This window comes from Flaviflexus sp., assembly GCF_052087705.1.
Classification (GTDB): domain Bacteria; phylum Actinomycetota; class Actinomycetes; order Actinomycetales; family Actinomycetaceae; genus Flaviflexus; species Flaviflexus ciconiae.
The window spans coordinates 179,868-234,935 of record NZ_JBQCYC010000002.1 but is presented as its reverse complement, the minus strand read 5'-3'; the positions used below and the strand labels follow the sequence as shown (position 1 = coordinate 234,935).

The window sequence follows — 55,068 nt, the reverse complement described above, 5'->3', positions numbered from 1 at the left end:
GCGCCCGTAGTCCTTACGGCGTAGCACGATAAGACGGGACAGGATCGTCGCGGTAATAAGGACTGTCACGGCCAAAACAATGAGAATCATCGGGCGACGGTACTCTCCAAATGTTCCTTCGAGGATCAACCTGAGTTGGGCGAGAGACTCGCTCGTGCTGACCGTGATCTCCGAAGTGTCATCAGCATCGCGGACCGAGAGAGCATTTTCCGACACTTGATTTACCATGTTCCGCTGGTCAGCAGCGATAACGATTGAGGTAACGAGTTCATCGGACTGCGCTGGGGCGGCAACGATCAGGGCTCGTAGGAGCTGACTGCCGCCGGCACTGCGAGGGTGCCAATAATGGCGCAGTCAGCAACTCCTCCTGCTGTTAGCCCACCGGCCGGCCCATCCAATCGCAGGGCCTCTATGGCTCTGGCAGATATCCATGTCGACGTGGCGTTGGAAGCGAAGTCTGGTTCGTTGAAACCCGTCATGATGTCACCCCAGGCGGGCCGCAACCCATACGGTGGTCCACCGTCAAACGGCTGAACATCAACGACCGGTCCAAAGGCGGCTGCCCATTCGATACCCGTCAACTGATCAATGCGGTCAATAACGTCGGGATGGACATTGGCGCTTGCCGGGGTTGTGATCATGAACGTCCGGGTCTGATCCTTATCGATTGTCGACAGCACGTCGCTTTCGGCTCCGGCCGTTCGCCCGGTCGTGAGCGTGACCGTGATGATCATGATCGCGGTGATGATCATGACGACAAGGCTGACGGTGCGCTGGGTCAGCGCCATCGTTGTCGATTCTTTAACGAGGTCCCAGATTCTCGGCCCCTTCATTGTCATATCCGGACCCTCTCGTCGCATGCTTCAGCCAGGTGAAGCGAGTGGGTGACGATAATGACCGTGGCACTGTTCGCCGCGTGGTTCTTCAACGCATCGAACGCCACCTGTTCTGACTCGAGTCCAGGTTGCCGGTTGGTTCATCGGCGAGCAGGAATCGCGGGTTCCCCAAGAGTGCACGGCATAGGGCAATGCGCTGTGCCTGTCCGCCGGAGATCTCCCCCGGCTTGTGGCCGCCTCGGTTCTCGACCCCAAATTCGACAAGCATCTCTTCAGCCCGTTGGCGCGCCCCGCCATGTCCCCACCGCGGTAGAGACCTGTTTCAACAACGTTGTCGATCACCGTGCGCGTCGGATCAAGGGCAGCATCTTGGAAAACGAACCCAAATTCGTGTGCCCTTCGCAGGAACCTGTTCCTATCAGAGAGCTTGTCGACCCACTCCCCATCTATAAGGATGTGTCCGCTCCTGGGGCGAACCATGAGACCTAGCAGGTAGAGGAGCGTTGACTTACCGCTACCCGACTTTCCGGTGATAGCGGTGGTGACACCAGCCTGGAATTCCGCAGAGAAATCATCCAAAACGGTCTGCTTCGGCTTGTAACCAAAGGAGAAATGAGGGGCAGTAAGTGACATTACTGGCCTACAGGGCTGACAACTTCGGTTCCGACATCAACACCGTCAACGATCACCATCCCCCGGCTTGCCGTCACAATGTCAATATCGACTCGGGAATCATCGGAGGTCAGCACATAGTTCTGACCGTTTTCGTCGGTTCCAATTGCAGACACGGGAATACGTGACCCAATAGCGGGTTCTACGATAATGACCTCAGCCTCGATCAGAGTACGGCTCGACACCGGGAGTTCGTGGCACCAGTCCGCGCACACCAGAGCGTCTCCCCTCACCAGCGAGGGAGATCGTCGCCAAATCACCTGTCTCGTTAAAGTGTTGCTCACCTAAATATGCTGTCCGGTCAGCACCGTTCCAAGTCATCTCAACACGAGACCCGGTCGGCAGGTCAACGGAGTGGTTTGGGGAGAGCTGCATAATGAACTCCGGGGCATCAGACAGCAGGTAAAGTAACTGCTCTCCACCTTGGAGACGGTCGCCCACTCTGACTTCACTCGTGAACTCTAGGCTCAGCGGGGCGTGGGGAACGAACACGATGTCACCGGGCCCCACAGCACCTGACTGCGGCACACCAAGTTCCTTCTGCCATGCTTTAACTGTCGATACGGTTTGCCGCCCCATTTTCCCGTCAACAGCCCCCACATAATGCCATTCACCAGTCAAGAACTCCTGGAGCTGGCGAACGTCATCGCCTTCAGCGTTCATTTCCATTGTTTGATAGGCAGGGACCGCTCCCTGCGCGAGAACAACGGGGAGTTCGTCAACGCGATACACAACGTCACCGACGTGTCGTGGCTCTGCCGAGTCAATAAGAATTTCCGTAATCGTTCCCTGCGCGGGGCTCGGAGTCAGAGCTTCCCGTTCACATTCCGCTCCGACGTTATAGCGGAGGACGAAACCAACATCGTCCTCCTGGACAGTTGCGAAGGTTTCCTCTTCAACGTCAATCTCTGGCGTAGGTGGCACCAGTAGGGTATGTAACGCCTACCCGGCAACACCACACCAAAGAGTGCCACAACGACGAAGAGTGCGATACGTCCTGCCGCACGGCCCCGCTTTTTACCATAGAACTTCACCTAGTTACTTTCCGAAAAGTTAGAAAACACCTCCCACTACGGAACTGGCGGGCACTCAACAAGTAGTTCTTCGTAATTCGCCCTACTGTCATCAAGTTCCGCACACGGCTCCCACGTAGGAATCTGGGCACGCCAATCCTCCAAGTACTTCTGAAAACTAGTCGGCTCAGCAGGAGACTCCCCCGCCTCAACCAAACAGTGATAGGTCTCCACATGAAAGTCATACTCCACCTGAATATCCTCATCAGTCATTTCTGACAGCACTTCAGGAGCTGAACCGAACTCCGCCTCACACGCCGCTTCGCCTTCTCAATACGGTTGCTGCTGATCAAATGATGAAAGCCTAATTCCATATGAGTCGTCGTAGTAACTGACCGATACTTACCATCCCCGATCATGCAAGCAAGTCACAATATCGAACAGTTCATCAGCCGCATCATTACCTTGCTCCGGGGGCTCCGGCACGGAGGTTGCGGGCTCCCACTCGTCCTGGTCCGAGGACTCAGCGTCACTCGCCTCAGGTGCCTCATGAACAGCGACATCGTCCGCGTCTGAAGAGCAACTTGCGAGGAAAAGCCCCGCAGTGAGGCATATTGCTAGAAAAAAATCGTCCTGACGCAGCAACCAGTCAACCATTCATCCCTCAAAGGGGAGTCGGACAGCGGGCACGGCAATAATTCTCTACCCACGCCCGCTGTCCATACTGTTAGTAGTCGCAGAAGATTCTTGCGCTCGAAATCATGTCACCGTTCGACACTGACGCCGTATCGATGATCGGAGCACCCGTGTACATGGTGGTCCACCGCATCGCAGAGCTACCCGACGGGAAGTGCTGTTCATAGGAATGCCCACCAGCAAATGCGCTGTGTAGCACGTTATAGTTTGCCCGCGCTTCGGTCGCCACACCACCCGTAGTACAACGTTTATATCGAAGGTTGACGCTAGCGGGTGAAGCAGGTGCAACAGCGCCAAACGTGAGGCCGATGGCCATCAAATCAGCTACCACTGCACTTGGAACTATTGACTGGGATTCCATGACTGATACTTCTAGATGTCTCTGGCTCATCGCCATTGACGGCGCCATCACTATCAGGTTAAGGCTCACCAGAGAATTCTCTACAGAGTTAACCAAAAGTTAAACAATTCTTATCCATTAGACGTTCAACACTCTATCTATATCCACAAATATAGAAGCGACTATAATCTAATAAATCTGTTGTTCAATTTACGTCTATCGCTTACTTTAAAGCCCGAACTCAACTAAATCTCAAAGCATCCAATACTACCATTTACCGCATCTTTGCTTGTCAAATGCAATAGGCGGGATTCACAACTCTAATTCTCACACCACCGCAAGTCTTGTCGCTGCCGGCCCGGAATCGGGCAACAGCGTAGGTGTCAGGGCGTCCGTCGCAAGCACGGAACTCATAGCGCCGACCCGAATGCTGTTATAGATAGGCTCACTCCGACAAGCACCTAATTTCGACGCTTAACCCACATACGCCCATGCCGTGCGCACACGCAAAGGGGGCGGTCCGAAGACCGCCCCCTTTGACTGTTTGGTGCTACTTCTCGACGACTGCGAGAACGTCGCGTGCGGAGAGGATGAGGTACTCATCGCCGCCGTACTTAACCTCGGTGCCGCCGTACTTCGAGTAGATGACGGTGTCGCCAACTACAACGTCGACGGGGATACGGGTTCCCTTGTCGTCAACGCGGCCAGGTCCAACAGCTACGACCTTGCCTTCCTGCGGCTTTTCCGTGGCTGTATCAGGGATAACGAGACCCGAGGCAGTCGTCGTCTCAGCTTCGAGCTGGGTGATGACGATGCGATCCTCGAGAGGCTTAATGGAGACCGACACGCGGACCCCTCCTTTTCGTAAAATCGGAAGATGATGACGCCTCGTCCGCCGTCGCGGGGGTCGGACTAAACGCCTGCGTGGCGAACCACGTCTGGTATTTAGATTAAAGAGAAATTGGCACTCGGTCAACTCGAGTGCTAACTGTTCGCGATAAGCGAGACAACCTGCACCAACTCACCGGAATCACCGATTCTGTCCAGCCAAATTTAGTTCCTCCGACACTTGCCGTTTAGAGGGTTCGGGCAACACCCTTTTTCTTCACGCCCGGCCTTACCTATTCGCTATGACGTTCCCGAATACCCTCACGTTTCGAGCATCAGCTAAACGAAACCCGTACTGCCTTTTTTAATCTCCGGTTTGACCGTCGATGGATTCCCGGATCAGATCCGCATGTCCGCAATGCCTCGCGTATTCCTCGATCATGTGCACCATGATCCATCGGAGCCTCAACACCTCGCCCTCCATGGGCTGCTTGGTAGCTTCACCGTCAAGCCCGCCGTTCTCGTAGGCTGCGAGCGCAAGCCTCTGAGATTGAACGACAGACTCTTTCCACAAACGTCGCAGGTCGCCTCCAGAGTCTTGGGTAGCGCTGTTCCAGTCCCAGTCGGGGTCAGCACCCCAGTCAGCGCTCTCCCACGGCTCACCGTAGGGTTCACCGGAGAGGAACTGTCCGAACCATTCTTTCTCCACGAGCGCCATGTGTTTGAGCATTCCGCCGAGCGTCATGCTACTTGGCTCGAGGTTCTGCCGCAGCTGATCATCTGTCAGCCCATCGGTTTTCCATTCGAGAGTGTCTCGAAAATAGTCAAGGAAGCTCGACAGCGTTTCCCACTCCCCTGCTCCCACGGGCGGTTCGATACGGCCCTGGTCGTCAACTCGCTTTACCATGGTCGACACAATACGCAGGTGGTACTGCCCGTGACCAGACTTAATCACGGTCAATCTTGATCGCGTCGTTCTGGCAGGATGGTGCCGTGCCCTCCCCAACAGATCGTCGCGTCCTGTCTCTCCTGGAATCCCATCCGCAGTACCGGGAGGATGATGTTTTTGCACTCAGCACGAAGCTCCGAGGCGATGGCTTTGAACCAGACGTAGTCTCTGAAGCTTTAACACAGGCGAGACTGCGTCAGAAGGCCGAATCAAAGTTCGGCGAACGCGCTCACACGATGCTGTTCACCTCCGACGGCTTGGAGCAGGCCAGCAGGCCGGATGCTGCCAAGTATCATGCAGAACAATTCCTTAGTGCGGGCGTGCAATCGATCCGCGAAGTCGGATGTGGGATTGGGGCAGACACCCTCGCTTTCGCGCAGGCGGGACTCACCGTTAATGCTCGCGAACTCGAGGAAGACCGAGCCCAAATTGCACGATATAACCTTGTAGCTTTCCCAACCGCTTCAGTGGAGCTAGCCGATGGTCTTCTCGATGTTACGGAGGATGCTCTCTGGGCGGATCCGGCACGGCGGGGCCCTAAGGGTCGTATCAACAATCCGGAGGAATGGGGGCCGCCACTATCGAGAGTTCTTGAGGCTGCACGCCGCACCCGTATCGCCGGCATCAAAGTAGCCCCGGGGATTGACTACGGTCAGTTACCGAATGACGCGACGGTCGAATGGCTGTCATCGGGCGGAGACCTAATCGAGGCCATCATCTGGCTCGGACTTGGTCAGCCCAGCCGGCGTGCCGTGCTCCTCGGGGAAGCCGAGCTAATAATCGAAGGCGATCCAACTACCCCAGCTGAAATGGTGGAACCGCAGGAGCTCGGCACGTACATTTACGAGCCCGACCCCGCCGTTATCAGGGCCGGTGGTATCGCTCAGTTCTGCACAGAATTCAACCTTGCTCCCGTTGCCCCGGGTATCGCCTATCTAACCGGGAATTCTCGGATCGATTCCCCGTTCCTCACCGCATTCGAGGTCATCGACGTCCTTCCCCTTCAGGAGAAGAAGCTGGCACGGGAGCTCTCCAACCGACATATCGGCACGGTTGAGATCAAAAAGCGGGGTCTCGAGATCTCTCCAGAGACACTGCGGAAGCGGTTGAAACTCAAGGGCACAGAGTCGGCAACGCTGATACTGACACCGCTCCTTCGTTCAAGAAATGCCCTACTGGTCAGCAGAATCCAACCCTAGGCAAAGATCTCTAAAGGCATCCGCAATGAACAGATGGCTCAAGCAAGGAGCACCAGCAGTACCATCAACACCTAGTCATTTTCCCATCGCCTTGGGCCCATTCAGCTCGCGTTGGGCCCGTTCAGCAAATCACCATAGGCCGCTTAATCAAATCCCCTGAGGTGGGTGCACCGAGATTCTCTCTGATTTGCGGTCAAGCCGAATAACGCTCAGTGCGGCGCTGACAGTTTCAGGCCCTAATGACGTCCATGGGCATCCCCGTATCCACCGTGATGCCGAGTCCCGAGGGTGAGACACCGGCACGGACGAGGGCGGATCCGAGAGCTGCGATCATGGCACCGTTGTCAGTGCAGTAGCGGATCGGGGGGATCCTCACCGTTACTCCCGCTTTCTGTGCGCGCTCGGTGATGAGCTCACGCAAGCGGGAATTAGCTGAGAAGCCGCCGCCGATAATGAGGGTGTCAGTTCCCTGGGTCTCGCAGGCAGCAATTGCCTTTGAGGAAAGAACGTCAGCTACGGATTCGGAGAAGCCTGCCGCAATATCGGTGACAGGCAGTTCCGTACCGGCTTCTTCGAGACCTTCGATGTAGCGGGCCACTGCGGTTTTGAGTCCGGAGAAAGAGAAGTCGTACTGGTGCTTTTCCTTGTGGCGGCCGCCAACAAGGCCACGCGGGAAGCGGATCGCGGTCCGATCACCCTCTTTGGAGAGACGGTCGATGTGGGGGCCACCCGGGTAGGGCAGGCCGAGGAGGCGGCCAACCTTGTCGAAGGCCTCCCCCGCGGCATCATCAAGCGTGGCACCAAGCTCTTCAACTTCGGTTGCGATGTTCCCGATCTTGAGGAGTGAGGAGTGTCCACCGGAGACGACGAGGCCAACGGAGTTCTCGGGGATCGGGCCGTTCACGAGCTCATCGACAGCAATGTGGCCGATGATGTGGTTGACGCCGTACAGCGGCTTATTTAACGCCAAGGCGAGTGCCTTGGCGGCAGACACACCGACGGTGAGTGAGCCAACGAGGCCCGGACCTGCGGTCACCGCGATGGCATCAACCTCGGACAGGTCCACATCGGCCTTCTCAAGGGTTGCGTCGAGGGTAGGCACGAAGGACTCAAGGTGTGCGCGGGAAGCAATCTCGGGGATGATGCCACCGTAGCGAGCATGCTCGTCCATCGACGACGCCGTCACGTCAGCAAGCAGGTCGTACCCTCTCACGAGGGCGATGCCGGTTTCGTCGCAGGAGGTCTCAATACCAAGAATCAGGGGTTCAGCCACGATGAATCATTCTAGTGCAAAGGAAAGCGGCGACCTAGGGGGCCGCCGCTTTCCTTGGCTGATCTAACAGTCCGGTCCGTCACTGTCCGTGAGGGAGTTAATTGTCGATGAGGTTACTTGGAGGCTCCGAGACGGAGGTCCTTGTTGAGCATCGAAATGAACTCGATCGGGATGTCCTTCGGGCAGGCCGACTGGCATTCACCAATGTTCGTGCATCCGCCGAAGCCCTCATCGTCATGCTGACGAACCATGTTGAGTGCGCGGGTGGCGCGCTCGGGCTGGCCCTGCGGGAGGAGTCCAAGGTGAACAACCTTCGCGGATGTGAAGAGCATGCCGGAGCCGTTCGGGCAGGCCGCTACGCAGGCGCCACAGCCGATGCAGGCGGCGGCCTCGAATGCGAGGTCGGCATCGACCTTCGGGACGGGCTGTGCGTGAGCATCCGGGGCGGCACCCGTGTTGACGGAAATGTATCCGCCAGCCTGGATGATGCGGTCGAAGGCCGACCGGTCGACGACAAGGTCCTTGAGGACTGGGAATCCGGTCGAACGCCAGGGTTCGATCGTGATCGTGTCGCCGTCCTTGAAGCTACGCATGTGCAGCTGGCAGGTCGTGGTCTTCTCGGGGCCGTGCGGGTCGCCGTTGATGACGAGGCCACATTGGCCGCAGATGCCTTCGCGACAGTCGGAGTCGAACGCAACGGGTTCCTTGCCCTCTGCGAACAGGTCCTCGTTGAGGACGTCCAGCATCTCCAAGAATGAGGAATGCTCGTCGGTCTCAACCTGACGGGATTCAAAATGGCCAGGATCGGTGGGGCCGTTCTGGCGCCAGTATTCGACTGTAATTCTCACTTGTAGCTCCGCTGCTTCATCTCGACGAATTCGTATACGAGGTCTTCCTTGTGGAGGATCGGCGCCTGGTTGTCGCCGCCCCATTCCCACGCTCCAACATAGGCGAACTCGTCGTCGTGACGAAGAGCTTCGCCTTCCTCGGTGCGCGATTCCGCACGGAAGTGTCCACCACAGGATTCCCTACGGTGGAGGGCATCGATGCACATGAGCTCACCCAGCTCGAGGAAGTCGGCAACGCGGCCGGCCTTCTCGAGTGACTGGTTGAGGTCTGCTGCACTGCCGGGGACGTTCACGTTCTTCCAGAATTCCTCACGGAGCGCACGGATCTCACCGATCGCTTCCTTCAGGCCTTCCTCGGTCCTTTCCATGCCGCACTTCTCCCACATGATGTTGCCAAGTTCCTTGTGGAAGGAGTCGACGGACCGCTCACCGTTGATGCTCATGAGCGTGTCGGTACGGCTCTTCACGTCGGTCAGGGTCTCGGTCACCTCGGGGGCGCCGGACACATCTTCGAAGGGACCGTCGGCAAGGTAGTCGTTGATCGTGTTCGGTAGGACGAAGTAGCCGTCGGCCAGGCCCTGCATGAGAGCCGAAGCACCAAGACGGTTCGCGCCGTGATCGGAGAAGTTAGCTTCACCGGTGACGAACAGACCGGGAATCGTGGAATGGAGGTCGTAGTCAACCCAGAGGCCACCCATCGTGTAGTGAACGGCCGGGTAGATGCGCATCGGCACATCGTACGGGTTTTCACCGGTGATCTGCTTGTACATGTCGAAGAGGTTGCCGTACTTCTCGGATACACCATCCTTACCGAGACGTTCCATGGCATCGCTGAAGTCAAGGTAGACGCCGCGGCGTTCACCATCAACCTTCGGGCCCACGCCCCGTCCTTCATCGCACATATTCTTCGCCTGGCGGGAAGCAATGTCGCGGGGAACGAGGTTACCGAACGCCGGGTAGATGCGTTCCAGGTAGTAGTCGCGATCCTCTTCGGGGATCTGACGGGGATCCTTGTCGCAGTCTTCTGCCTTCTTCGGAACCCAAATACGTCCGTCGTTACGTAGCGACTCGGACATGAGAGTCAGCTTCGACTGGTGGGCACCGGCCTGCGGGATACAGGTGGGATGAATCTGCGTGTAGCAGGGGTTCGCAAAGTATGCGCCCTTGCGGTGTGCACGCCAGATTGCCGTGCCGTTACATCCCATGGCGTTGGTCGACAGGAAGAACACGTTGCCGTAGCCACCCGTGCCGAGAACAACGGCGTCAGCGAGGTGGGTCTGGAGTTCACCGGTCACCATGTCGCGAGCAACGATGCCGCGAGCCTTGCCGTCAACGACGATGAGCTCCACCATTTCGTGGCGAGCATAGTTCGTGACCGTGCCTGCCGCTACCTGGCGTTCGAGAGCCTGGTAGGCGCCAATGAGGAGCTGCTGGCCGGTCTGGCCACGTGCGTAGAACGTACGGGACACCTGGACGCCACCGAATGAACGGTTGTCGAGCAGGCCACCATATTCGCGAGCAAAGGGAACACCCTGGGCCACGCACTGGTCGATGATGGCTTCGGAGACTTCTGCGAGACGGTACACGTTCGATTCGCGTGCACGGTAGTCGCCGCCCTTGACCGTGTCGTAGAACAGGCGGAAGCTCGAGTCGTTGTCGTTGCGGTAGTTCTTCGCAGCGTTGATGCCGCCCTGGGCAGCAATGGAGTGTGCACGACGTGCCGAGTCCTGATAGAAGAAGGCGCTGACCTTGTAGCCCATCTCGCCAAGAGAGGCTGCGGCGGAGGCTCCGGCAAGGCCGGTGCCCACCATGATCACGTGCATCTTGCGGCGGTTCGTCGGGTTGACGAGCTTCGCATCAAACTTGCGCTTCTCCCACTTTTCTTCGAGCGGGCCAGCAGGCGCCTTGGTGTCCGCGATCGGTTCGCCCTCGCGGTAGAGGCCGTCAATAAGTTCCGTCATGTCACTGTTTCCAATCACGAGATAAGGCCGAACAGAATGGCCGTCGGAGGTGCCATGAAGCCAATGAAGATCACGGCTGCAATAAGGATCGCGATGCCGTTTAATACCGGCTCGCGGTACCGGTTGGACCAGCCGAGCGTCTGAAGGGCAGACCATGCGCCGTGGCGGATATGCATAGCCAGGGCGGCAATGGCAACGAGGTAGATTGCGTAGCCCCACCACACGTCGGGCTGGAATCCCGCGATCATACGATCGTATGGCGTCATTGCCGAGTAGTCGTCAGCACCGACGGAGATCGACAGGGTGGTGAACTGGAGGATGTGCCACACGATGAAGAGCAGAAGGATGATTCCGCCCCAACGCATCGTCCTCGATGAGTAGGTTTGGACGGTCTTCTTACCGCGCTTCACCTTGTATGCGTTCGGTCCTCGGGCAATCTTGCCACGCCTCCACAGCACAATCGCCGCGTGCGCGTGAAGAATCACCGAGACGAGGAGGAGAACGCGCAGGATCCACAGCACGCCCTCGTGAGGAACAATCGGATATCCAACGTCGCGCAGGAACTGCGCATATCCGTTGTACGCTTCCGGCCCATTGAACATTTTCAAGTTGCCGTACATGTGGAAAAGAACAAATATCACAAAGAAGAGGCCAGTGACCGCCATCTGGATCTTGAGACCCACAGACGTCGACAGCTTTCCTATCTTCTTTGGCACTGTCTGAGTTGAGGTTGCCATACATCACATCGTAGCCCCGGTCACCCGCGAAGATCGCGACATTAGGCCCATTTCGACATAAGGCGAGACAGGCAAGCACTCCGACCTAACACTCCAAGAGCGCCAAATCGCGACAAGCGTAACCAAAATGGAACTTTTGTGACATGTTTAAGTCAGACTTAGGTTTCCCTAACGTGACCAAGCTTTTACGAGATGTCGGGCTTGCCAAAATCCTTTCGCATAACGACCGCGTCCTCGTCCCGGTAGTATCCGCGCCTGCGCCCAACCTCGTAGAAGCCCAGCCCGTTGTACAGTGACCGTGCACCATTGTCCGATGCTCGCACCTCCAGGAAGCAGGCCTCCGCCCCATCGGCAAGCCGGAGGAGCTCGGTAATGATCTGTGACGCCAGGCCTTTCCGGCGGTGTTCGGGCCGCACAGAGATCGTCAGCAGCTCAGCCTCGATCCCGAGTCCGAGCATGCCGGCAGCGGCCAACCGGCCCCTGCCCGGGGGCGTGTCTCCAGCCCTGCCGGTTCCTTGACCATTTCGGGACGCGCCCCGATCAGCATTATCCATGCGGTCTAGCTTGCCGTGCCTACCATCGACCTGATTTTCGTGACGACCAACCTGGTCGTCACCACCATCAACCTGGTCGCGCCTGCGGTCATGATGGCCGTGCCTGCCGTCATCCACTGTCTGCCGGCCGTCCTGTTGGACGTGACTGTCGAGCAGGTCGCGCTCGTCAATTCCAACCGCAACGATCCGGTCGTAGACGAGTTGCTCCTCGATGATTCCCGGCGGCCATGCCTCAACACCAAAAATGTCGGCATCGAGTGCCGCGAAAGCCGCGGCATCCGCGCGGCCGAGAATCCTCATGCGCCGTGAATATCGGGACGGCGAAGGTACTTGGGTTCTGTTCCGAGGTCCAGTTCCTCGCCAGCATCCACTCGAGCTAGGCGGGCCTTCGCGAGCCTCTCCATGACGACGGGTTCAATAACCTGGTCGAGACCTCCGGGAAGTATGTCGGAGTACAGCTCGGCACCCGGTCCAACGAAGCGGGCACCGGGGTACTTGTCCGCGAGCGCCTGCGGGGAGAGAACCTCCGGCCCCCATGTCACAGTCACGTCGTCATTTCCCATCGGAGCGATCTCTGCCGCGTACACTTCCTTGCGCCGCGCGTCCCCCACCGCAATCACGGGGGCAGGATCGTGTAGAGCATCGGTTGCGTTGTCAGTCTGTGGCGTATCAGCATCACCGTGCACGTCTCTGCCAACGCCCGGGGCGTGATCGAGGGCGGCGCGGCCAATGATCTCGAGGGAACCAATGCCGACGATCGGGATGTTCCAGGAGCGCGCGAGAACGCGGGCCGTTACCAGGCCTGCTCGTAGGCCGGTGAAGGCGGCGGGGCCGGTTCCGGCCACGATAAGGTCGGGGGTTTCCCCTGCTTCGGTGACGATCTCATCGACGAGCGGGGCGAGGGTTTCGGCGTGGTGGCGGCTGTCCGGGCTCCTCCTGACGATTGTTTTCTCGCCCACGAGGGCAATGACGGACACGGTGGACGTATCAATCGTCAGCGTTGACACGGTTACCTCCTGGGCGGTAGATGCGGATGGGTCGCTTGTGGCTGGCTAGCTTCTCGAGCGGCTCGGGGGCGTTCGGGGACCTGCGGAGCCAGGTGATGGTAAGTGTGCTCGCGAGGAACACGGCAAGAATGATCCCGGCAATAATTGCTGGGCGGTTGTTTGTTGAGACGGCTTCATCCCGACCGTTCGCATCGTCCGTCATGAGCGACTTGCGTAGCTCGAGGAACGATTCAACGCTGGTGGAACCCGCGAGATGGTCGAGGGCTTCGGCACTGACCGGAATGATCGTGTCGCCACGGATCATGAAGTATGTACTGAACTGGGGTTCGACGATGAGGAGGTCGGCGCGTTCGCGAGTAAGTAGACGGGTGGCGAAGTAGGCGTCTGCGTGGACGGCTCCTTCTCCACCATCCTCTGTTATGTCGTAAAGGACAACGCCGACCGGGAGGGCTTCCGAGGTGACCGGTGCGGCAAAGTGCGTGGGTTCGGCCTGACTTCCCCGAGGATCGCTCGAGTCTTCTGAAATTTCTACCGCGGGAACGGGCTCTTCGATAACGAGTTCTTCCAGTTCCTCCTGTGTAAGGTCCGGGAATACGGTCCCGGCATAGGATCTGAGGGTTTCGGTCGCCTCGTTCTCGAACCACTCCTCTGCGGACTCCTCTGGAGACCGTTCTTCCGTGGCGGCACGTGCCACTCCCGGTAGGAGAACCAGTCCCAGGAGAACAAGCAGGGCGAGGACGGAACGCACTATTGCTCCAATGCCTCGAGAATAGCTTGCGAATGCTCTCCTGTTGCCGAGAGGACAAGGGTACGGGGAGAGTCAACGAAAAGATCCTCGGGGTCTTCATCCGCTGCCGCGCCGGTTTCCCGGTGAATCTCAATCTCAAGCCGGTCCTCGGACAGGCCGTCGGTTTTGCCCCGTCCCCATTCCACAACAGTCACGGACTCTTCGAGGGACGTGTCGAGGTCAAGGGCATCAACGTCGTCAAGGGATTCGAGCCGGTAGGCATCGACGTGAACCAAGTCTGGTTCGCCGCGGTGGACGTGGGAGATGACAAAGGTGGGTGAGGTGACGCGGCCGCGGACACCGAGGCCCTCGGCGAGTCCCTGCACGAAGGTGGTTTTGCCTGCACCGAGGGGGCCGGACAGCATGATGAGGTCCCCCGCCCCGACATGGGTGGCGATTTTTGCGCCAATGGCCCTCATGTCATCTGCGCTACGCGCGATCAGCTCCATGGTTCCCTCCTGCCGGTGTCCTGTGTCAGTGCCCTACTTTACCCCGATATGTGCGGGGAACATGACGGCCAAGTCTTGTCGTAATCTCGTATCCGATCGTGCCAGCCGCGCTAGCCCATTCGTCGGCAGTTGGACCGCCATGACCGTAGAACACGACCTCCGCCCCGGCCTCAACACCTTCTGGCAGGGCGATGACCACCTGATCCATGCAAACCCTGCCAACAACGCGAGTGCGTATGCCTCCGACTCGCACGGGACCGCGGCCCGATGCGGAGCGGGGAATCCCATCGGCGTAGCCGAGGGGAACAGTGCCGAGCCTCATAGCTTCCTCGGTCACTTCCGTGTGCCCGTAGGACACCCCGGTGTCCGCCGGAACCTCACGGACGGCATTCACCTTGGAGGTGAGTGTCATGACGGGAAGCAGGCCAAGTTCCTCTGCCGTGGCAACGGCAGGATCGGGGCTCAGCCCGTACAGGCCAATACCGGGGCGCACCATATCCAAGTGAGTATCCGGGTGCCAGAGGGTCCCCGCCGTATTGGCAAGGTGACGAAGAACAGGCTTCACCCCGACATTCTCAAGCAGACTGGATGCCTCGTTGAAGCGGTTGAGCTGACGGGAGGTCTCCGAGGAATCTGGTTCATCGGCTCGCGCCAGGTGCGACCAGAGCCCGATGATCTCCACTAGGCCCGCGGCCTCCGCACGGAGAATGTCCTCGGCCGTTTGCTCGAGGTCAGCCTTGCTGAAACCACCCCGGGACATCCCGGTATCTATTTCGATGTGGAAGCGTGCGGGAACGCCGGTGGCCTTTGCTGCCTCGACTGCTTCCTCCAATGCCCACCGGGCGCCGATGGAGATATCGAGGTTCGAAAGAATCGCGGCCGCCAGGCTTGCACCTGTGCCGTAGATCCAGGTGAGGATCGGAGTATCCGGAACTGTTCTTCTCAGCTCGAGGGCTTCGGATAATTGGGCCACACCCAGGTAGTCCACCCCCTCATCCGCGAGCGCAGCACCGACCTCGTGGAGGCCGTGTCCGTAGCCGTTGGCTTTGACGATCGCGGCAATCTTCGCGTCTGTTTTGTTTCGCAGGAGCCGATAGTTGGCACGCAGGGCACCGAGGTCAACGTCGGCCCTGCCAATGAAGTCAGTCATGGAGGGCGGCGGCAATAGCTGCGGGGATACCGTCGACAATATCCATGGCACGGATCGGTCCATCAGAATGAGCCGCTTCGGCGTGGATCCAAGAGGCCGCCGCAGCAATCAGTGCGGGCTTGCCGTAGCCGCGCCCGCTCCGGGCAAGGTCCTCGCCTGCGGAAGCGAGGAGGGCACCCAGCAGACCCGCGTACACGTCACCTGCTCCGGCAACTGCTCGCCAGTGGGAACGTGCCGGCTGGCTATAGACGGGGCCGTCAGGGCCAGCAATGACGTCGGAAGCTCCCTTCAGAACGATTGTTGCGCCTGTGATGGTGGCAGCCAGGCGCACCGCCCTGATGGGTGCCGCTTCGACATCCTGGCGGGTGATGCCCTCACCGCGGGCCGAGAGTAGCTCGGCAAGCTCACCGGCGTGCGGGGTGAGGACAACGGTGGAGGGCAGATCCGTGTATTCCGTCTTCACGAGCTCGAGTGCCCCAGCGTCAAGAACAACGGGATATTTTTCTTCGAGTGCCCGGTCGAGCGGTGCCTGGAGGCGTTCCGTTTCCGTGGCGGGGACCCCGGAGCCGAGGACAACGGCCTGGGCTCGACCAAGGCCGGTCACGACCTCCGGGTACCTGCGGAGCACAAGCCCGGCCACTTCCGGGGAGTCGAGGCGGACCATGCCGGGGCCGGCACCGAGCGCTCCCCCAACGGTCAGCACGGCGGCACCCGGGAAGGAGTCCGATCCGGTTCCGAGCAGGACGACACCGCGGGTGTACTTGTGGTCGGTTGGTCCCGGCACACGAAGAAGATCTGCCACATCGGATCCCGAGAGCGTCGCGACAGCGGGCTCCCCGGTGAACCAGAGCCCAATATCGGCAACCTCAACGCGTCCGCACACCCGGGAGGCCGGGGGTGCAATCAGCCCTGGCTTTGGGGCTCCCATGGTGACCGTGACGGTTGCGGTCAGCACCGGGCCGACAAGCGCACCATCGTCAACACCAATACCGGTGGGGCAGTCGACGGCAATCACGATTGGTTCATCGGGTGCCGCGATGCGTTCCTCTTCGAGCAGTGTGACGAGCGATGAGAGGGGTTCGGTGAGCGGCGGGCGTACTCCGATGCCTGCGAGCCCATCGATCCAGAGGCCGGCACGGCGGGCTGCCTTAAGGATTCCGTCCTTGCCGCTGTCCACTAGTGCGCAGCCGCTTTCCTTGGCGGTTGCCAAGGCTTCGGCGTGAACGGAGTCGGAGGCACGGACAATCTCAACGGAGGCACCCCGTGCCGCAAGGTACGCACCGGCGTACAGCGCATCTGCTCCGTTGTTGCCTCCTCCGGCGAGGACAAGGACCTGGGATCCCGTGACGAGATGGCCGCGGGAGCGGAGCTCCCGCACGGCCGCCGTTGCCACGGCGAACGAGGCCCGCTCCATGAGGGGCACTCCCTGTTCAAGGAGGGGCTTCTCCGCCTCGCGGACTTCCGATGATCGATAGGCTCTCAGCATTTACTTACTCCACGGTAACTGACTTGGCGAGGTTCCTTGGCTTGTCCACGTCCAGTCCCTTCTCCCCCGCGAGCGCACACGCGAAGATCTGAAGGGGAACGACGGACACAAGGGGGTGAAGAAGAGTGGGGGTCTCGGGGATGCGCAGGACGTGATCAGCGAACTCCGCAACGGCATCATCGCCCTCTTCTGCGATGCAGAGGACGCGGGCACCGCGTGCCTTCACTTCCTGGACATTCGAGAGGACTTTGGCGTGCAGGAGGGGCCTGCGCGGGGTTGGGACGATGAAGAAGACCGGCTGTCCCTCTTCGACAAGGGCGATCGGGCCGTGCTTCAGCTCGCCGGCCGCGAAGCCTTCGGCATGAATGTAGGCGAGCTCCTTAAGCTTGAGAGCGCCTTCCAGTGCGACGGGATATCCGACGTGCCTACCAAGGAACAGGACGGACGTCACGTCCTTCATGCTGCGAGCCAGTTCCTTCACTTCGTCCTCGCGCGCGATCACATCGGCGATCTTGTCGGGCATGGCCATGAGCTCCTCGAGGTAGGTGAGGACCTCGTCGGAGTACTTGTTGCCGCGTAGCTGTGCGAGGTAGAGGCCGAGCAGGTAGGTTGCGGTGATCTGCGCGACGAATGCCTTCGTCGAAGCCACGGCAACTTCCGGACCAGCATGCGTGTAGAGAACAGCATCCGATTCACGGGCAATGGTCGAGCCGTGCGCGTTGACGATCGCAAGAACCTTGGCACCCTGGTCGCGGGCGTGTCGCACCGCCATGAGCGTATCCATCGTTTCACCCGACTGGGTGATGGCAACGACAAGGGTCTTCTCAGAAACAACGGGGTCGCGGTAACGGAACTCGTGGGCAAGTTCGACCTCGACAGGGATCCGGCACCAGTGCTCGATCGCGTACTTGGCCACGTGCCCGGCATAGGCAGCCGTGCCGCAGGCAACGACAATGATCTTGTCGATCCGCTTGAGGATCGATTCTTCGATACGAAGCTCATCGAGCATGAGGGAACCGGTTTCGCTCATGCGGCCAAGCAAAGTGTCCCGAACGGCGGTGGGCTGATCATGGATTTCTTTCTCCATGAATGTGTCAAAGCCACCCTTAACCGCAGCGTCGGCGTTCCAGTCAACCGTGAACTCTTCTCGTTCAACCGTCTCAGCCTCGAAGGTCTGGATCTCGACGGTAGTGGCCGTAATCGTGACGATCTCGTCCTGGCCCATTTCAATCGCACGTTTCGTTTGACCAACGAACGCGGCGACGTCGGAGCCGACGAAGTTCTCCCCATCACCGAGGCCGACAACAAGCGGGGAGTTGCGGCGCGCCGCGACAACGCGGTCCGGTTCGCTTCCCGCGAGCGCAACGATCGTAAATGAGCCTTCCAGCTCGCCCACGGTTTCGCGGAGCGCTTCGGTGAGGTCCCCGGTTTCTTTGAGGCGGAGCGCCAAGTGGTGGGCAACAACCTCGGTATCGGTCTGCGTCACCCGGGTAATTCCTTGTTCTTCGAGCTGTCGAGCAAGGTCAAAGAAGTTCTCGATGATGCCGTTGTGGACGACGGTGACAGCGCCGTCGAAGGACAGGTGGGGGTGGGCATTCTCGTCGGTTGGGCCACCGTGGGTTGCCCACCGGGTGTGTCCGATTGAGTTGCGGGACGCTGGGAGGGGATTTGCCTCCAGGTCATCCAGGAGGTTCTGGAGCTTTCCAGCTTTCTTTGCTTGGGTGATCATTCCGGGCCCCACGGCGACTCCGGCCGAGTCGTACCCGCGATATTCGAGCCTTGACAGCCCTTCAAGGACAACATCGACGGCCCTGGTAGAGGTTTCACCGCCTACGTATCCGACAATTCCACACATTTTCGAGCTCCTCGCTGATGATTATCGTTCGGGATGACAAACTATAGGTCATGACCTCAACCACGGCCGCCAACTCGCTGGATCCTTTCCTTCATCTTACTCGTGAACATTGGGAATCCTTGGCGACAAGCACACCACTTCCGCTATCTCCCGAGGAAGTGTCAAGTTTGTCATCCCTCGGTGACCCGATCGACCTTGCAGAAGTGGATGCCGTTTATCGGCCGCTTTCCGCCCTTATCCAGCTTCATGTGGCCTCGGCCTTGCGCCGGCACATTCGCACCACCGAGTTCCTCAAAATCTCCGAAACCCACACGCCATTCGTCATCGCAATAGCCGGTTCCGTGGCGGTCGGTAAGTCTTCCGTTGCCAGGCTCCTCCAGCGGCTCCTGCAACGCTGGTCATCGACACCCCGGGTCGAACTTGTCACAACTGACGGTTTCCTTTTCCCAAACGAGGTTTTGGAAGAGGAAGGCATCATGCACCGAAAGGGCTTCCCAGAGTCGTACGACCGCCGTTCCTTCATGGGCTTTATGAGAGCCGTTAAGGCCGGTCACCTACCGATTGACGTCCCGAACTATGATCACGTCACCTACGACATCGTGCCTGGCCACACGCAACGCGTCGAAGACTGCGACATCCTTATCGTCGAGGGCCTCAACGTGCTCCAGCCACCGAAGCTTGGCTCCTCCGGCCAGCTCACAGCAGTATCGGACTATTTCGATCTGTCGATCTACGTCGATGCGGACGTGAAAGCTATCGAAGACTGGTATATCAAGCGGTTCATCAAGCTCCAGCAGACCGCCTTCGCGAACCCGAAGTCATACTTCACGCGCTACGCAGACCTGTCGGAAGATCAGGCCCGCGGGATCGCGGGCGGCATTTGGAGAAGCGTGAACGCGCCGAACCTCATCGACAACATCGAGCCCACAAAGTCACGCGCCACCGTGATCCTCCGCAAGGGCGCCGACCACCGGATGGAATCCGTCTACCTCCGTAAGAGCTAGCGGGGCCGGCCCCAAGCCTCAGCCAGGCCAACCCACACGACATCTTCATACCGGCCGGGATCTTTCTTACCGGACATCTTCACACCGCCCAGGCTCTTCACGCCCATGTGTATCCCACAGCATCGCATTGCCCACCGCCACGGTCTAGCGTTGGCCAACCCAATCTGACCTTGGGTACCCGGAAATAGACTCTGGACTTGTACACGCCCGACGGCGTTGCCCAGGATCGTTACAGGCACAGGGTTTACGATCTAGGTAGGAAGGAGAAGGTGTGAGTAGTTCGTTTCGGCCCGACCGGTGGATCCTCGCATGGGTCCTTCAAACAAGAAGCAGGATGACAGGTGCTTCATCATTTCCGTTACCCTCGCGTCCCGTCGAGGAACGCCAGGTAACGATCCCCACCCGCTACGGCGAGATGAGCGGCCTCATCTATCGTTCGCCCGACGCGATCGCGGCACTACACTCCCGCTCGACCCCGCCCCTTCATATTCAGCTACACGGCGGCGGCCTCATTGGCAGAGCCATCCGGGAAGACGAACACGTCAGCCGCTTCCTGGCTTCAGAAACCGGAGCCATTATCCTCGCCCCGCACTTTCATGCGGCCCCTCAAGTTTCCTTCCCAGTGGCCGAGCACCAGTGTTTCGATGCCCTGAAGTGGGCGCTTTCGGCAGGCAGCATGGGGTGGAACCCGGACCGCATAACCGTCGGCGGTGGTGGCACCGGAGCAAAACTTGCTATCAACACCGCTCAGCTGGCTTCCGAAGGGAGAATTCGCCTGTCCGGGCTGATCGCCACCACACCTGTCACCGACGTTTCACTACCCACCCCCGGCGCGGGCGCTGGCTCGGTTCCACCGATGTCCCGCGGCAAGAACGCTGGTCAGCCAGACTCATCCACCGGGAGCTCACCATCCGCCGCAGGGTCCACAGCATCCGCCCAATCCACCGAAGCCCCACCATCCGCTCAAATGTCCGGCTTTGAGCCAGCGGCCGAAGACGGAGTCAAGGGGAAAATGCTGGAATGGCGGGAAAAGAAAGACGACCTCTTCGAGAGGCTGTTCGACTTCGCCGCGGAAAGCTACGTCCCCGACGAAGATCGGATGGATCCGCTAGCCAGCCCCGCCTTCGACCTGTCTCTCGTCACGAAGCTTCCCCGCACTCTTATTCAAGTTGGCGCGGAGGATCCCATTGCCGACCAGGGGAGGGCCCTTGCCAGCCGCCTCGCCAAGGCCCGCAAACCCCACACTCTCACCGAGTATCCTGCCGGGCATGTCTTCACCGTCCACGGCAAAGAGAACATCATGGAAGCGGCAATCGTCGAGCAGGTCCGGTTCATTCAGTCGCTCTGAAGCTCAAGCTCCAGCACTGCCCGTTACCCTGTTGACAGGTCCTGCCCTCTTACGGGCCCGGCCTGCCCAGTACCGGGCCCGTCCCCTCCTGTCAGGCATCCAGCCAATTCTCGAGGCTGTCAATCAGGGTGTGGCAGGTAGCAGGAGCCTCATTGGGGCCTGCTTCTAGAAAGGACTCGAGCTCAGTGCGAGCATGATCTGGCAGGCTTTCAAGATCGGTCATGCGGTCAAGTAAGCGCTTCTCCCCCGGGTGTGTTTGCGGGTTGACGGCAAACACAATGTCGAACCACGAGGCAACGATCGCAGCCGTTCGATGATTGATCGAAACGGTATCGTTCCGATTGCTTGCGAGGACCAGCTGTTCTTCAAGGCTGAACATGGTGCCACGCAGAAGCACCCGGTTGCGATTGACGATCGCGTCGGCAAGCTCACCGGGATAGGGCATGGCAGCGAGGCGCGCCAGCTCATCAACCAGCCCCGAATGATCGTCCTTCCGCCCCACTTCGTGCCATGTTCTTATCGTGTGCCAAAAAGCCGTCGTGTAACCGTTCGCGGCTTGATGATCGACAACAACACGGCGCAAGTTGTTGAGCGTATCGTTCAGGTTCCAGAACATGACGTCATAGGTTCCGGTCGAGTCCGCCCAAGCATCGCCATCACCAAAGTGCCCGGGAGCAATGCTGGCCCTGGAGGGGTTCCGACGGGCAACGAAGTCGTTACGCCACTCGAGTTCAACCGGCCCGGTGGTGAGGACATAGATGTCGGTGTCGGAATTCTTGTCGCTTCGTCCCTCGGCAGCCGAGCCACCGAGATAGATCGCGGCAACACTTGGGTGCTCCAGGTAATCTTCCATGGGCCCAGGGTACTTCCATGACACCCTGGCTATGCCCTAATTCCTTACCTGTCGCAGCCGAAGAACGAGGCAGATGTGTTGAGGGTGAGGAGCAACGGTTTGAAAGTTCGTTGAATCAAACGAGCATCGCCCAAGCATCCGAGGAGTACCGAAGGCACATGGGAGCGCACAGTTAGGACAGTGCATTGTGCGCCCCACATAGTTTTACGAGTCCGACATAGCTTTGCGAACTGGACAGAACTTCGGGGCAGAAGGAGATTCCTTCTGCCCCGGGAAAGTTAGGGGGTGGTCTACCTTGACCGCGTGTTCAAGGTGAACGACCAAGTGTTGCGAAGCGGCAATAGGGCAACGGTGGTAATGCACCGGATGGTCGATACTAGGCTGCTGCGCTCCAGGCAATGGCGATGGCGATCACGGTGATCACCGAAGCGAGGAGAACCACGACCGGCATGGGAATTGAGGTTCTCAGCTGCGGGCGGTCGAGGTGGTTGGCGTAGGCCGCCTGAAGCGGGGTCACCCTGTTCGGCACGAAGGCCTGACGCTGCGGCTGTGCCTGCGGACGGTTCTGGACTTGGGGGCGGTGCTGAACGGGTGCACCATATCCGACCGGCTGGTTCCTACGACCGACGGGTGCGTACCTGTTCGGTGCCTGGAAGCGGGCTGCCGGGGCGTAGTTCGGGGTGGTGAAGTGGGCGGGGCGGTTCTGGATTGCGGTCATGATGTTTACCTCCTGAGACGAAGATAGAACATCTGAAAACCGCAGGAAACCGCCGTTACAGGTGACTGGTCCCCGGGGAGTCCGCCCCACCTTCAATGTGGTCATGTGCCCACTCCTGTGCGGCCCTTTCAGCCTCGACATATCGGGCCGGGAAGAACTTCTTCTGCAAGACCGTAATGAGGTGCGAAATGAGGTATCCGAGGATCACTCCACTGACGATCCCCAGGGCCATGGACAGTAGTGGGTGACCCTCCAGAACGTGAGCCGCCCCAACGCCTACCGCCACCGAGTAAGCGGCCCAGAGCATTGCCGAAATCGAGTCCACGATAGAGAACGTGGAGCGCCGGTAGCCGGTTGCCCCGGCCCCCATGTTGACCGCGATTCGCCCGATCGGAACGAACCGCGCCGCCATAATAAACACCGGCCCGTGAGTGAGGAGAAAGCTCCCGGCCTTGGCGTAAGCGCGGGCACCTGTCCCCCGGTTGAGGAACGGAATTTTTTTGACAGGTATCCTCGCCCCGATCGAATACGCCACCTGGTCACCGAGGAACGCACCGATCGACGCGACCGCCCACAGGAGCACGACATTCGGTCCGTCGGACGTGACCGTGAGTGCCGCGAGTGCGATAACGATCGACTCGGATGGGAGGGGCGGGAAGAACCCGTCAAGGATGCAGAGAACGAGTACAGCTACGAGAGCCCAGGGGGATCCGCCGGCTGCGATCACCCAGTCCTGGATCGCGTAGAAATAGTCCACGTGCGGTTAGAGAGCGAGGCGCTCGGCGACAACTCCGGCAAGGTCCTGCGCGATGCGGTCGGCTTCTTCCTGCGTTGCAGCTTCCACCATGACGCGTACCAGCGGCTCTGTGCCCGAGGGGCGCAGGAGCACCCGGCCGGTCCGGCCCAGGCCCTCTTCCGCCTTCGCGACGGCTGCGAGGAGCACCTCGTCGCTGTTCGTCCGGGTCTTGTCGACACCGGGGACGTTCACGAGGGCCTGGGGAAGGCGGTGAATGAAGGAGGCAAGGTCGCGGAGAGTCTTGCCGTTCTTCGCGACCTGTTCGGCAAGCAGAAGTGCCGTCAGGACACCGTCACCGGTCGTTGCATACTCGGCTGCGATAACGTGGCCGGACTGTTCACCGCCCAGGGCGTAGCCGGATTCCTTCATTGCTTCGAGAACGTAGCGGTCGCCAACCTTCGTGGAGACGGTCTTGATACCCCGCTCCTCCATGGCAAGTAGCAGGCCAAGGTTCGACATAACGGTAATGACGAGGGTGTCGTCAACGAGCTTGCCGTCGTCTTTCATGCCGGTGGCAAGAACGCCGAGGATCTGATCCCCATCGACCATTTCGCCCGTGTGGTCCACGGCGAGGCACCTGTCAGCATCACCATCAAATGCCACACCGAAGTCTGCCTCGGAGGCGACAACGAGGGCCTGGAGCTGTTCCGGGTGGGTGGACCCGCAGGCGTCGTTGATGTTCTTACCGTCGGGAGAGGCGTTGATAACGACAACGTCGGCTCCGGCCCTGCGGAGAGCCTCCGGGCCGAGTTCGCTGGCCGCACCGTTAGCGCAGTCAACCGCGATCCGGAGCCCGGACAGGTCCGCGGTGATCGCGGTCGACAGGTGATCGAGGTATTCGCGGGTAGCGACTTCGTAGTCACCACTGATCCTGCCGACGCCTTCGCCGACGGGACGCTCCCATTCCTCATCGAGCATCGATTCGATGAGTTCCTCGGTGGCATCCGCGAGCTTGTACCCGCTGTGGGCAAAGAACTTAATTCCGTTGTCCGGCATCGCGTTATGCGAAGCGGAAATCATGACCCCGAGATCGTAGTCGAGGTTCGCTGTCAGATAGGCGATTGCCGGGGTGGAAACGACGTCGACATGCGTGACATCTACACCGGCCGAGGCGAGCCCCGCAGCAACGGCCTGGGCGAGCATGGCGCCCGACTGGCGGGTGTCGCGCCCAATGATCGCGGTCGGCCGAGCGTCCGAGTCCCGTTCCTTCACGAGGACCCTTGCTGCTGTTTCACCGAGCTTGAGAGCAAGATCCGCGGTAACAAACCTGTTCGCAAGTCCGCGTACGCCGTCTGTCCCAAATAGTCGACCCACGATATTCCCTTCGAGCGGTAATGTGACTGTCCCTAATGTACCGTACCGATCCGGCTTAGCCCGTGACTGTTTCAGATCATTTGCTACAAGTGCGCGCTGTTGCATCCTTTGATCGGCTAGTTCGCCACCACCGATCACACCGCACGCGAGGTACGAGACCGCTGAGGCGCGAGAGGATCGGCCTCCCCAAGGTCGTAAGCGCTTGGGCAAATCCATCAACAATACTGTCTCAAGCAAACCGAATAGCAATTCTTCCTTCAGTAAACCGGCCAAGGATCGTCAGCCATTCATTCGTGAATGCGTGCTTCGATCGGGCCCGCGGTCCAACTGGGCTTTGCGCCGAGGGAACGATTTCGCAAATAAACAACTCACCCCCGCAATTGCGGGGGTGAGTAACAGTTCGTGAGGCTTAACGCTTCGAGAACTGCGAAGCCTTACGTGCCTTCTTGAGGCCTGCCTTCTTACGCTCGACCGCGCGAGCATCGCGGGTGAGGAAGCCAGCCTTCTTGAGGGCGGGGCGGTTGTGGTCGCGGTCAATGTTGTTGAGCGCGCGGGCGATGCCGTGACGCATTGCGCCGGCCTGGCCCGAGGAGCCGCCACCGTCGATGCGGGCGATCACGTCGAAGCGGCCCTCGATGTCGAGGAGCGCGAACGGCGAGCTAACCAGCTGCTGGTGAAGCTTGTTCGGGAAGTAATCCTCAAGGGTGCGACCGTTGATCTTCCACTCGCCCGTTCCCGGGACGAGACGGACGCGTGCAACGGCCTCCTTGCGGCGGCCAAGTGCCTGGCCGGGGGCGGTCAGGGACTGTCCCTGGCCGGTCTCGGGAGCATCGCTGCTCACTGTGTACGAGCTCGGGGCGTCCTCGAGCTCAACGTCTGCTGCGGTGTTTTCTGCCACAGTTCTCCTTTAAAAGTTCCTGGTCCGTACCGGGCTCTACTGAGCCACCTGGGTGAGCTCAAAAACCTCGGGGTTCTGGGCCTGGTGCGGGTGCTCTGCACCTGCGTAGACCTTGAGCTTCTTGATCTGCTGGGCTGCGAGACGGTTGTGCGGGAGCATTCCCTTGACAGCCTTCTCAACTGCACGCTCGGGGAACTTCGTGAGAAGCTCCTCGTAAGACATGGCGCGCAGGCCACCCGGGTAACCCGAGTGATGGTAAGCGAACTTCTGCTGAAGCTTGTTGCCGGTCAGGCGGACCTTCTCGGCGTTAATAATGATGACGTGGTCACCAAGATCAGCATTGGGAGCAAAGTTCGGCTTGTGCTTCCCACGGAGCAGGGTGGCAACCTGAGCTGCCAGACGGCCGAGCACAACGTCGGTGGCGTCAATGACATACCACTTGGATTCAACGTCGCCGGGCTTAGGTGTGTACGTACGCACGGGCTATGCCTTCGTTTCTATACGGCGAAGAGGTAGATCGCATGGCTAATCGATCGGACTTCACCTGGGTCAATGAATAAATCTCGTTGTTGTTTTCAACATCCGGCGAGTGGGAACGCGCAGATGGATAACACAACTTTCATAACTGTAATCGCCCTAGACAACAGGGTCAATTGCTTGGGCAGTCGATGTGAGTGGGTTCTCACGCACTCTTCTCGCCTTATTTGCCTGCTCAGCAAGCATATCATCGGCCGGATAATCCACTCGTTCCAACATGAGCCCGCGGGCGGGCGCAATGATGACGCCGCGATCGCGGGATTGCTCGGCTAGCCGCTCCGCCGGCCACGTGGATTCCTTCTTTCCTCGGCCCACTTCGATCAGGGCGCCGACGATGGAACGCACCATGGAGTGACAGAACGCGTCCGCTTCCAGGTCCACAACTAACAGCCCAGCATCCGGGCCAATAGCGGGCCGATGCACCTCGATCTTTCTCAGCGTCCGAATCGTGGTTGCGCCCTCCCGCGGCTTGCAGAACGACAGAAAGTCGTGTTCGCCAAGAAGCCGCAGTGCTGCCTCCGCCATCACCCCATCATCGAGCTGGGCGGTCCGGGTCGCGATGTGTGATGTGAAAACCCCGGGAACAACCCGATCATCAATCCGATAGCGGTAGGCGCGGCCGACGGCGGAGAACCTCGCATCAAAGTCAGTACTCACCTCGGCCGCTCCGGCAATAACAATGTCGCCGATGGCTCCGGAGCCGTTGATGGACTTAGCGCCGCTCTCCCGGGCGAGCACTCCCCCAAGCCTTGTCAGCAACGCCTGGGACGGGTGCCGGTCGGATCTTCCCGGCAGGGCATTCCACGCAGCTTCGTCGACATCGAAGTGGGCCGTTTGCCGGGCGGCGTGCACACCGGCGTCGGTCCGTCCCGCGACGGTGAGCTTCACGTCGTGACGGAGAACGGTCTTCAGCGCCGCTGCGAGAACCCCTTCGACGGTTCGCAACCCGGGCTGAAGGGCCCACCCGTGGAATCGTGTCCCGTCGTATGAAAGGTCGAGTCGGATGCGCATCATAGCTCCAGTTTCGCACACGACGGGCTGAACGATGTGACGGGGTGCTAGCGTCATATCCATGGAAAGCAATTCTCACGAGGGCCCGCTCACGCTCGGAGTGGACTGCGGCGGAGGCGGCATCAAAGCCACCGTTCTCGACGCCGGTTCCTTTCAGATCGCTCCCGCACTCCGGGAGCCCGTTCCCTATCCCCTGCCTCCCAAGAAACTGATCTCCCTGGTCGAGGGCATGGCGAAGAAGCTTCCTCAGGCTGACCGGATCACGATGGGTATGCCCGGCATGATCCGGCACGGCGTCGTCATCCACACCCCGCACTACATTTGCCGGTCCGGCCCCCGCACGAAGACCGTTCCCGAACTGATCGACATGTGGAAAGAGTTCGACATGCAGGGGGCACTGACAGAGAAGTTCGGCATCCCCTCCCTTGTCCTCAACGATGCGGAGGTCGCAGCCTCCGGCATTGTTACAGGACAGGGGCTGGAGTTCTTCATGACCCTCGGCACGGGCCTGGGAACCGCCCTGGTTGATAACGGGATCCTTGCCCCGCACCTCGAGATGTCTCACGCCCCGATGCGCTGGGGCCTCACCTTCGATGATGTGCTGGGCGAACACGAGCGCCGCAGGCTGGGCGATTCCGCCTGGTCGCGTCGCGTCCTGCGCGCCGTCGAGCTTCTGTTCCCCGTGTTCCGCTGGGACACCCTCTACATTGGCGGCGGTAACTCCTCCCGCATCGTCCCCACGGTCCGCGCGAAACTCCCGGAAGCCAACTTCGTCTCCAACGCGGCAGGCATGTCCTCCGGTGTTCGGGCATGGAGCCTGTCGGGGCGCTGACAAGGCCCGTGCCGAAGGCTCCCTTAACCGAGCCTTCGGCACCATCCGAGCATTCGGCTCTGTCCGAAGGTTGCTGAGAACTTGGGAAACCGTCGGTTACGATCCTGCTGTTCCGTCCTGACGATAGGAGTTCCCTCGATAGGCTGGGCTTATGCGAAGAACACTGGGAGCTCTGACTATTGCACTTCTCCTCGTGAGTGCCTCTGCATGCTCGAAAGACGGCGATTCACCCGACTCAGACACGACGATCACGGACGAGTCGCGCGATCCTGCGATCGTGGCGGCTGAGTCACTCGAGCGACAGGGTTGGAAGCTTCCGCAATACGGTTCCACCGGTGCGCTTAACACCACGGTAGAAATGGAGAAGCGAGACGGCGAGGGAGCTGGCGGACGCTCTATCGTTCAAACCCGAGAAACCATGCGCGAGCCCGAGGAGAACTCAGCGCGGAACATCTCGTCTTTCGAGGTAGATCCCACGGTCTCCAGGGTGACCGATGTAGGCACCCGCGAGTTCGGTGCAAAGACCGGTTACGGAGTGCAGTACCGCAACGAGACAACCCTGCGGATGACCCAGAGATGGCACGTCCACGATGGGGAAAACCTGCTCACCATCACGGTCGACTACCAGGCAGAGGAGATCCCCGACGAGGCACTCGCAGCCCTCGACGAAGTCGCGTTCTAAATCGTCAGAACCGCTGCGGGTTGAAATTCCCAAACTCATCCCCGTTCACAACGTCCCAAAGAAGTACACCTAGTCCAGTCGGTTCAGTCCCGGCGTGTCGATGCCGTCACCGTTCCAGTCACCAACAAAGACCCTGTCGGACGCTAGTCCGAACGAAACGGACCTGGAGGTCACCGCGTCCGAACGGGAGTTGTTGAGAAGGATGCTGGTGCCGCGGCGGAGCGAGACGGTGTCGTAGCCATCGCCGTCCCAGTCGCCAACGAGTGCTTCGTCGGAGGCGTAGCCGTAGTCAAAGAACCTGTTGGCATTGCCGCCGATGAGGACATCGTTGATGAAATAGGTTGCATCCCGACGGACGCTGATCGTATCTTCGCCGTTGCCGTTCCAGTCACCGATGAGGACCTCATCTGCTTGACGGCCGTACATGAACTCGTGGTCAGCATTGCCACCGCGAAGCGAATCGTTGAGGAAGAACGTCTTACCACGGCGCACACCGAGAGTGTCACGACCATCGCCATCCCAGTCGCCGACGAGCACCTCGTCGCCTTCGCGGCCGTACATGAACTCGTGGTCGGCAATGCCACCACGAAGCGAATCGTTGAGGAAGAACGTCTTACCACGGCGCACACCGAGAGTGTCACGACCATCGCCATTCCAGTCACCGACGTAAACCTCGTCGCCAGCGCGTCCGTAAACGAACGAATTGTTGATTGCCAGGCTGGACCAGCTGTCGGTCAGGTAGAAGGAGTTCTTCTTGGCAGGCTCCTGGACCAGATTGCCAGTCACCGTGACCCGCGCGGTGTAGTCCTGCCCCGTCGCGGTCGTCGCCGTGACGGTCGCGCTGCCGTTACCAACGGCCGTGTAGGAGCCATCATCGTTGATCTTCAGGACATTCGAGTTCGACGACGAGTAGTCGGCTTCAACCTCGACGGGAATCGCGGGAAGCCAGTACATCGAACGAGCTGTTCCCGTCACCTCGGCGGTTCCGGTTTCGCCGGCGGTCAGCGAGGAGTCAACGTCAAGGTCACCATCCACGTTCGACATGTTGGAGGAGCTCACGGCCGTTTCAAACGTGTAGTTACCGTCAAGCTGGGTTCCCCTCGTATCGGATGACCGCGAGGTGGACATCCAGCCCACCGTCACGTTGCCTACGCGAGCGAAACCGAATGACTTATATGACGGGTTGATGAGGTTGTAGAGGTGGCCAGTGGCGTTGTTGAACGCACCGTTGTACCTAATGAGGTCGTCCCTCTCCCCCGTGTGTTTCGTCAAGTTGATGTGTGCCGAAAGAGCGCTAAGAAGTAGGCCACTTCAGCTGTGTTCTAGGCCGTTTGAGCGCCGCGTCTTTCTTGTTATTTCATGAGCGCATTTTTCACTCGGTAGGACTCTCCTCGGAATTGGAGGAGGCGGCCGTGATGGACGAGGCGATCAATGACCGCGGCAGCCATATTGTCATCCCCGAAAACGGTGCCCCACCTGGAGAACTCCAGGTTGGTGGTGATGACCAGGCTACGTCTCTCATACCCATCGGTGATGACCTGGAACAACAGCCGGGCCCCTTCAGTGTCGATGGGGAGGTAGCCGAGCTCGTCAATGACGATCAACTCGTTCTTCGCGATCGAGGCGAGTTCCTTATCAAGCCGGTCCTCTTCTTTAGCTCGCCGTAGAGCCATGACCAGGGCTGAGGTGGTGAAGAACCGGGCAGGGATACCGCGGTTACAGGCAGCGGCGACAAGAGCGCTTGCCATATGTGTTTTCCCTGTCCCAACATCTCCGTACAGGACCAGGTCCTGAGCGTGAGTGATGAACTCAAGCGACTCCAGAGGTTCTCTGCCGTAGTCAGTGGGAAACCGGACCGCGTTGTAATCAAACCCCGACAAAGATTTCAAGGCCGGTAGGCGTGCGGCTTTCAAGAGTCGCCGGCGCCGAGACTCCAGCCGTGATTCATGTTCAGCAACCAGGATCTCATGCAGATACTCACGCTGCTTGGGTGTGCCTTTGACAGCCCACTCCTCAAGGACACTCCCCGTGAGGGAGGTGCGCCTGCCGGCGTCTATGACGTCTTGGACACTGATCTGACTCATGCCACCACCTCCACACTGTCGTCAGCAGTGCTGGTGGTGAGGGTGTCGTAGATGGTGAGGTCCACGTTCACAGCTGCTGGTTCAGTGTTATCAGCGAGCCTGCGTGCGAGCATGCCGACCATGGCAATATCGGGACTATCACCGCGGGTGATCAGCATGGTGGCAGCACGGATCGCTGTCTCGAAGGTCGTCGGCCCACTTGCTGCGTCCACGGCGGTGAACAGGCGGCGCCGATCGGTGGCCCCGGCTTGGTCAAGCCAGTCCCGTACCGGATCAGAGACCAGGGGCCGCAGCAGGGATTGGGACCAGGCGCCAGGCTTAGCAACCAGCAAAGGGACAAGGCTGGCGGGGTCGAAGATCGTCTCTGGTTGGCTGCCGAAGGCGCGGGGAAAGACTCGGACTGGGGCGGTGTGCTCGTCGAGGATCTCGATCACGTCATGACGTATCCCCACGGTGAGGGTCCGTCCGTAGAAAGAGGGTCCTGCGGCGTAGGTGTTGCCATCAATGTGGAGATTGCCGGTCTTGTCAGCTTTACGGGATTCGTAGCGGACCGGGTCAAAGCCGACCCCGGGCAACTCCAGTGACGCGGCTACATCTTGGACGAAGAGCTCACCGAGTGGCAGTCCTTTGCGGTAATGCACAGCCGTAGCGAGACTGTCGCAGCGGGTCAGGAGCTGCGCGTTGAGCTCGGCTAGAGAGCCGGCCTCAGGTAGGGGGACCATGAGGTTACGGCGTAGGAAGCCGACAGCGTTTTCCACGCTGCCTTTCTCGTGTCCGGAATAGGGGTTGCAGTACCTGGACTGGGAACGGTAGTGGACTTTGAACGCACTAAACAGTTTCGATTCCACAACCGTGGTGCCGACCCTGCGCCCGATCCCGGTGGCATTATCAAAGATCATCAGCCTGGGTACTCTGCCCACGTGTTCGAAGACGGTGCGCAGTCCGTGGCAGACACATTCGGCGGTTTCACCGCGAAAGGCTTGCACGTATCTCATGTTGGAAAACGGGAAGGTGATCACCAGCATGTGCAGCACCTGCCCGATCCCGGCGATGATCGCTTCGGCTTGACCGAAATCAACTTGTACAACCCCGGCCTGCCACGCCAGCTCGGTGAAGCCTGCGCCAGGTTCACGGTTCGATGCTTTCCAGGCCTTCACAAATCGTTGGACCGAGGAGTATGCGCCGGTGTAGCCGTGTTCGTCTATGAGACGGTCCATGACCCGCTTCGCGGTGTGGCGCTGCTTGACCGGTTGCCCCTGATCCTCGACTAGCCACTGTTCAATAACGTGAGTTAGCCCATTGAGTACTGAGGCTCCCGGGCGCGGTGCCGGTAATGGTGGGACGGGTGAGAAATCGGTTTGGCTGATGTATTTCGTGACTGTGGCTCGGCTCAGGCCGAGCTGTCGGGCGATTTCTCGTCCAGAGACTCCGTTGGAGTCAAGACTTCTGATAGTTTCTTGTAACGACATGGGTACCGTCATCTGCTTTCCAGCCCTTCTGGTGCTCACGCTTTCTACGGGGTAGCACCACAAGGAACCTATCTGCCGGTGGCGGGCCCATGTCCTTCTCGAGCACAGGGCAAGACACCCGCCACTGGGTGAATGTTGAACTTCCAAACCAAAATGAAGGCTTCCCCTGAACGGGGATTGTCTGGCCTACTTCTTAGCGCTCTTTTGGCCTGAAACAGGCCGCTCACATGGCACACAACCAGAGCTGAAACGACCTACAAATAGTTGATCACAGACACCCCGCCCAGGAGCCCTTTTCAACATCGGCGATAGCAACCGCAATGTCAGCCTGGGTTGTGAGGATCTCGCCCGGCCACTTGCCGAGAAGGTCCGCTTCCTTGTAGGAGCCACCGTCGGGACGTACGTGGCCCCAGACAATGTTCTGTTCGTAGGCACGCTGGATCGCGGACTTCTCAAGATTCGTATCCCATGAAACGCCATTGATGTATTCAGAGCGGGACAGGCCCGCCTGATCGACGGCCCGATACAGGGGCTGTCCGTTGAAAAGTACTTCCTTGTCGTCGTACATCTGCGCGCGGATGCTCCGCACCGCGGGCATAGCAGCCGCTTGAATGGCGACCTGATCGACATCGAGGTCAGATGCAACGATGGTGCCGCGGCCTGGATCAGTTCCAAGGCCGGGGCTTCCTGCACCAAGCGCAGGGGCGGCAATAAGTCCGCCGGAGAGTATAAGCAAGACTGCGAGAAGTGAACTATACAGGCGTCGTGCGATCGGCAAGATGTCTTCCTCCGGATATGAATCATCTGGTCTAAGGTCTCAAATCTATAACAATTTGATGACCCAGAAAGATGTTATCGGAGAAACTTATGTGAATACATCTGATGTGTTGTGTATCAAGTACAAACTTACTAATGAGAGCCTTGCTCTTCAGATTTCCGTTCGTCGTGGCTCTCCCGCTCGACAATTCCGGTGACCGTTGTCAACAGGAAAACCGAGTCCTCGCGCGCAAAAACTCCATGCCGCACATGGGTGAGAATCTTCATGTCCCCCTCGTCGAGACTGTCCGCCTCCGCGCCGACAATATCAACCCCACCGGTGATGACATACATGGAGGCGGCAGGCGGTGAGTTGTGTGCCGCAAGCTCCGTTCCCTGACGCAACCCAATCAGGCTCTGCCGCAGCGGCCCGTCGTGTAGCAACAGTTCCGCATAGCGTCCGTTCTCGGCTTCCAACGCGCTCGCTAGCACTTTCTGCGCCTCTTCCATCAATCTCATGGTGACACCATTCCTCTCTTCCACCATTCGACCAGGACAAACCGGTCTCGTCCAGCCCAGACGACAAGAACTGTCGAATCCCTCCGCGCGAACAAGGAGCGGTTGCGACTTGCGTATACAAAAAACCGGCGCCTCAGCGCCGGTGAATGATGCCTGGAATAAGTAATGGGGCCGAGGAAAACCTCGACCCCACCACTTTCAATGTTCTACTTGTCCTCTTCGACCTTGTCCTCGGTGGACTCTGCCGACTCGGCGGACTCTGCCGAATCAACGGAATCGGCAGACTCAGGCGAATCGACCGAATCAGCGGACTCGGGCGAGTCAACCGACTCAGCGGACTCCGGCGACTCAACGGTCTCGTCGGCGTCAGCAGCCTTGACGGCAGCCTTCTCGGCCTCGGCAACAACAGCCTGCTTCGGCGAGACGGGCTCGGTGACGAGCGAGATGATGGCCATGGGGGCGTTGTCGCCCTTGCGGTTGCCTACCTTGACGATACGGGTGTAGCCACCCTGACGCTCGGCGAAGGTCGGGGCGAGCTCATCGAAGAGGATGGCAACGGCCGAGCGGTCCGTGATGTCCTTGAGGACGTCACGGCGAGCGGCGGTCGTGCCCTTCTTCGCCTTGGTGATGATACGTTCCGCGTACGGCTGGAGGCGCTGTGCACGCTTCTCGGTCGTCGTGATCGAGCCGTGCTCGAACAGGGCCTTCGCGAGATTGGCCAGCATGGCCTTTTCGTGTGCGGCGCTTCCCCCGAGGCGGGGACCCTTAGCGGGCTGAGGCATGATGTCTCCTTGAAATTATTGTCAGTGCGAGGCGTCGTCGCTGAACATGGACGAACCGTAGGAATCGTCGAAGCCGCCCATGAAGCCGGCCGGCGAATCCTTGAGCTGAAGGTCAAGCTTTGCGAGCTCGTCCTTCACGTCCTCAATCGACTTCGCACCGAAGTTACGAATATCCAGCAGATCTGCCTCAGAGCGCAGGATGAGCTGGCCAATGGTTTCGATTCCCTCACGCTGCAGGCAGTTCTGCGAACGTGCGGGGAGATTCAGAATGGTGATGGGGCGCTGCAGGTCAGACGACTGCGTTTCCTCCACCGGTGCTTCGCCGAGCTCGATACCCTCAGCCTCGAGGTTGAGTTCCGCTGCGAGTCCGAAGAGCTCGACAAGCGTCTTGCCAGCAGAAGCAAATGCGTCGCGAGGATTCGTCGACGGCTTCGTCTCGACATCAATGATGAGCTTGTCGAAGTCGGTGCGCTGCTCAACACGAGTAGCTTCGACCTTGTACGAGACCTGGAGAACCGGCGAGTAGATCGAATCGACGGGGATACGACCAATCTCGGCCTCGGGATCCTTGTTCTGCGCGGCGGACACATATCCGCGGCCACGCTCGACAATGAGGTCGATCTCGATCTTGCCCTTCTCGTTGAGATTGGCAATGACGAGGTCCGGGTTGTGGATCTCTACACCTGCGGGCGGGTTGATGTCACCAGCGGTGACGACACCCGGGCCCTGCTTGCGAACATACATCTGAACGGGCTCGTCGTTCTCGGAGGAGACAACGAGTTCCTTGATGTTCAGGATGATCTCGGAGACATCTTCCTTCACGCCCTCGATCGTGGTGAACTCGTGAAGAACCGAGTCGATCTTGATCGAAGTGACTGCTGCGCCCGGGATAGACGACAGCAGGGTGCGGCGAAGGGAGTTGCCCAGGGTGTAGCCGAAGCCCGGCTCGAGCGGCTCAAGAATGAACCGTGCACGGTACTCGGAGACGACTTCCTCGGAGAGGACGGGACGCTGTGCGATTTGCACGATGTATTTCCTTTCAGCAGTGACCGCTATATGACACTGCAGTACGGAACCGGTGCCGGATGGCCCGGATTAACAATCAGACGCGGCGGCGCTTGGGCGGGCGGCAACCGTTGTGAGCCTGCGGGGTGACGTCCTGAATGGAGGTGACCTCGAGGCCGTTGGCGGTCAGGGTACGGATCGCGGTTTCGCGGCCCGAGCCGGGGCCCTTAACAAAGACGTCAACCTTCTTGAGGCCGGTCTCCATGGCGCGACGAGCAGCCGTCTCGGCGGCGAGCTGTGCAGCGTAAGGGGTGGACTTACGAGAGCCCTTGAAACCCATCATGCCGGACGATGCGGTCGCGAGGACGGCACCGGTCGGGTCGGTGATGGTAACGATGGTGTTATTGAAGGTCGACTTGATGTGGACCTGTCCGTTAACGATGTTCTTGCGCATCGCCCGACGCGGGCGAGTAGCAGTACGTGACTTGGGGGGCATTATCTACATTCTCCTTGAGATCATCGGTTCGCTAGCGCGAACTACTTCTTCTTGCCTGCAACGGTGCGCTTCGGACCCTTACGCGTACGTGCGTTGGTCTTGGTGCGCTGGCCGCGGACGGGCAGGCCGCGACGGTGGCGGATACCCTGGTAGCTGCCAATTTCGATCTTGCGACGGATGTCGGCCTGAACCTCGCGGCGAAGGTCACCCTCCACCTCGTAGTTGCCTTCGATGAACTGGCGAATCTTCACCAGGTCCTCTTCGGAGATGTCCTTCATCCGAACGTCGGGCGAGACGCCAGTTGCGGCAAGGATCTCGGAGGCGCGGGTGCGCCCAATGCCATAAATGTAGGTGAGAGCAACCTCGACCCGCTTCTCGCGGGGGAGGTCAACACCTGAAATACGTGCCAACGTTTACTCCTGTTGGTAGGCCGGAGGTGTGGTGCGCTACCGTCCAGTTCCTGGTCCAGGGCCTCCGGGCCCCGGGTTGATCTGTAGCGCTGTCGCGGGCGTGTGCCCGCTTCCAGGGATTCAGCCCTGGCGCTGCTTGTGCCGTGGGTTCGTGCAAATAACCATGACGTTGCCGTGGCGACGGATCACCTTGCAGCTGTCACAGATGCGCTTCACGCTTGGCTTGACCTTCATGTCCAACCTTCTTTAAGCCCGGAAGGGTTCCCGGGCTTGGTGTAGGGCGGGGCTTACTTGTAGCGATAGACGATGCGACCGCGGGTCAGATCGTAAGGAGTGAGCTCCACAACGACCCGGTCCTCGGGCAGAATCTTGATGTAGTGCTGACGCATCTTGCCCGAAATGTGGGCGAGCACAATGTGCCCATTTGTCAGCTCTACACGGAACATCGCGTTGGGCAATGCCTCTGAGACAGTGCCCTCGACCTCGATGACGCCTTCTTTTTTCGCCATAACCCCCGCTAACGCAGTTAATCTTCTAGTGCTATCGGTTGATAGCTACGGTATCCCTGCTGGTACAAGGCACCGACTATTCAGTTTAGAGGATGGGCGCCCCGTTTTACAGTGCCGATACGCGTGTAACGGCACACACCCGGGGAAAGAGCAAGAGGAACCTTAGGCAATGATGAAGGCCCGGCCAGATGTTTCATCCGACCGAGCCTTCATCATGAATATATAGAGTTCGTCCTGATCTGGTACCGATTCCAGAACTTTCGATCCGGTTTCTCGAACGGAGTCCTGATTCCGTTTCGAACGGATCAGCCGAGCGGGACCGGGGTCACGCCGAAGGGTCTCAGGCCTTCCGCTCCCCCATCGCGCGCCGTCAGCACCCAGATGCCACCCTTGTGGATGGCAACCTCATGCTCCCAGTGGCTCGCGTTCGAACCGTCGGTCGTGATGACCGTCCAGTCATCCTCGAGAACCTTGCTCTCGGGGCTGCCGATGGTCAGCATCGGCTCTACGCAAAGCACCATGCCGGGCTTCAGCTTCGCGCCCTTGTTCTTTGCGCGATAGTTGAGGACATCCGGGGGCTGGTGCATGGCGGAACCGATGCCGTGGCCCATGTACTCCTCAACGAGACCGGGACGGTTGTCCTCGGGGATCGAATCCACATAGTCTTCGATCGCTCCCCCAACTTCACCCACGTGCTTGGCGGTGGCGAGGGCGGCGATGCCAGCCCACATGGCAGTCTCCGTGTTTTCCGACAGCTTGCGGTCCGCTTCGGAGGCATTCGGCATGCAGAGCGTGAAGCACGCATCCCCATGCCAGCCGTCGACGATTGCCCCGCAGTCAAACGAAACAATATCGGTATCCGTGAGGACCCGGTCCCCCGGGATCCCGTGCACGATGACCTCGTTGACGGAGATGCAGGCGTTGGCCGGGTAGTCGTAATAGCCAAGGAAGTTGGAGCGGGCTCCCGCGTCCTGGAGGACGCGGGCAGCTACGAGATCAAGTTCCCCGGTGGTAACACCGGGTTTCGCGGCCTCGCGCAGAGCATCGTGGATGTCGGCAACAACGAGGGCCGCTTCCCGAATCTTGAGGATCTGCTCGTTCGACTTGTACTCGATCGATTCCCGTCCGAACATCAACGTCCCTGGACCGCTTCGCGGATGCGCTCCTGGACCTCTTCGATGGTGCCAAGACCATCAATTTCGACGAGGATGCCACGCTGCTCGTAGACGCGGGACAGCGGCTTGGTCTGCTCGAGGTAGACCTCCATGCGGCGCCTAATAACGTCCTCGGTGTCGTCCGCGCGGCCTTCGATCTCGGCGCGCTTGAGGAGACGCTCGACAAGAGCCTCGCGCTCGGTAACGAGCTCAATGACGATGTCGAGGGTGTGGCCCTGCTCGAGAAGGATCTCGTCAAGAGCACCAACCTGCGCGAGTGTGCGGGGGTAGCCGTCGAGGAGGAAGCCGTCCTGGGTGTCCTCCTGGTGGAGACGGTCCTTCACCAGGGAATCGGTGATCTCGTCCGGGACGAACTCGCCGCGATCGATGTAGCCCTGGGCGAGCTTGCCGAGGTCGGTGCCTTCAGAAATGTTGGCACGGAAGATCGCTCCGGTGGAGATCTGGGGAATGCCGAGCTTCTCGCAGAGAACCTTTGCCTGGGTGCCCTTGCCGGCGCCGGGGGCGCCGAGGATAATCATTCGCTTCATCGGAGGAAACCTTCGTAGTGTCGTTGCTGGAGCTGAGCGTCGATGTCCTTCACGGTCTGGAGTCCGACGCCCACGATAATGATGATCGACGTTCCGCCGAATGCCATCATCGTGATGCCCATCTGGGTGAAGATCACAGTCGGGATGAGCGCGATAATCGCGAGGTAGAACGAACCCACCCACGTAATCCTGGTGATGACGTTCTTCAGGTACTGGGCGGTCGGAGCACCGGCACGGATGCCGGGGATAAAGCCGCCGTAGCGCTTCATGTTGTCCGCAACCTCTTCGGGGTTGAACGTGATCGACGTGTAGAAGAACGCGAAGAAGATGATGAGAAGAGCGAAGGTCAGCAGGTAGAGCCAGGACGTCTGGTTGTAGTTAGCTGCCAGCCACTGAACCCAGCCCGCATTCGAGTCACCGAACTGGATCGCCATCGTCGGCAGTGCCAGGAGGGAGGACGCGAAGATAACCGGGATGACGTTCGCCATGTTGATCTTGATCGGGATGTAAGTGGTCGAACCACCGTAGGTGCGGCGGCCGACAACGCGCTTGGCGTACTGCACGGGAATGCGGCGCTGCGACTGCTCAACAAACACAACAACAAGGGTGATTGCGAGGAACAGAGCGAGGATCAGGATGAAGTTGCGGACACCGTTGGACGACATGAGCACCTGGCCCATGGCGGGCGGGAAGGACGCACAGATACCGGCGAAGATGAGGATCGACATGCCATTGCCGACGCCGCGTTCGGTGATCTGCTCACCCATCCACATGATGAGGCCGGTACCCGCGGTCATCGCAAGAATAGCCATGAGGACCATGCCTGCCGAGGTGTCGGGGAACGGATCAACCGTACATCCGAGGAAGAGGCTGGAGTTCGCCACGGTGATAACAACGGCGGACTGCATGACGGCAAGGCCGATGGTGAGGTAACGGGTGTACTGCGTGAGCTTGGCCTGGCCCGACTGGCCTTCCTTTTGGAGCTCTTCGAACCGCGGGATAACAACCCGCAGGAGCTGCACAATAATCGAGGCAGTAATGTAGGGCATGATGCCGAGCGCAAACACCGACATCTGGAACATGGCCCCGCCCGAAAACATGTTGAGCATGGGTAGCAGGCCCTCGGAACCGGACTGGTTCAAACACACCTGGACGTTTTCATAGCTGACGCCCGGGGCAGGCATGTAGGTGCCGAATCGGTAAATGACGATAATGCCCAGCGTGAACAGCAGCTTGCGGCGCAGGTCCGGTGTGCGGAAGGCCGAGACGAATGCGGAAAGCAAACTTCCTCCTTGATGGTATGGCCCCGTGCGGGCCACAAGTCAGTGTATCGTGACTGACGCGAATCGCTATGACCGATTCAAGGCCTGAAACTCGATACTTACGTGCTTGGTAAGCGTGCAACGAGGCGGGCCGATTGGCCCGCCTCGTTGGCTAGATGAACTTCATCGCGCGGAAATGGTTCCGCCGGCGGCTTCGATCTTCTTCTGCGCGGAAGCCGACCACTTGTCGACTGCCACGGAGACCTTGACCGAGATCTCGCCAGTGCCGAGAACCTTCACCGGGTGGCCCTTGCGGACCGCACCCTTGGCTACGAGCTCCTCGACGGTGACGTCGCCGCCCTCGGGGAAGAGGGAGTTGATGCGATCCAGGTTCACAACCTGGTATTCGACGCGGAACGGGTTCTTGAACCCGCGCAGCTTCGGCATACGCATGTGCAGCGGCATCTGGCCACCTTCGAAGCCGATCGGAACCTGGTAGCGGGCCTTCGTGCCCTTGGTTCCGCGACCCGCGGTCTTGCCCTTCGAGCCCTCACCACGGCCGACACGAGTCTTCGACTTGTGTGAACCCGGCGCGGGAGCGAGATCGTGAAGCTTGGTGACGTCGTTCGTGTTTTCCGACATCATGCCTCCTCTACGGTGACGAGGTGCGAAACGATGTTAATCATTCCACGAACCTCGGGACGATCCTCACGCTCGACGGACTGGCCGATCTTGCGCAGGCCGAGCGACAGCATCGTGTCCCTCTGCTTCTTGGTTCCACCAATGGTGGACTTGGTCTGGGTAATCTTCAGCATCACGCACCAACTCCGGACGCAGCAGCTTCGTTCTCAGCCTCAGCCGCATCGGCTGCCTGCTTCTCACGCTGCTCGGCGTCGTAGGACGCGCGCTGGCGGAGCATCGCGGCAGGAGCGACCTGCTCGAGGGACTTGCCACGACGTGCGGCAACAGCCTCGGGCTGCTCGAGCTGGCGAAGCGCTGCCACGGCTGCGCGGACGATGTTGATGGCGTTGGACGAACCCAGCGACTTGGTCAGGATGTCATGAATGCCAGCGGCTTCCATGACTGCACGGACCGGACCGCCGGCGATAACGCCGGTACCCGGGGACGCCGGGCGCAGGAAGACAACGCCTGCGGCGTCCTCACCCTGGGTGATGTGCGGGATCGTGCGGCCAATGAGCGGGACGCGGAAGAAGTTCTTCTTCGCTTCCTCGGTGCCCTTGGAAATAGCCTGGGGCACTTCCTTGGCCTTGCCGTAGCCAACACCGACGGTGCCGTTGCCATCACCGACGACGACGAGAGCCGTGAAGGAGAAGCGACGGCCACCCTTCACCACCTTCGACACACGGTTGATGGTGACGACGCGCTCGATGTAGGCGTCTTTCTGTTCGTTGCGACGGTCGTTGTTGCCCCGACGTCCCCTGGGACGGTCGGAACCGGAACGCTCATTGTTGCGCTCGCCGTCTTGCGGACCGTTGGTCCGACGCTGCGATGCAGCCATAGTTTTCCTCTACTCTCGTTCCGTCGCTACAGGGTCAGACCGGACTCGCGGGCACCGTCTGCCACTGCCGCTACGCGACCATGGTACTGGTTACCGCCGCGGTCAAAGACCACGGAGTCAACACCTGCAGCCTTGGCACGTTCGCCGACGAGTTCGCCGACCTTTCGTGCCTTAGCGGTCTTGTCACCATCATCTGCCCGGAGGTCAGCTTCGAGCGACGAAGCGGACACAATGGTTGCGCCAGCCAGGTCGTCGATAACCTGGGCCACGATGTGGCGGTTGGATCGGGTAACGACGAGACGCGGGCGCGCGGCGGTACCGGTAATCTTCTTGCGAAGGCGAAGGTGCCGACGCTTGCGGGCAACAAACTTGCCCTTGCCCTTGATCGAGACAGCCATCACTTACCAGCCTTTCCGGCCTTGCGGCGGACGTGCTCGCCTTCGTAGCGAACGCCCTTGCCCTTGTACGGTTCAGGCCTGCGGAGCTTGCGGATGTTAGCCGCGATCTCGCCAACCTGCTGCTTGTCGATACCGCTAACCGTGATCTTGTTGTTGCCCTCGAGCTGGAACGTAATTCCTTCGGGAGCCTTGACCGAGATCGTGTGCGAGTAGCCGAGCGACAGTTCAAGGTCGGAACCCTTGGCCTGTGCGCGGTAGCCCGTGCCAACGATCTCGAGCTTCTTGGAGAAGCCCTCGGTCACGCCGGTAACGTTGTTGAAGATGAGTGTGCGGACCAGGCCGTGCAGCGAACGCGACTCGCGCTCGTCATCGGGACGGGACACGACTACCGCGCCGTCCTCCTGAGCGACCGTAATCGGGGCCGGAACCTCGTAGGAGAGGGTGCCCTTGGGGCCCTTCACCGTAACGAGCTGGCCGTCGATGGTGAGGTCAACACCGGACGGGATGGTCACAGGCAGCTTGCCAATACGAGACATATCTGTGTACCTCCCTTACCAGATGTAGGCGAGGACTTCTCCGCCTACACCCTTATCCTTGGCCTCACGGTCCGTCAGCAGGCCAGAGGACGTGGAAAGAATTGCCACGCCGAGGCCACCGAGGACGGTGGGCAGCTTTGTCGACTTTGCGTAAACGCGCAGACCGGGCTTCGAGATACGACGAAGGCCGGCGAGCGAGCGCTCACGGTTCGGTCCAAATTTCAGGTTGAGCGTGAGGGTCTTACCGACCTCTGCATCGTCAACGTCGAAGCTCGCGATGTAACCCTCGCGGACGAGGATCTCAGAGATTGCTCCCTTGAGCTTCGAGTACGGCATGGAAACCGTGTCGTGGTACGCCGAGTTGGCGTTTCGCAGACGCGTCAGCATGTCTGCGATAGGGTCTGTCATTGTCATCGGGCCTGCGCCCTTTCCCGTCGCGGTTTCCTTAGGACCTGCGACGTAGATGGAATTGCCAGCGGGTGGATGCTATTCAAAGCGTGCTCAGTTTTCCTTGAACGGGAAACCGAGGTTGCGAAGGAGCGCACGGCCCTCTTCATCGTTGTCAGCGGTGGTCACGACGGTGATGTCCATACCACGCGTGCGATCGACCTTGTCCAGGTTGATCTCGTGGAACATCGACTGCTCGGTCAGACCGAACGTGTAGTTGCCGTGACCGTCGAACTGCTTCGGGGAGAGGCCACGGAAGTCGCGGATACGGGGCAGAGCCAGCGACAGAAGCCTGTCGAGGAACTCCCACATGCGGTCCCCACGGAGTGTGGTGTGCGCACCGATGGCCTGGCCTTCACGCAGCTTGAACTGCGCGATGGACTTGCGTGCCTTGGTGATCTGCGGCTTCTGACCGGTGATGAGGGTCAGGTCGGCAATGGCGCCGTCGATGACCTTCGAGTCACGGGCAGCGTCACCGACACCCATGTTCACAACGATCTTCTCGAGCTTGGCTACCTGATTGGGGTTAGGAATGTTGAATTCCTTGATCAGGGCGGGCACGATCTCTTCGCGGTACTTCGTCTTGAGACGCGGGTATACCTTCTCAGTCGTTGCTTCGCTCACAGCTCGATCTCCTCTCCGCCACGGCGGCCGATGCGGACGCGAGTCTTGCGGACACGACCGTCGCGCTCAACTTCAACTTCCTTGTAACCAACGCGAACCGGCTTCTTGTCCGGGCCCACGAGGGCAACGTTCGAAATGTGGATGGGGGCTTCGACGGTCTCGATGCCGCCGGAAGCAGACGAGCCCGGCTGGCCGGCCTTCGTGTGCTTCTTGACGCGCATAACGCCTTCGACGATCACGCGATCACGCTGGGTGTCGATGCTGAGCACGCGGCCCTGCTGACCCTTATCGCGACCGGCGATCACCTGGACGAGATCGCCCTTCTTGATCTTCGCCATTTAGAGCACCTCCGGAGCGAGCGAAACGATACGCATGAACTGCTTGTCACGCAGCTCGCGACCCACCGGACCGAAAATACGGGTGCCGCGGGGCTCAAGACCATCGGTCTTGATAATGACGGCAGCATTCTCGTCGAAGCGGATGTACGAGCCGTCGGGACGGCGGCTTTCCTTGCGGGTACGGACGATAACGGCCTTGACGACCTCGCCCTTCTTAACATTGCCGCCAGGGATTGCATCCTTGACGGTGGCGACGATGACGTCGCCGATTCCGGCGTAGCGCCGGCCGGAGCCACCGAGCACCTTGATGCAGAGGATTTCCTTTGCACCGGTGTTATCGGCGACCTTGAGCCGCGACTCTTGCTGGATCATGAACTATCTCCTGTCGTCGTGCCGGTTCTCTTGCGAGCCTGGCCGAACGGATGGGTGGTTGGGGAAGACTACTTGGCCTTCTCGATGACCTCGACCACGCGGTAGTGCTTGGTAGCAGACAGCGGGCGGGTCTCCATGATGCGCACGAGGTCTCCCACGTGCACTTCGTTGTTCTCGTCGTGCGCCTTGACCTTCTTGGAGCGACGGATAACCTTGCCGTACTTGGCGTGCTTCACCTGCTCCTCGACCTCGACAACCACGGTCTTGTCCATCTTGTCGGACACGACGTAGCCGCGTGCGGTCTTCCGGTAGTTGCGCTCGACAGTTTCGGTGTTCTGAGTCTCAGTCACTGTCTGCCTCATTCCTTCTCAGCGGGAGCGGTACGGATGTTGAGTTCACGTTCGCGAGCGATCGTGTAGATGCGGGCGACGTCACGACGAACAGCCTTAAGTCGACCGTGGTCCTCGAGCTGCCCGGTGGCGGCGGAGAAGCGCAGATTGAAGAGCTCAGCCTTGCACTCGGCGAGGCGCTCTGCGAGCTCCTTGTCAGTCATCTGGTCGAGGTCGTCGGGGAAAAGTCCCTTGGTTCCTACTGCCATCAGTTGTCACCGCCTTCACGCATAACGAAACGAGTCTTAATGGGGAGCTTGTGCTGCGCACGAGACATGGCCTCGCGAGCGAGCTGCTCGTCAACGCCGGACAGCTCGAAGAGGATACGTCCGGGCTTGATGTTCGCAACCCAGAACTCGACCGAGCCCTTACCGGAGCCCATGCGGACTTCGGCAGGCTTCTTCGTCAGGGGGCGGTCCGGGAAGATGTTAATCCACACCTTGCCACCACGCTTGACGTGACGAGTCATGGCGATACGAGCAGCCTCAATCTGACGGTTGGTGATGTACGCCGGCTCGAGAGCCTGGATGGCGTAATCGCCGAACGCGATCTGGTTGCCGCCCTTGGAGTAACCCGAACGGGTCGGGCGGTGCTGCTTGCGGTACTTAGTCCTGCGAGGGATAAGCATGCCTATGCCTCCGATTCGCTGGTCGTTGCGGCCTGGTCGGCCTGTGCCTTAGCCGGACGGGGACGACGCGCGCCACCGCGGCGGTCGCCGCCACGGCCGCGACCGCGGGGAGCCTCGTTCAGCTGACGCTGGTACTCGGCCTCCGTGATATCGCCCTTGTAGATCCAAACCTTGACACCGATACGACCAAAGGTGGTCTTGGCCTCGTGGAAGCCAAAGTCGATGTTGGCGCGCAGGGTGTGCAGGGGCACACGGCCTTCGCGGTAGAACTCCGAGCGGGACATCTCGGCGCCGCCGAGACGACCTGCAACCTGGACACGAATGCCCTTGGCGCCGGAGCGAAGCGCGGACTGAACGCCCTTGCGCATGGCGCGGCGGAAGGACACGCGGGAAGCGAGCTGCTCCGCGATGCCCTGTGCGACGAGCTGTGCGTCTGCTTCGGGGTTCTTGACCTCGAGGATGTTCAGCTGGACGGCGCGGCCGGTCAGCTTCTCGAGCTGCTGCTTGAGGCGATCAGCCTCAGCGCCGCGGCGACCGATAACGATGCCGGGGCGTGCAGTGTAGATGTCGATCTCAACGCGGCCTGACTTGCGGGAAATATTGACGCGGGAAATTCCTGCGCGCTCAAGTCCCTCCTCCATCATGTTGCGGATGGCAATGTCTTCGGCGACGAAGTCCTGGTAGCGCTGTCCCTTAACGGTCGAGTCAGCGAACCAGCGCGAACGGTGTTCGGTGGTAATGCCGAGTCGGAACCCGGTCGGGTTGACCTTTTGTCCCACTATCGGGCCCTCCTCTTGGACTCAGCGGCGACGGCGTCGCCGACAATGATCGTGATGTGGCTCGTGCGCTTAAGGATCTGGTTGGCCCTACCCTGAGCGCGGGGCTGGATCCTCTTCATCGTCGGGCCCTCGTCAACGTAGCTCTCTACGATGCGAAGCGCGTCGATGTCGAATCGCTCGCCGGCCTGGTCGGCGGACTGGCGAGCATTCGCCACTGCCGATTCCAGGAGCTTGCGGACGGGTTCCGCAGCGGCCTGGGGAGCGTATCGCAGCACGTCGACCGCGTCGACAGCACGCATTCCGCGGACGTGGTCCACGACACGGCGTGCCTTCATGGGCGTAATACGCACGTATTTCGCCTGTGCCTTGGCTTCCATGTGTTCCTAACTTTCTTCTGGCTCGCGGCGCGCCTTAGCGGCGGCGTCCCTTGCGGTCGTCCTTGTCGTGACCCCGGAAGGTCTTGGTCGGAGCAAACTCTCCGAGCTTGTGACCGACCATCGATTCGGTGACGAACACCGGAACATGCTTGCGGCCGTCGTGGACTGCGAATGTGTGGCCCAGGAAGTCCGGCGTGATGACCGAACGGCGGGACCACGTCTTGATGACGTTCTTGCTGCCCTTTTCGTTCTGAGCATCGACCTTCTTCTGAAGGTGCTCGTCGACGAAGGGGCCCTTCTTAAGACTGCGTGGCATTGCCCTCTCCTATCGGTTCTTACCGGACTTGCGGCGACGCACGATCTGCTTGTCGCTGGCCTTGTTGGCGTGACGCGTACGGCCTTCCTTCTGTCCCCAGGGGGAAACAGGATGGCGACCGCCGGACGTCTTGCCCTCGCCACCGCCGTGCGGGTGGTCGAACGGGTTCATGACAACACCGCGGACCGAAGGACGAACGCCCTTCCAGCGCATGCGGCCTGCCTTGCCCCAGCTGACGTTGAGCTGCTCGGCGTTGCCGACCTCGCCAACCGTTGCACGGCAGCGGGCGTCGACGTTGCGGATCTCACCGGACGGCATGCGCAGCTGCGCGTTCTTGCCTTCCTTAGCGACCAGCTGGACCGAGGCGCCTGCCGAGCGAGCGATCTTCGCACCGCCACCGGGACGCATCTCCACGGCGTGGATGACGGTACCAACGGGGATGTTGAGCAGCGGCAGGTTGTTGCCGGGCTTGATGTCAGCCGACGGTCCCTGCTCGATGCGATCGCCCTGCTTGATGCGGGAGGGAGCAATGATGTAGCGCTTGTCGCCATCTGCGAAGTGCAGAAGAGCGATGCGTGCGGTGCGGTTCGGGTCGTACTCGATGTGAGCGACCGTTGCCGGCACGCCGTCCTTGTCATGACGACGGAAGTCGATGACGCGGTACTGGCGCTTGTGGCCACCGCCCTTGTGGCGAGTGGTGATACGACCGGTGTTGTTACGACCGCCGGTCTTGTGCAGCGGACGGACGAGCGACTTCTCCGGCTCGGAGCGGGTCAGCTCGACAAAGTCAGCCACGGACGAGCCGCGACGACCCGGGGTCGTGGGCTTGTACTTGCGGATACCCATGAGTTAAATCCTCAATCTTCCTGCCGGCCTCAGCCGATCTGCCCGTAAAGTTCGATGGAACCCTCGCGCAGCGAGACGATGGCGCGCTTGATGTCCTTGCGCTTGCCAATACCGTCACGGGTGCGGCGGGTCTTGCCCTTGCGGTTCATGGTGTTGACCGAGTCAACCTTGACGTCGAAGATCTGCTCGATAGCGATCTTGATCTGGGTCTTGTTGGCGCTCGGCGCAACCTCGAATACATACTTGCCTTCGTCCTCAAGTCGGTACGACTTTTCGGTAACGATCGGGCGAATAATGATGTCGCGCGGATCCTTGCGATTCAGAGTCACTTCTCCTCCTCCTGGCCGCCACCGACGAACGTCGCGATAGCAGACTCGGTGAAGACGACATCGTCAGCGACCATGACGTCATAGGTGTTGAGCTGCTCCACGGTCAGGACGTGTGCCTCTGCGAGGTTACGAACCGACTTCGTGTTGAGCTGGTCTTCACGGGAGACAACGACGAGTGCCTTGCGGCTCTCCACTGCCGTCTCGAGGAGACCGCGAGCGGCCTTGGTGGACGGGGTGTCACCAGCGACGAATGCCGAGACAACGTGGATGCGGCCTGCGCGGGCGCGGTCGGACAGAGCCGAACGGAGCGCTGCTGCCTTCATCTTCTTGGGGGTGCGCTGCTCGTAGGAGCGGGGCTGCGGTCCGTGGACCACGCCACCTCCGGCGAACTGCGGAGCGCGGATCGAGCCCTGACGAGCACGACCGGTGCCCTTCTGCTTGTACGGCTTGCGACCACCACCGCGCACTGCTGCACGGGTCTTGGTGGCGGCGGTGCCGCGGCGGGCTGCTGCCTGCTGGGCGACGACAACCTGGTGAATCAGGGGGATGTTCAGCTCGACATCGAAGATCTCCGCGGGGAGATCGAACGAACCGGACTTCGCGCCAGCGGCGTCGAGAATGTCGACGGTGAGGTTTGCCATGACTAGGCTCCCTTCGTGGCGGTGCGGACTACGACGAGGCCACCCTTGTTGCCCGGGACGGCGCCAGCTACGAGGAGCAGGCCGTTCTCGAGATCAACCGACTGGATGGTGAGGTTCTGGACGGTGCGACGGGCATTGCCCATACGACCGGCCATACGCAGGCCACGGAAGACACGGGACGGGGTCGAAGCCCCACCGATCGAACCGGCCTTGCGGTGGTTACGGTGCTGACCGTGGGAGGCGCCTACACCGGCAAAGCCGTGGCGCTTCATGACACCAGCGGTGCCCTTACCCTTGGTGGTACCGACAACGTCAACGGAATCGCCAGCGGCGAAGACGTCAGCGTTGAGCTCCTGGCCCTTCTCGAACTCGCCAGCTGCCGAGGTACGAATCTCAGCCAGGTAGCGCTTCGGGGTGGTGCCAGCAGCGGCAAAATGGCCCTGCATGGGCTGTGTGACGTTCTTCGGCTTCTTGTCGCCTACGGCGAGCTGAATGGCGGAGTAACCGTCAACTTCGGGGGTGCGCACCTGCGTAATAACGTTGGTGCCTACTCGCACAACAGTGACCGGGATCAGGCGGCCTGCCTCGTCCCAGACCTGAGTCATGCCGAGCTTGGTGCCTAGCAGCGCCTTGGGCGCAGCGGCAACCGCTTCAGTTTTGTTGGACATGATGAACCTCAGAGCTTGATCTCGACGCTAACGTCGCCTGAAAAGTCGATCTGCTGGAGCGAATCGATGGTCTTCGGCGTGGGATCGATGATGTCGATCAGCCGCTTATGCGTACGCTTCTCAAAGTGATCGCGGCTGTCCTTGTACTTGTGGGGCGAACGAATAACACAGTAAACGTTCTTCTCGGTGGGCAGCGGCACCGGGCCAACTACCTGTGCACCGGTACGAGTCACTTCGTCGACGAGCTTCTTCGCCGCGTTATCAATGACCTCATGGTCATATGACTTGAGCCGGATGCGGATTTTCTGTCCCGCCATGGCGTCGTCTACCTCTCTTTAACCGCAGTGTTCACCTGTACCCGCATCCGGGAGTGTCTCACCGCGAGAGACCTCGCGACAATCAGCCCTATGTTGGTTTCGGTGAACCTTTTTATTTTCCTGCCGATCCTTGGGGACCGACATACGTCTTTCACGCTCTCTCGAGCAACCGTCCTATTCTGGCAGAAAAGCCATGGGACGTGCAAACATCTGAGGAAAGTGCGTTCTGGCTAACACCAGCTCGTGCATTCCCCGGAAGAAAGCGACCTGTCTAGTCTAACGGGCGCCGGTTCGGTTCGAAAGAGCTGACATCGTGAAACACGTTATATCTCAAGCAAAGGATGCTGCCTCCCCAGGGAAGGCGGTGCCCTGTCCGCCATACAGGCTACGGGTCAGCCACGGTCGCGTCATGCGAAAACCGACAGTGATCTGCTTGGCAGGCAGGTCGAGCACCACCGCTGCCTCTCAGGCACCCGTGGCATCCAGCTCCCGTAGCTCAGCCCTGGCCGCACGAAGTGTTTGAGCTATCCCCTCTTCTATAGGGGTCGGTGCCACGCCAAACGTTGACTCGAACAAGTGGGAGTCGAGGATGTGGGGGCAGGTGTACTGGTACGCCATCTCCAACGTTTCCCTGGCGGCCTCGTTGAACAGTCCACCAATCCGCATGTACATCTGCGACATGACCTTCGTGCCGACCCCGGGTCCCGTCAGAATCTCCAGGCATTGCCTGCCGGTCAACGCGGGTGCGGTGGGGATGTGCCAGGTGCCGCTCCTCCCCCGCGGATCCGTTCCCAGTGTGGCGAGCGCTTGCCCGATGTCTGGGGTATAGGTCAGGGAGTGCGGCACGTTGGCATTAAATATCCACGAACCCTTCTTTCCCTTGGCAACCGGTTCGATGGCAAACATGTTGAACACGCTCATGGAAGCACCCGGCCCGTAGAAGTCGGAGCTACGCGCTATGGAATAGGACAGCCCCCGCTCCCTGGCCGCGGAGTCAAGCATGCCGAGAGCCTCAGCCCGCACCTGGCCCTTCTTACTGGATGGCCTTATTCGGACCTGCTCCGTCATTGGACCATCGACCTTGCCGTAGGCGTGGACGTTGTCGAGGTAGACAAGGTGTGTGCCAGTCTTGGTCGCAGCATCGACGGTGTTCCCGAGGATGAGTGGCCACCGCTCCTGCCAGCTCTTGGCGGAGTGGGGCAATCCGACCGTCAGATAGGCAACCTCCGCACCAGCAAGCGCGCGAGCGGCTTGATCAGGATCGAGGAGATCCGCGATATGGGAACGCACTGCCCGGTCCGGGTGCGAGCGCCGTCCCACGGAGATGGCGTTGACTCCCCTGGACCCAAGTGCCTTGATCGTTTCCGTTCCGGTTACTCCGTTACCTCCGAGGACAACGTGGTTTTGATTCTCCATGGGTCGTCTCTCTGGTGAGGGCGGTCCATCCCGGTCGAGAGACGTAGCCGCGTCGTCTAAAAGTTCGGTCGCGCACGCTCGGACTTGGCTCTAAGGTCGTGTCTTACTCGGAACAGGGGAACAGTTTCCGGCCGCTATCTTCGTGCGCCAGGCGGCGTAGGCCAATCAATAGCGGGTGCCCGAGCACGCTGCCAACGACCATAACTTCAATTTGCCTATCCGGGTCAGAAAGTTTCGCAAGCGCACCGAGATCCGCGGCCGCAACAGTGCTTGCGGCAGAGGCATATGCGGACAGGTAGTCACCATCGAGTTCGACTCCGATGGTCCACATGCCTTCGAGGGCCCTCGCCGCCATCTCCCACCCCGGGTTACCTTCGGATATGTCCCAGCCCTGTTTATTGGCAAGATCTAAGATTCGTTGCCGCGCTCTTTCGCTTGGCTCATCCCCTGAGGCTTTGGGAGCTCCCATTGCATGCTGGGCGATCCCGAACACGTCGGAGGTTGGGCTGGTGTCAAGTGCGGCTATGACTTCTTTTGCGGCGGCAACCGTGAGGCCACCCACCCCAAGAAGTGCCCGAACAAGCCGCACTCGCCGGACATGAATTTCTGTGTAATCGGTTTGATTGGGTGCGGTTTTGTCACCGGCCGGCAGGAGGCCCTCCCGCTGGTAGTACTTCACCGCGGACACCGGCACATGGGCCTGTTGCGCTAGTTCAGATATCTTCACTATCCGATAGTGTCGCTATCCAGTATTGCTTGGCTAGAGCACATACAGAATTGCTCCCTCCTACTCCGTCGAAGCATGCCGGCACCGGAGCACCCGAGTGCCCGTGTACGGTTTGTCGGTTCTGACGAATGTCACATGGACGGGGTGACGTGAAAGCGGCGAGAAGCCCTAAGATCACCTGTGGCATCACGCTTAGGAGGCGCATATGGCAATGTTCAACTGGAAGCTCCACGGAGACGGCAAATCCATTGCAGCGGGAGAGGTGGTGCTACCGAATGAACGGCTGGCGTGGCCTCAGACCATTGGCATTGGCGCCCAGCACGTCGTTGCGATGTTCGGGGCAACGTTCCTCGTTCCGCTACTGACCGGCTTTGATCCCGCTACGACACTGTTCTTCACGGGTGTTGGAACGATCCTGTTCCTTCTTATTACCTCGGGCAGGCTTCCCAGCTACCTGGGGTCTTCTTTTGCCCTGCTTGCCCCGATTGGCGCAGTCACCGGATATGTGGCGAACGGCGGTGTTCCTCTCGATGAGGAGCTTGCTTCACTCGCCCAGGGTGGCGTTGTTGCAACCGGTGCATCTCTAGCCGTTGTCGGCGTTATCGTGCATTTTGCGGGAGCCCGCTGGATCGACAAGCTCATGCCGCCAATCGTCACGGGCTCGATCGTTGCCCTTATCGGTTTCAACCTGGCACCTGCCGCGTGGAACAACGTGGCCCAGGCACCGGTGACCGCGGTTGTCACAATCACCGCCATTCTCTTCATCACCGTATTCTTCAAGGGCATCATCGGCAGGCTGTCAATCCTGCTGGGCGTTGTCGCCGGCTACATTGCCGCGATCATTCAGGGCGAGGTCGACTTCACCGCGATCAGCTCCGCCGACTGGGTGGGTGTTCCCGAGTTCCGGGCTCCATCCTTCGACATCTCCCTCATGGGGCTGTTCATTCCTGTCGTTCTCGTTCTTGTTGCCGAGAATATTGGCCACGTGAAGTCCGTGTCCGCCATGACTGGCCAGGATCTCGATGACATTACGGGACGGGCACTGTTTGCTGACGGCATCTCCACCGCTATCGCCGGCTCCGGCGGCGGTTCGGGAACAACAACGTATGCCGAGAACATTGGCGTCATGGCAGCAACCCGCGTGTATTCAACGGCGGCTTACGTGGTTGCCGCGCTATGCGCGCTCGGACTGTCCATGTTCCCCAAGTTCGGCCAGCTCATCGCCACCATTCCGCCCGGTGTTCTTGGCGGCGCAGCCACCGTCCTTTACGGCATGATCGGAATGCTTGGCGTTCGCATCTGGGTGCAGAACCGCGTCGACTTCTCCGACCCTGTCAACCTCAACACCGCGGCCGTTGCCATGGTCCTTGCTATCGCCAACTACACCTGGCACCTGGGCGACATGGTTTTCGAGGGCATTGCCCTTGGCTCCTTTGCCGCGATCGGCATCTACCACTCCATGCGCTGGATTTCCCGGAAGCGGGGAACCAGCGTCGAGTCTCCCTCCCCCGCTTCCGCGCCGGGTGGAACAGAACTCGAACCCGGCGCTCTTATCCGCGAGCATCAGTTCGACGATGATGATCGCCCCAAGAAATAAATAAGGTAGTGCAGAGCTGGGTAACCGCTAGCCCACCCACCCCAAAAAGTAACGCCCGAGATTCTCGGGCGTTACTTTTACACCGGTTCGCGACGAGATACCTACCGTTGGTTCGTGGCGACATATGACCACAGGTTCGGAGCGAGCGCTCAGATCGCTTGGGGCTGGGCTCTTGGTGCGGGGTCTCTTAGACGATGTGGCCGGTTTGGCGTTGCTTGTCCTTCATGGCGACGATCGTGTGAGCCCTTTCGAGGGCCTCATCCAAGGTGCTGAACATATGGTGCGGTCCCCCAAGTTCATCAATGACGCCGACCTCGTTGGCAAGGTCCAGCAGGGACGGATCCAGCCCCTTGATGTAGACGACGTTGCCGGCTTCGCGTAGTTTCGTCACGATATCCGCCAGCGCCTTCGCTCCCGTCGCATCCATGACGCCCACCCGTGACAGCCGGATGATAACAACATCAACGGAGTCGAGGGTGGGGATCTCCGATTCGATCCGATCGGATACGCCAAAAAACATTGCGCCATCAATTCGAAGAATGGCAATCCGGCGGTGCCTGTCCGGATTATCTTCGCGGTAGACACCGGACTGCTTGGCGAAGTGCCGCAGCACGAGAACGCCGGTCACGGCAACGCCCACACCGATGGCCCAGATGAGGTCCAGAACAACCGTGGTGACCGCGGTCAGGCAGAAGACCAGAGCATCGGACTTCGTGGACGCAAGGATAACGCGTGCTGTCGCGAAGGAAACCATGTTGAACGCGGTAACAAGCAGGACCCCGGCGAGAGCCGCCAGCGGAATCTGGGAGACCAGGCCGGAAGCAAGGTAAACAACCGCGAGCAAGAACAGGGCGTGGATGATGACCGACAGCCTGGTCCTGCCACTCGCCTTAATGTTGACCGCGATGCGCGCCATGGCACCCGTGGCCGGCATGCCACCAAACATTCCCGAGGCTACGGAGGCCAGCCCCTGACCGACGAGTTCGCGGTCCGGATGGTACGTCTCGCCCTTCACCATGCCGGCGGCAACGCGAGCGGACAGAAGGGATTCAATCCCGGCAAGGATTGCTACCGCAATAGCCCCCGGCATGAGCTGCCCAATGAGCTCCGGAGTGGCCTCCGGAATCGTCGGTGCTGGAAGACCCTCGGGTAGCGCCCCAATCACGGGCACGTTGATCGAGAACGCATAAACCGCAATCGTCGCAACGGCAACGGCAATGAGCTGCGCCGGCCATTTTGGCAAGACCTTAGCAATAAGGGCGATGACGAGCACGGTTGCAACCGTCATGAGAACCGGCCCCGCAGCTTCCGGCCACGACGCGATCTTGAACGCCTCAACAGTCGCCAGCAGCGTATTGGCCCCACCCGGCGCCTCAATGCCGAGGGCGTTGGGGACCTGCTGTAGCGCAATGATCGTGGCGATCCCGAGCGTGAAGCCCTCGATAACGGGCCAGGGGATCAAGGAGATTGCTCGTCCCATACCGAGCACTCCCCCGAGGATTACTATGACTCCCGCGAGGACCGAGAGGAGTGGAACCGCTGCCGCGCCGTGGGTGACCACGAGAGGAGCAATGATGACCACCATCGCGCCCGTCGGCCCGGAGACCTGAAGGTTCGAACCGCCAAAGATCGCGGCAACTAAGCCAGCGATGATAGCGGTAACGAGACCGGCGGCAGCACCAACACCGGAAGACACTCCGAAGGCGAGCGCCAGCGGGAGGGCAACAACACCGACTGTGATTCCGGCAGGAATGTCGCCCTTCCAGTGATGCTTCATCACGGTGAAGTCTTGAGGGCGAGGAAGCAGGGACAGAAGATGTTTGCGCAGGTCGGCTCGAATCCCTTTCATAGTGCCAGCGAAGGGCATGGAAGACGGCGCTGAGGAATCAGCGCCGCAATCACTTTCACCATACCAAGAGTTGCAACATCGTTTTAGGAAAGTAAGGTAAGTTCACAATCTTAATCTTGCGTTGCTATAAAACGCTTCCACCATTATCCACGCGTTTATTCGTTATTAATCTACGAAGGCCTAAATTCAAAGAACAGGTGAATGTGGACAGCGGAATCACGTGGCCACGAAAATTCGACTCGTTTTGGCGCACAGAACGACACGGAAAAGGCGCAGAACGGCACGGAAAAATAGAACGGTACAGAAAAGCAGCCACCAAGGTGGCTGC

At 59.9% G+C, this 55,068-nt stretch carries 67 protein-coding genes and 1 pseudogene (1 of these 68 cut by a window edge); 6 read left to right on the top strand and 62 right to left on the bottom strand.

Annotated features, from left to right (window positions below; translation table 11 throughout):
- From ACTHUY_RS02400 to ACTHUY_RS02370, 7 genes and pseudogenes are all read right to left on the bottom strand, one after another.
- A protein-coding gene (locus tag ACTHUY_RS02400; RefSeq protein ID WP_441655658.1) for an ABC transporter permease crosses the window boundary here: on the bottom strand, window positions 1-216 show its start. Its footprint begins 258 nt before the window's first position; the window shows 216 of its 474 coding nt (coding positions 1-216); it begins with the start codon at window positions 214-216; its stop codon lies off the left edge, out of view.
- 80 nt (window positions 217-296) lie between these two features.
- On the bottom strand, window positions 297-839 hold the full coding sequence (locus tag ACTHUY_RS02395) for a hypothetical protein (protein WP_441655657.1): 543 nt from the start codon (window positions 837-839) through the stop codon (window positions 297-299).
- Window positions 840-924: 85 nt separating this feature from the next.
- Window positions 925-1,469 (bottom strand): annotated as a pseudogene (locus tag ACTHUY_RS02390) (ABC transporter ATP-binding protein).
- Window positions 1,469-1,693, bottom strand: coding sequence for a hypothetical protein (locus ACTHUY_RS02385; protein ID WP_441677514.1), 225 nt, complete (start codon window positions 1,691-1,693; stop codon window positions 1,469-1,471). The pseudogene ACTHUY_RS02390 and the gene ACTHUY_RS02385 overlap by 1 nt, the downstream one beginning before the upstream one ends.
- Window positions 1,665-2,432 (bottom strand): peptidoglycan-binding domain-containing protein, encoded by a 768-nt coding sequence (locus ACTHUY_RS02380; RefSeq protein ID WP_441655655.1) that lies wholly within the window; start codon window positions 2,430-2,432, stop codon window positions 1,665-1,667. Before ACTHUY_RS02380 ends, ACTHUY_RS02385 begins: the two co-directional genes overlap by 29 nt.
- A gap of 1,675 nt (window positions 2,433-4,107) precedes the next feature.
- The gene (groES, locus tag ACTHUY_RS02375) at window positions 4,108-4,404 is read right to left on the bottom strand and encodes a co-chaperone GroES (protein ID WP_126702938.1); all 297 of its coding nucleotides are present in this window, start codon (window positions 4,402-4,404) and stop codon (window positions 4,108-4,110) included.
- A gap of 345 nt (window positions 4,405-4,749) precedes the next feature.
- Entirely contained in the window at window positions 4,750-5,292 is a 543-nt protein-coding gene (locus ACTHUY_RS02370) for a DinB family protein (protein WP_441655654.1), read from the bottom strand.
- An 86-nt stretch (window positions 5,293-5,378) separates the two neighbouring features.
- Here ACTHUY_RS02370 and ACTHUY_RS02365 point away from each other — a divergent pair, with 86 nt between their 5' ends.
- Window positions 5,379-6,533, top strand: coding sequence for a THUMP-like domain-containing protein (locus tag ACTHUY_RS02365; RefSeq protein ID WP_441677512.1), 1,155 nt, complete (start codon window positions 5,379-5,381; stop codon window positions 6,531-6,533).
- A 229-nt stretch (window positions 6,534-6,762) separates the two neighbouring features.
- Here the strand turns inward: ACTHUY_RS02365 and tsaD are convergent, their stop codons facing one another.
- From tsaD to glmS, 11 genes are all read right to left on the bottom strand, one after another.
- Window positions 6,763-7,806 (bottom strand): tRNA (adenosine(37)-N6)-threonylcarbamoyltransferase complex transferase subunit TsaD, encoded by a 1,044-nt coding sequence (tsaD, locus tag ACTHUY_RS02360; RefSeq protein ID WP_441655652.1) that lies wholly within the window; start codon window positions 7,804-7,806, stop codon window positions 6,763-6,765.
- A gap of 113 nt (window positions 7,807-7,919) precedes the next feature.
- Complete coding sequence (locus ACTHUY_RS02355) at window positions 7,920-8,654, bottom strand: succinate dehydrogenase/fumarate reductase iron-sulfur subunit (RefSeq protein ID WP_164719667.1); 735 nt, start codon at window positions 8,652-8,654, stop codon at window positions 7,920-7,922.
- A complete protein-coding gene (locus tag ACTHUY_RS02350; protein ID WP_441655651.1) occupies window positions 8,651-10,615 on the bottom strand; it encodes a fumarate reductase/succinate dehydrogenase flavoprotein subunit in 1,965 nt (654 codons plus the stop codon). The genes ACTHUY_RS02355 and ACTHUY_RS02350 overlap by 4 nt, the downstream gene beginning before the upstream one ends.
- A 14-nt stretch (window positions 10,616-10,629) precedes the next feature.
- The gene (locus ACTHUY_RS02345; RefSeq protein ID WP_441655650.1) at window positions 10,630-11,352 is read right to left on the bottom strand and encodes a succinate dehydrogenase cytochrome b subunit; all 723 of its coding nucleotides are present in this window, start codon (window positions 11,350-11,352) and stop codon (window positions 10,630-10,632) included.
- A 185-nt stretch (window positions 11,353-11,537) separates the two neighbouring features.
- Entirely contained in the window at window positions 11,538-12,206 is a 669-nt protein-coding gene (locus tag ACTHUY_RS02340; protein WP_441676026.1) for a GNAT family N-acetyltransferase, read from the bottom strand.
- The gene (tsaB, locus tag ACTHUY_RS02335) at window positions 12,203-12,913 is read right to left on the bottom strand and encodes a tRNA (adenosine(37)-N6)-threonylcarbamoyltransferase complex dimerization subunit type 1 TsaB (RefSeq protein WP_441676027.1); all 711 of its coding nucleotides are present in this window, start codon (window positions 12,911-12,913) and stop codon (window positions 12,203-12,205) included. Before tsaB ends, ACTHUY_RS02340 begins: the two co-directional genes overlap by 4 nt.
- A complete protein-coding gene (locus ACTHUY_RS02330; RefSeq protein WP_441655647.1) occupies window positions 12,894-13,661 on the bottom strand; it encodes a hypothetical protein in 768 nt (255 codons plus the stop codon). The genes tsaB and ACTHUY_RS02330 overlap by 20 nt, the downstream gene beginning before the upstream one ends.
- Window positions 13,661-14,149 (bottom strand): tRNA (adenosine(37)-N6)-threonylcarbamoyltransferase complex ATPase subunit type 1 TsaE, encoded by a 489-nt coding sequence (gene tsaE / locus ACTHUY_RS02325; protein WP_441677510.1) that lies wholly within the window; start codon window positions 14,147-14,149, stop codon window positions 13,661-13,663. The genes ACTHUY_RS02330 and tsaE overlap by 1 nt, the downstream gene beginning before the upstream one ends.
- Before the next feature lie 25 nt (window positions 14,150-14,174).
- Window positions 14,175-15,299 carry an alanine racemase gene (gene alr, locus ACTHUY_RS02320; protein WP_441677508.1) on the bottom strand — a complete coding sequence of 375 codons (1,125 nt, stop codon included), beginning with the start codon at window positions 15,297-15,299 and terminating at the stop codon, window positions 14,175-14,177.
- Window positions 15,292-16,785, bottom strand: a complete 1,494-nt coding sequence (locus ACTHUY_RS02315) for an NAD(P)H-hydrate epimerase (protein WP_441677506.1) — start codon at window positions 16,783-16,785, stop codon at window positions 15,292-15,294. Before ACTHUY_RS02315 ends, alr begins: the two co-directional genes overlap by 8 nt.
- 4 nt (window positions 16,786-16,789) lie before the next feature.
- A complete protein-coding gene (gene glmS / locus ACTHUY_RS02310) occupies window positions 16,790-18,640 on the bottom strand; it encodes a glutamine--fructose-6-phosphate transaminase (isomerizing) (RefSeq protein ID WP_441677504.1) in 1,851 nt (616 codons plus the stop codon).
- A gap of 50 nt (window positions 18,641-18,690) precedes the next feature.
- Here glmS and coaA point away from each other — a divergent pair, with 50 nt between their 5' ends.
- Complete coding sequence (gene coaA / locus ACTHUY_RS02305) at window positions 18,691-19,644, top strand: type I pantothenate kinase (RefSeq protein ID WP_441655642.1); 954 nt, start codon at window positions 18,691-18,693, stop codon at window positions 19,642-19,644.
- 271 nt (window positions 19,645-19,915) lie between these two features.
- Entirely contained in the window at window positions 19,916-20,992 is a 1,077-nt protein-coding gene (locus ACTHUY_RS02300) for an alpha/beta hydrolase fold domain-containing protein (protein ID WP_441677502.1), read from the top strand.
- Between the two features lie 91 nt (window positions 20,993-21,083).
- On the opposite strand, the gene ACTHUY_RS02295 is transcribed toward ACTHUY_RS02300, so the two are convergent.
- From ACTHUY_RS02295 to truA, 7 genes are all read right to left on the bottom strand, one after another.
- On the bottom strand, window positions 21,084-21,845 hold the full coding sequence (locus ACTHUY_RS02295) for a nucleotidyltransferase domain-containing protein (protein ID WP_441676031.1): 762 nt from the start codon (window positions 21,843-21,845) through the stop codon (window positions 21,084-21,086).
- Between the two features lie 376 nt (window positions 21,846-22,221).
- Window positions 22,222-22,563 (bottom strand): hypothetical protein, encoded by a 342-nt coding sequence (locus tag ACTHUY_RS02290; protein ID WP_441655036.1) that lies wholly within the window; start codon window positions 22,561-22,563, stop codon window positions 22,222-22,224.
- A 55-nt stretch (window positions 22,564-22,618) separates the two neighbouring features.
- The gene (locus tag ACTHUY_RS02285) at window positions 22,619-23,320 is read right to left on the bottom strand and encodes a DedA family protein (protein ID WP_441655037.1); all 702 of its coding nucleotides are present in this window, start codon (window positions 23,318-23,320) and stop codon (window positions 22,619-22,621) included.
- 6 nt (window positions 23,321-23,326) lie between these two features.
- The gene (glmM, locus tag ACTHUY_RS02280) at window positions 23,327-24,673 is read right to left on the bottom strand and encodes a phosphoglucosamine mutase (protein ID WP_441655038.1); all 1,347 of its coding nucleotides are present in this window, start codon (window positions 24,671-24,673) and stop codon (window positions 23,327-23,329) included.
- 409 nt (window positions 24,674-25,082) lie between these two features.
- Window positions 25,083-25,571, bottom strand: a complete 489-nt coding sequence (gene rpsI, locus ACTHUY_RS02275) for a 30S ribosomal protein S9 (RefSeq protein ID WP_126702918.1) — start codon at window positions 25,569-25,571, stop codon at window positions 25,083-25,085.
- Window positions 25,572-25,607: 36 nt separating this feature from the next.
- Window positions 25,608-26,051: a 50S ribosomal protein L13 gene (gene rplM, locus ACTHUY_RS02270; RefSeq protein ID WP_126702917.1), complete on the bottom strand. Its 444-nt coding sequence runs from the start codon at window positions 26,049-26,051 to the stop codon at window positions 25,608-25,610.
- Between the two features lie 156 nt (window positions 26,052-26,207).
- Window positions 26,208-27,122, bottom strand: coding sequence for a tRNA pseudouridine(38-40) synthase TruA (truA, locus tag ACTHUY_RS02265; RefSeq protein ID WP_441655039.1), 915 nt, complete (start codon window positions 27,120-27,122; stop codon window positions 26,208-26,210).
- Window positions 27,123-27,180: 58 nt separating this feature from the next.
- On the opposite strand from truA, the gene ACTHUY_RS02260 reads away from it, so the two are divergent.
- Complete coding sequence (locus ACTHUY_RS02260; RefSeq protein WP_441655040.1) at window positions 27,181-27,951, top strand: ROK family protein; 771 nt, start codon at window positions 27,181-27,183, stop codon at window positions 27,949-27,951.
- Between the two features lie 151 nt (window positions 27,952-28,102).
- Window positions 28,103-28,633: a hypothetical protein gene (locus ACTHUY_RS02255; RefSeq protein ID WP_441655041.1), complete on the top strand. Its 531-nt coding sequence runs from the start codon at window positions 28,103-28,105 to the stop codon at window positions 28,631-28,633.
- Window positions 28,634-28,702: 69 nt separating this feature from the next.
- On the opposite strand, the gene ACTHUY_RS02250 is transcribed toward ACTHUY_RS02255, so the two are convergent.
- From ACTHUY_RS02250 to ACTHUY_RS02075, 36 genes are all read right to left on the bottom strand, one after another.
- Entirely contained in the window at window positions 28,703-29,905 is a 1,203-nt protein-coding gene (locus ACTHUY_RS02250; RefSeq protein WP_441677500.1) for a hypothetical protein, read from the bottom strand.
- Window positions 29,906-29,985: 80 nt separating this feature from the next.
- Complete coding sequence (gene istB, locus ACTHUY_RS02245; protein ID WP_441677498.1) at window positions 29,986-30,717, bottom strand: IS21-like element helper ATPase IstB; 732 nt, start codon at window positions 30,715-30,717, stop codon at window positions 29,986-29,988.
- Window positions 30,714-32,186: an IS21 family transposase gene (gene istA / locus ACTHUY_RS02240; protein ID WP_441677496.1), complete on the bottom strand. Its 1,473-nt coding sequence runs from the start codon at window positions 32,184-32,186 to the stop codon at window positions 30,714-30,716. The genes istB and istA overlap by 4 nt, the downstream gene beginning before the upstream one ends.
- 268 nt (window positions 32,187-32,454) lie before the next feature.
- Window positions 32,455-32,964: a hypothetical protein gene (locus tag ACTHUY_RS02235; RefSeq protein ID WP_441675926.1), complete on the bottom strand. Its 510-nt coding sequence runs from the start codon at window positions 32,962-32,964 to the stop codon at window positions 32,455-32,457.
- A 131-nt stretch (window positions 32,965-33,095) separates the two neighbouring features.
- Window positions 33,096-33,461, bottom strand: a complete 366-nt coding sequence (locus tag ACTHUY_RS02230) for a cupin (protein WP_441677494.1) — start codon at window positions 33,459-33,461, stop codon at window positions 33,096-33,098.
- 206 nt (window positions 33,462-33,667) lie between these two features.
- Window positions 33,668-34,243, bottom strand: coding sequence for a 50S ribosomal protein L17 (gene rplQ / locus ACTHUY_RS02225; RefSeq protein ID WP_441675924.1), 576 nt, complete (start codon window positions 34,241-34,243; stop codon window positions 33,668-33,670).
- A 21-nt stretch (window positions 34,244-34,264) separates the two neighbouring features.
- Window positions 34,265-35,269 (bottom strand): DNA-directed RNA polymerase subunit alpha, encoded by a 1,005-nt coding sequence (locus tag ACTHUY_RS02220; RefSeq protein ID WP_126702909.1) that lies wholly within the window; start codon window positions 35,267-35,269, stop codon window positions 34,265-34,267.
- Window positions 35,270-35,345: 76 nt separating this feature from the next.
- Complete coding sequence (gene rpsK, locus ACTHUY_RS02215; protein WP_441655044.1) at window positions 35,346-35,744, bottom strand: 30S ribosomal protein S11; 399 nt, start codon at window positions 35,742-35,744, stop codon at window positions 35,346-35,348.
- A 41-nt stretch (window positions 35,745-35,785) separates the two neighbouring features.
- Window positions 35,786-36,154 (bottom strand): 30S ribosomal protein S13, encoded by a 369-nt coding sequence (rpsM, locus tag ACTHUY_RS02210; protein WP_441655045.1) that lies wholly within the window; start codon window positions 36,152-36,154, stop codon window positions 35,786-35,788.
- 120 nt (window positions 36,155-36,274) lie between these two features.
- Entirely contained in the window at window positions 36,275-36,388 is a 114-nt protein-coding gene (gene rpmJ, locus ACTHUY_RS02205; protein WP_126702907.1) for a 50S ribosomal protein L36, read from the bottom strand.
- Window positions 36,389-36,441: 53 nt separating this feature from the next.
- Complete coding sequence (gene infA, locus ACTHUY_RS02200) at window positions 36,442-36,663, bottom strand: translation initiation factor IF-1 (protein WP_126702906.1); 222 nt, start codon at window positions 36,661-36,663, stop codon at window positions 36,442-36,444.
- A gap of 305 nt (window positions 36,664-36,968) precedes the next feature.
- A complete protein-coding gene (gene map, locus ACTHUY_RS02195; RefSeq protein ID WP_441655046.1) occupies window positions 36,969-37,796 on the bottom strand; it encodes a type I methionyl aminopeptidase in 828 nt (275 codons plus the stop codon).
- Window positions 37,796-38,356: an adenylate kinase gene (locus tag ACTHUY_RS02190; RefSeq protein WP_441677531.1), complete on the bottom strand. Its 561-nt coding sequence runs from the start codon at window positions 38,354-38,356 to the stop codon at window positions 37,796-37,798. The genes map and ACTHUY_RS02190 overlap by 1 nt, the downstream gene beginning before the upstream one ends.
- 5 nt (window positions 38,357-38,361) lie before the next feature.
- The gene (gene secY, locus ACTHUY_RS02185) at window positions 38,362-39,648 is read right to left on the bottom strand and encodes a preprotein translocase subunit SecY (protein WP_441677492.1); all 1,287 of its coding nucleotides are present in this window, start codon (window positions 39,646-39,648) and stop codon (window positions 38,362-38,364) included.
- A gap of 162 nt (window positions 39,649-39,810) precedes the next feature.
- Window positions 39,811-40,269 (bottom strand): 50S ribosomal protein L15, encoded by a 459-nt coding sequence (rplO, locus tag ACTHUY_RS02180; protein WP_441655070.1) that lies wholly within the window; start codon window positions 40,267-40,269, stop codon window positions 39,811-39,813.
- On the bottom strand, window positions 40,269-40,442 hold the full coding sequence (gene rpmD, locus ACTHUY_RS02175; RefSeq protein ID WP_126704888.1) for a 50S ribosomal protein L30: 174 nt from the start codon (window positions 40,440-40,442) through the stop codon (window positions 40,269-40,271). Before rpmD ends, rplO begins: the two co-directional genes overlap by 1 nt.
- Window positions 40,442-41,146 (bottom strand): 30S ribosomal protein S5, encoded by a 705-nt coding sequence (rpsE, locus tag ACTHUY_RS02170; RefSeq protein ID WP_441677490.1) that lies wholly within the window; start codon window positions 41,144-41,146, stop codon window positions 40,442-40,444. Before rpsE ends, rpmD begins: the two co-directional genes overlap by 1 nt.
- A gap of 26 nt (window positions 41,147-41,172) precedes the next feature.
- Window positions 41,173-41,544 (bottom strand): 50S ribosomal protein L18, encoded by a 372-nt coding sequence (rplR, locus tag ACTHUY_RS02165; protein WP_441677488.1) that lies wholly within the window; start codon window positions 41,542-41,544, stop codon window positions 41,173-41,175.
- Window positions 41,544-42,080, bottom strand: a complete 537-nt coding sequence (rplF, locus tag ACTHUY_RS02160; RefSeq protein ID WP_441655048.1) for a 50S ribosomal protein L6 — start codon at window positions 42,078-42,080, stop codon at window positions 41,544-41,546. Before rplF ends, rplR begins: the two co-directional genes overlap by 1 nt.
- A gap of 15 nt (window positions 42,081-42,095) precedes the next feature.
- Complete coding sequence (rpsH, locus tag ACTHUY_RS02155) at window positions 42,096-42,494, bottom strand: 30S ribosomal protein S8 (protein ID WP_126702900.1); 399 nt, start codon at window positions 42,492-42,494, stop codon at window positions 42,096-42,098.
- 87 nt (window positions 42,495-42,581) lie between these two features.
- A complete protein-coding gene (gene rplE, locus ACTHUY_RS02150; RefSeq protein ID WP_126702899.1) occupies window positions 42,582-43,151 on the bottom strand; it encodes a 50S ribosomal protein L5 in 570 nt (189 codons plus the stop codon).
- The gene (rplX, locus tag ACTHUY_RS02145) at window positions 43,148-43,489 is read right to left on the bottom strand and encodes a 50S ribosomal protein L24 (protein WP_126702898.1); all 342 of its coding nucleotides are present in this window, start codon (window positions 43,487-43,489) and stop codon (window positions 43,148-43,150) included. The genes rplE and rplX overlap by 4 nt, the downstream gene beginning before the upstream one ends.
- Window positions 43,490-43,861, bottom strand: coding sequence for a 50S ribosomal protein L14 (gene rplN / locus ACTHUY_RS02140; RefSeq protein WP_126702897.1), 372 nt, complete (start codon window positions 43,859-43,861; stop codon window positions 43,490-43,492).
- Window positions 43,862-43,929: 68 nt separating this feature from the next.
- A complete protein-coding gene (gene rpsQ / locus ACTHUY_RS02135) occupies window positions 43,930-44,211 on the bottom strand; it encodes a 30S ribosomal protein S17 (RefSeq protein ID WP_407644336.1) in 282 nt (93 codons plus the stop codon).
- A gap of 8 nt (window positions 44,212-44,219) precedes the next feature.
- Window positions 44,220-44,459 carry a 50S ribosomal protein L29 gene (gene rpmC / locus ACTHUY_RS02130; RefSeq protein WP_126702895.1) on the bottom strand — a complete coding sequence of 80 codons (240 nt, stop codon included), beginning with the start codon at window positions 44,457-44,459 and terminating at the stop codon, window positions 44,220-44,222.
- Window positions 44,459-44,878, bottom strand: a complete 420-nt coding sequence (rplP, locus tag ACTHUY_RS02125) for a 50S ribosomal protein L16 (protein WP_126702894.1) — start codon at window positions 44,876-44,878, stop codon at window positions 44,459-44,461. The genes rpmC and rplP overlap by 1 nt, the downstream gene beginning before the upstream one ends.
- A 2-nt stretch (window positions 44,879-44,880) precedes the next feature.
- Window positions 44,881-45,657: a 30S ribosomal protein S3 gene (rpsC, locus tag ACTHUY_RS02120; protein WP_441677486.1), complete on the bottom strand. Its 777-nt coding sequence runs from the start codon at window positions 45,655-45,657 to the stop codon at window positions 44,881-44,883.
- On the bottom strand, window positions 45,657-46,034 hold the full coding sequence (rplV, locus tag ACTHUY_RS02115; RefSeq protein WP_126702892.1) for a 50S ribosomal protein L22: 378 nt from the start codon (window positions 46,032-46,034) through the stop codon (window positions 45,657-45,659). Before rplV ends, rpsC begins: the two co-directional genes overlap by 1 nt.
- Window positions 46,035-46,068: 34 nt before the next feature.
- Window positions 46,069-46,350, bottom strand: a complete 282-nt coding sequence (rpsS, locus tag ACTHUY_RS02110; protein ID WP_126702891.1) for a 30S ribosomal protein S19 — start codon at window positions 46,348-46,350, stop codon at window positions 46,069-46,071.
- A 9-nt stretch (window positions 46,351-46,359) separates the two neighbouring features.
- Window positions 46,360-47,196, bottom strand: coding sequence for a 50S ribosomal protein L2 (rplB, locus tag ACTHUY_RS02105; protein WP_441677484.1), 837 nt, complete (start codon window positions 47,194-47,196; stop codon window positions 46,360-46,362).
- A 29-nt stretch (window positions 47,197-47,225) separates the two neighbouring features.
- Window positions 47,226-47,525, bottom strand: a complete 300-nt coding sequence (gene rplW, locus ACTHUY_RS02100) for a 50S ribosomal protein L23 (protein WP_126702889.1) — start codon at window positions 47,523-47,525, stop codon at window positions 47,226-47,228.
- Window positions 47,522-48,166 carry a 50S ribosomal protein L4 gene (gene rplD / locus ACTHUY_RS02095; RefSeq protein WP_126702888.1) on the bottom strand — a complete coding sequence of 215 codons (645 nt, stop codon included), beginning with the start codon at window positions 48,164-48,166 and terminating at the stop codon, window positions 47,522-47,524. The genes rplW and rplD overlap by 4 nt, the downstream gene beginning before the upstream one ends.
- 2 nt (window positions 48,167-48,168) lie before the next feature.
- Complete coding sequence (gene rplC, locus ACTHUY_RS02090; RefSeq protein ID WP_441655050.1) at window positions 48,169-48,834, bottom strand: 50S ribosomal protein L3; 666 nt, start codon at window positions 48,832-48,834, stop codon at window positions 48,169-48,171.
- A gap of 8 nt (window positions 48,835-48,842) precedes the next feature.
- Complete coding sequence (gene rpsJ, locus ACTHUY_RS02085) at window positions 48,843-49,151, bottom strand: 30S ribosomal protein S10 (RefSeq protein WP_126702886.1); 309 nt, start codon at window positions 49,149-49,151, stop codon at window positions 48,843-48,845.
- Between the two features lie 465 nt (window positions 49,152-49,616).
- On the bottom strand, window positions 49,617-50,567 hold the full coding sequence (locus tag ACTHUY_RS02080) for an NAD-dependent epimerase/dehydratase family protein (protein WP_441677482.1): 951 nt from the start codon (window positions 50,565-50,567) through the stop codon (window positions 49,617-49,619).
- A 103-nt stretch (window positions 50,568-50,670) separates the two neighbouring features.
- A complete protein-coding gene (locus ACTHUY_RS02075; protein WP_441677480.1) occupies window positions 50,671-51,294 on the bottom strand; it encodes a MerR family transcriptional regulator in 624 nt (207 codons plus the stop codon).
- 205 nt (window positions 51,295-51,499) lie between these two features.
- On the opposite strand from ACTHUY_RS02075, the gene ACTHUY_RS02070 reads away from it, so the two are divergent.
- Window positions 51,500-52,891, top strand: a complete 1,392-nt coding sequence (locus ACTHUY_RS02070; RefSeq protein WP_441677478.1) for a uracil-xanthine permease family protein — start codon at window positions 51,500-51,502, stop codon at window positions 52,889-52,891.
- A gap of 187 nt (window positions 52,892-53,078) precedes the next feature.
- Here the strand turns inward: ACTHUY_RS02070 and ACTHUY_RS02065 are convergent, their stop codons facing one another.
- Window positions 53,079-54,740, bottom strand: a complete 1,662-nt coding sequence (locus ACTHUY_RS02065) for a SulP family inorganic anion transporter (RefSeq protein ID WP_441677476.1) — start codon at window positions 54,738-54,740, stop codon at window positions 53,079-53,081.
- Window positions 54,741-55,068: the final 328 nt, after the last annotated feature.

Coding starts and splice junctions, on each gene's coding strand:
- ACTHUY_RS02395 (WP_441655657.1), bottom strand. CDS start 839: ATGACAATGAAGGGGCCGAGAATCTGGGACCTCGTTAAAGAATCGACA.
- ACTHUY_RS02370 (WP_441655654.1), bottom strand. CDS start 5,292: ATGGTAAAGCGAGTTGACGACCAGGGCCGTATCGAACCGCCCGTGGGA.
- ACTHUY_RS02350 (WP_441655651.1), bottom strand. CDS start 10,615: ATGACGGAACTTATTGACGGCCTCTACCGCGAGGGCGAACCGATCGCG.
- ACTHUY_RS02345 (WP_441655650.1), bottom strand. CDS start 11,352: ATGGCAACCTCAACTCAGACAGTGCCAAAGAAGATAGGAAAGCTGTCG.
- ACTHUY_RS02340 (WP_441676026.1), bottom strand. CDS start 12,206: ATGAGGATTCTCGGCCGCGCGGATGCCGCGGCTTTCGCGGCACTCGAT.
- tsaE (WP_441677510.1), bottom strand. CDS start 14,149: ATGGAGCTGATCGCGCGTAGCGCAGATGACATGAGGGCCATTGGCGCA.
- alr (WP_441677508.1), bottom strand. CDS start 15,299: ATGACTGACTTCATTGGCAGGGCCGACGTTGACCTCGGTGCCCTGCGT.
- ACTHUY_RS02315 (WP_441677506.1), bottom strand. CDS start 16,785: ATGCTGAGAGCCTATCGATCATCGGAAGTCCGCGAGGCGGAGAAGCCC.
- glmS (WP_441677504.1), bottom strand. CDS start 18,640: ATGTGTGGAATTGTCGGATACGTAGGCGGTGAAACCTCTACCAGGGCC.
- coaA (WP_441655642.1), top strand. CDS start 18,691: ATGACCTCAACCACGGCCGCCAACTCGCTGGATCCTTTCCTTCATCTT.
- ACTHUY_RS02295 (WP_441676031.1), bottom strand. CDS start 21,845: ATGGAAGATTACCTGGAGCACCCAAGTGTTGCCGCGATCTATCTCGGT.
- ACTHUY_RS02290 (WP_441655036.1), bottom strand. CDS start 22,563: ATGACCGCAATCCAGAACCGCCCCGCCCACTTCACCACCCCGAACTAC.
- truA (WP_441655039.1), bottom strand. CDS start 27,122: ATGATGCGCATCCGACTCGACCTTTCATACGACGGGACACGATTCCAC.
- ACTHUY_RS02260 (WP_441655040.1), top strand. CDS start 27,181: ATGGAAAGCAATTCTCACGAGGGCCCGCTCACGCTCGGAGTGGACTGC.
- ACTHUY_RS02255 (WP_441655041.1), top strand. CDS start 28,103: ATGCGAAGAACACTGGGAGCTCTGACTATTGCACTTCTCCTCGTGAGT.
- istB (WP_441677498.1), bottom strand. CDS start 30,717: ATGAGTCAGATCAGTGTCCAAGACGTCATAGACGCCGGCAGGCGCACC.
- istA (WP_441677496.1), bottom strand. CDS start 32,186: ATGTCGTTACAAGAAACTATCAGAAGTCTTGACTCCAACGGAGTCTCT.
- ACTHUY_RS02230 (WP_441677494.1), bottom strand. CDS start 33,461: ATGAGATTGATGGAAGAGGCGCAGAAAGTGCTAGCGAGCGCGTTGGAA.
- rplQ (WP_441675924.1), bottom strand. CDS start 34,243: ATGCCTCAGCCCGCTAAGGGTCCCCGCCTCGGGGGAAGCGCCGCACAC.
- rpsK (WP_441655044.1), bottom strand. CDS start 35,744: ATGCCCCCCAAGTCACGTACTGCTACTCGCCCGCGTCGGGCGATGCGC.
- rpmJ (WP_126702907.1), bottom strand. CDS start 36,388: ATGAAGGTCAAGCCAAGCGTGAAGCGCATCTGTGACAGCTGCAAGGTG.
- infA (WP_126702906.1), bottom strand. CDS start 36,663: ATGGCGAAAAAAGAAGGCGTCATCGAGGTCGAGGGCACTGTCTCAGAG.
- map (WP_441655046.1), bottom strand. CDS start 37,796: ATGTTCGGACGGGAATCGATCGAGTACAAGTCGAACGAGCAGATCCTC.
- ACTHUY_RS02190 (WP_441677531.1), bottom strand. CDS start 38,356: ATGATTATCCTCGGCGCCCCCGGCGCCGGCAAGGGCACCCAGGCAAAG.
- rplO (WP_441655070.1), bottom strand. CDS start 40,269: ATGTCGGAAAACACGAACGACGTCACCAAGCTTCACGATCTCGCTCCC.
- rpmD (WP_126704888.1), bottom strand. CDS start 40,442: ATGCTGAAGATTACCCAGACCAAGTCCACCATTGGTGGAACCAAGAAG.
- rpsE (WP_441677490.1), bottom strand. CDS start 41,146: ATGGCTGCATCGCAGCGTCGGACCAACGGTCCGCAAGACGGCGAGCGC.
- rplR (WP_441677488.1), bottom strand. CDS start 41,544: ATGGCTGTCTCGATCAAGGGCAAGGGCAAGTTTGTTGCCCGCAAGCGT.
- rplF (WP_441655048.1), bottom strand. CDS start 42,080: ATGTCTCGTATTGGCAAGCTGCCTGTGACCATCCCGTCCGGTGTTGAC.
- rpsH (WP_126702900.1), bottom strand. CDS start 42,494: ATGACAATGACAGACCCTATCGCAGACATGCTGACGCGTCTGCGAAAC.
- rplX (WP_126702898.1), bottom strand. CDS start 43,489: ATGGCGAAGATCAAGAAGGGCGATCTCGTCCAGGTGATCGCCGGTCGC.
- rplN (WP_126702897.1), bottom strand. CDS start 43,861: ATGATCCAGCAAGAGTCGCGGCTCAAGGTCGCCGATAACACCGGTGCA.
- rpmC (WP_126702895.1), bottom strand. CDS start 44,459: ATGGCAGTAGGAACCAAGGGACTTTTCCCCGACGACCTCGACCAGATG.
- rplP (WP_126702894.1), bottom strand. CDS start 44,878: ATGCTTATCCCTCGCAGGACTAAGTACCGCAAGCAGCACCGCCCGACC.
- rplV (WP_126702892.1), bottom strand. CDS start 46,034: ATGGAAGCCAAGGCACAGGCGAAATACGTGCGTATTACGCCCATGAAG.
- rpsS (WP_126702891.1), bottom strand. CDS start 46,350: ATGCCACGCAGTCTTAAGAAGGGCCCCTTCGTCGACGAGCACCTTCAG.
- rplB (WP_441677484.1), bottom strand. CDS start 47,196: ATGGGTATCCGCAAGTACAAGCCCACGACCCCGGGTCGTCGCGGCTCG.
- rplD (WP_126702888.1), bottom strand. CDS start 48,166: ATGGCAAACCTCACCGTCGACATTCTCGACGCCGCTGGCGCGAAGTCC.
- rplC (WP_441655050.1), bottom strand. CDS start 48,834: ATGTCCAACAAAACTGAAGCGGTTGCCGCTGCGCCCAAGGCGCTGCTA.
- rpsJ (WP_126702886.1), bottom strand. CDS start 49,151: ATGGCGGGACAGAAAATCCGCATCCGGCTCAAGTCATATGACCATGAG.
- ACTHUY_RS02080 (WP_441677482.1), bottom strand. CDS start 50,567: ATGGAGAATCAAAACCACGTTGTCCTCGGAGGTAACGGAGTAACCGGA.
- ACTHUY_RS02070 (WP_441677478.1), top strand. CDS start 51,500: ATGGCAATGTTCAACTGGAAGCTCCACGGAGACGGCAAATCCATTGCA.
- ACTHUY_RS02065 (WP_441677476.1), bottom strand. CDS start 54,740: ATGAAAGGGATTCGAGCCGACCTGCGCAAACATCTTCTGTCCCTGCTT.